This is a genomic window from Paenibacillus sp. Marseille-Q4541 (assembly GCF_018310695.1).
In the GTDB taxonomy this organism is placed as follows: Bacteria; Bacillota; Bacilli; order Paenibacillales; family Paenibacillaceae; genus Paenibacillus.
In genome coordinates, this window is sequence record NZ_JAGXCY010000027.1 from 1 (window position 1) to 57,671 (window position 57,671).

Sequence of the window (57,671 nt, forward strand, 5' to 3'; positions counted from 1 at the left end):
TTTTATTTGTTTAAATATAATAGATAATCGCTATATATCTCTAATATTCTTTAATTAATAGCGCTTACTCTATGAATTTCTATATTTGTAAAATAATCTAACATCAAATAGAATACAGTTCAACGACATATCCAAAAATCACCTTACCAAGGAGTGGAACTGTATGAAATCTTACACAAGCCCAAATCTTCCTCCCCGCCGCCATTTCGTTCTCTGGAGTACGGCCGCTCTCACCCTACTTACCCTTACACTAGCCCCTTTCTCTTCATCAGCAAGCGCTGCGACAACGGTCTCCGGAATAACTTCACCTGTACAATCCACCGCACCTGTCAGAAACACAACAATCCCTCCTATATCCTCAGCAGCACAGACCGAGGCTTTGCCTAATGTTCTTGTCATTGGTACCGGTGGTACGATTGCAGGGCAATCAACAGATGAGACTAGCTTTCTTGATTACAAAGCAGGTTCCCTACCAATCGCTGATATGGTAGGTTCTCTTCCTAATATGAATAAGGTAGCCGATGTAAATACGCTTCAGTTCGGCAATTCCGGTTCCTCCGCATACTCCATGGGTGATCTATATGACTTGTCCTTGTCGGTCGATAAAGCCCTTGAAACCTATGATAGTGTCGTAGTAACCACAGGAACAGATACAATGGAAGAAATCGCTTATTTCCTTGACCTTACTGTTCAAAGTGACAAACCCGTTATTATTACAGGTTCCATGCGTCCCTGGACTGTAATCGGTTCTGACGCAAAGGCAAATCTATTCAACGCCATCAAACTTGCTGCAAGTGAACGTACGACTTCCTTTGGTACCGTACTCATGCTGAATGATACCATTCACTTAGCAAGAGGAGTAACCAAAACTAATGATTACCGCACGGATACGTTTGAAACACCCATGCTTGGTGCAGTTGGATACATTGATGGAGATCATATCCGCATATATCGTGCCCCTGCCCGGGCAACCGAGTCAGAAGGTACTCTAAAGCCAGTTTTTGATCTCAGTAAGATATCGAAACAAAAACTAGAGGGTACTAAGGTGGAAATCGCCATTTCCTATCAAGAAGCAGGCAGCGGAGCAATTAAAGGTTTTGTAGCGGACGGAGCGACAGGAATCGTTACTTCCGGAACAGGTGCTGGTGGAATCTCAAGAGCAATGAGTTCGGAAAGAAACGAAGCAATTAAGGACGGCGTGGTATTCGTTACTACGACCCGCACGGGTTCTGGCAGTGTTTACAGCGAAGGAGAAGGTGTCATTTCTGGAGATAATCTCAGTGCACAACAAGCCCGTATCCTCCTGCTATTATCTCTGTCTTTTAGTGACGATTTTGATACGATGAAAGAATGGTTCAGTACATACGGCAAACCGGAAGTTTAATTATACCACTTGCTCTTATCTCTTATGAATAATAAACAAAACCGTCTGGCATATCGCCTGACGGTTTTGTTACGTGAATCCCTCATCATGGTCACCTTTTCCGATTTATAATATAATTAATCCTAGATTCCATTACTATCCTATAGTGACAATTGGCCGAAGGAGATTACGATTTCATGATCATCAACACAAATGAAGTTTATCTGCCCGTGTATGAAGCACTCGCAAGTGATGTCAGACTGAGAATCATCGAACTACTGTCACATCAAGATATGAACGTGAAGGATCTTGCGCAAGCCCTGAATCTAAGCAGCGCCATCATGACGATGCATGTCAAAAAGCTAGAAAAAGCAGATATTATTACCTCCACTCTAGTAGCAGGTCAGAATGGTACTAGGAAAATGTGTACGCTGAATACAGATGGTATTGAAATCATCTTCCCTCAAAAGGAGAGAACACGCCGCAGTTTTCATGAATACAGCGTTTCTATAGGTCATTATAGTGATTTCGTAGTTGAACCTACCTGTGGTCTCGCAACAACGACAAAAGTAATCGGTATGTTTGATGAGCCAAGGTATTTTCTAGATGCAGACAGAGTCAACGCCAAGATCTTGTGGTTTACGAAAGGGTATGTGGAATATCGAACCGCCAATTTTGTATTAAAGAGTGAGCAACCAACGGAACTTGAAATATCCTTCGAAATTTCATCAGAGGCCCCTTCTGCTAATGATAATTGGCCATCTGATATCTCCTTCTTCTTCAACGGAGTACGCCTTGGCATCTGGACCAGTCCAGGAGATTTTGGAGGATCACGCGGCAAGTTCACACCCGAGTGGTGGTGGGACGAAATTAATCAGTATGGTCTGTATAAGGTACTCCGCATTAACAACCAGGGTACGTTCATTGATGGTCAGCAAATCTCAGACATTACACTGGACGACGTGAATATTCGGGCTAAACAATGGACTTTTCGAATCGCGGTTGAGGAAGATGCTGAACATATCGGAGGAGCCACCTTGTTTGGAACAGGCTTTGGAAATTACAATCAAGATCTGGTGTTTAAACTATATTATGAAAAAATAGATATATAAAAAAGCAAATCCCATCTCCCGGCGATGTGAAGCCTGGGGATGGGATTTGCTTTTGGTTGTTTGCCATATGATATTCAAGCACAGCGATTTTGCATGAAATTTAATTACTCCCCTGCAATCCCGCTTCGTTCCACACTCTCCACAAAATATCGCTGTGTAAACATATAAAGAATGAGGACAGGAAGCAGCGTGAGTACTGCCGCTGCCATGATTTGATTTTGCAGCGTTGGTGCAAGCCCAATGGCACTACTAGCAGAAATGTTTTGAGTTGCCTGTTGAAATTCAAGATTGGCATTTCCATTAAACAACGCCATGTTTTGGGCCAAATTAAAATATTCAGGTACCAGCAAATACATATTCGGTTGAAACAAATCGTTCCAGTGCCATACCACGGAAAATAGGAATACAACAAGCATGGCTGGTTTGGCTAATGGAAACATGATGGTCCAGTACGTCCGAAATGCGCCCGCCCCATCGATACGCGCTGCCTCCTCAAATACGGAAGGGAGTCTACGATAGAACTGAACGAAGATAAGAACAAACAGTGCTCCCTTCAGTCCATGCCCCAGAGCGGAAGGTACGATAAATGGTAAATGTGTGTTCACCCATCCCAGATCTAGAAAAAACGTGAACAAAGGAACTACAATCGTTTGCGGTGGAACCAGGAATGTAAAAACGACGAGCGCCATCCAAAAGGCTTGCCCTGGAAAACGATAACGAGCAAAACCGTACCCGACGAGAGAACAACTTAATACTTGCAATACAGCACTACCAAACGAAATGATCGTGCTATTCAGCAGTCCTCGCCAAAAATTAATTTCCTGCATCGCAATACTGTAATTAATTAAGCTAAACTCCTTGGGAATCCATCGAATCGTCGCGTCAGCAATATCCTGAGGCCGCATGAGCGACTTGGACACCATATAAAGTAACGGGTACATAAATACAAAGGACAAACTTAAGATGGTGAGATAGAATAAAATCCCTTTGATGGTTTGGCCTGACTTTCGTACCGTACGAATTTGCCAACCTAGCTGCTGCTTATCAGATGCAACTTCAGAAGGCAGCGTCAGTCTTTGAATAACCGATTTGAACATGGCTACGCCCTCCCTTCCATCTGCAGCAAACTTTTTCGAAATAAGAAAAAGATCAAGGCAAGCACGATTGAAATAACAACGAAATAAATCCAGCCCATGGCGGAACCATAAGCATAGTTATTGGACTTAAACACATTGTTCATAATGTGATTCATGATGTAATTGTCCGTTTTGGTAAAAGAGTTCACCACACTGTAGAGTGTGTTTACGAATATCATTGGCATGATCATCGGGAAAGTAATCTTCCAGAAGGACTCCCATTTCGTAGCTCCGTCACATTTAGCTGCTTCATATAGCGAAGGAGATATCGTCTGAAGTCCAGCAATAAAGATGAGAATCTGCACTCCTGCATCCCACATGACCAAGGTAAGAGAATCAGCATATTGCAATAAGGGACCAAGTAGGGCACCTGGAATAAAATCATTCAGCATCCCAAACAATCCGTACTGATAAAAAATGGGTAGCTGAGCTGCCCCTTGCTCCAGAAGTTCTCTTAATATGGCACCGGATGCAATAATAACAGGCAGAAAGAAAATTCCTCGAAAGATGACTCTTCCTTTAAAATTCCGATTAAGCAGCAGCGCACTAAACATGGCAAAGATCAAAATGAGCGGTACCTGTGTCAGCATAGTGGTCATTGTTTTTTGTAATAAGGGTAAAAAATCAACATCTGTCGTAAAAGCTGCCCGATAATTCGTAAAACCGGTATACTCAGCAACCAGCCCTTTTTCTGTGACGGTCAGATTATTTAAGGAATAATAAAAGGACTGGCCTAAGGGATAAGCCATAAACAGGATAAATCCAATAATCCATATAGAAATAAATCCATACCCCTCTAAAATATGTCTGCCTCGCATGGAGAGCTTCGATTTCCACATACCTTATGCTCCCCCTCCTTCATGCACGGCGTATCCGAGCGCAGGTACATCCACTCCATCCGCCTCAAATGACTTTGTACTATAATTAACATAAACCGATGTCCCATTACTGTAGGTCGTTACATATACTTGGCTTTCGATTTCATTGTGATCTGTTATTGCTGCTCCATCCAAATGCTGATAGAGCTCCTGCAGCTGACCAAATTCTTCTGCTGCCACTGTCGTCCAGTAAGTATATTCCGAGCTCCACAGCTCATCTTCCATCGTCCGCTGCAATTGGCTCGTAGGCTGATACGTCAGTCGCATACTTGGCAGTGCCCCGTATTCAATCATACGAAGCTTTTCCATTACCGCATCGTCTCTCAGATTAGTTGGACTTGCAGTGTAAGGAATGAGACCCCGAAGTACAATTTGGTAAAAAGGAACCGTTTCATCTGAAAAAATAAAATGACTGGAATCCAGCGGGGCATGATCAATGTTGTCGATATGTCCATAAGTATAAGCATTCCCGTAACTTACTCCTGTTTGAAGTTCTGCCGCGCGTACCGTATCAACCGCATTGATCCATTTTTCCGCAATGCTCTGTCTTGTAGAAATGCTTTTTGGATCGAGATCCGAAAAAAGTGTTTCTCCCCAGTAGGCAAACTGAATTCCTGCAACACCTAACTTTTTGAATTTGTCTTTTTCCTTATTTACATATTTCTCAATGATTCGATCCGGTTTGAGCCAGTAAAATATTTCACTGTTATCATTCCAACCACTGGACACCTCATAACCTGAGCTTACAGCAAGCTCACGATCCATCCCTCTGATGCCGTCTTTATTTTTACGAATACCCCCACTGTCTTCAAAAGCGCGAGCATAGTTGGCTTCTACATATAGATTAATGCCATGACCCTTCGCATAAGCGGTAAGCTCTTGGAGATCCTTTTCTCCTCCGAGCTTTTTAGAGATAGGAAAATGTTTCGGTTGATCTCCGTATAATCCGTCCTTACCATATCCCTCGAGCGTAATTCTCAGATTCGTCATACCCTCTTTAGCAAAATGGTCAATCATCTCCTGTGCCTCGCGGAAGGTAGTCATCTCGATAAATGTTTTCCCGATAATTTCATCTCGCGTAATCCCTCCAACCAAACGAATCGACATGGTTGAGGCATCTTCGGTAATCGGTGTAACACCTTTACTTGAAGTCAAATACTCACGATAAGCTTTCGCCATCCCTACGTAATCGGCATCTTCACCTTGCAGTAATACATACTGGGCACGTCTTTCTCCTGGAATGCGTTCTCCTTGATAAAAAGGAATCTGACCCGAGGATCCGATAAAAATGACGTCATCTTTCCGGTATACAAATTCGGAAGACACCCTGTACAGCGGGATGTTTCGAATGCCGGAAGGTGTAGCATTAATTTTGGCATCATAATCGCCTTCGGTCACGATCCCTAGAAAGCCGACATCTTCGCGGTAATTTCCAAATACCGGCATCGCAATATTTTCCTTGGGGGGATTTACTTTACGTGAATTCGCATCGATACTGGAATGCCCCGCGCTAACATAAATCGGATCACTGCCGTAGACATATTCCGAATAACCGGAATAAAACATCGGATGATCCTTTTTATATTCAATCAGTGCTCCTGAGCCATCCGGAATAAAAAGCGCACCTTTATCTTGACCACTAGCTGCATTAAAGAAAGGCAGCGGTTCAAGACTTACAATGCGTGCAGTACCCGTTTCTTTGATAGATTCTTCTGGTATAACCACTTCAAGTCCGCTATCCAGAAGTCTGTACTCCATAGAAATCTCGAGTTTTTCTACGGACAGCAAGAAGTGCAATTTAGCTCCTTGCTCCGTATATTCAATGGTCAGTTCATTTTCTTTTTCTTTTAACGTGTGTGTCTGAACCGTATCGGCTCCCTCGGTGTATTTAATATGAAGTGGTGAGTCCATATATTTCTTGTTGTTAGGCATTGTCGTTCGATCTACTTGAGGTGCCCCAAGCCATTCTTTGCCTGTAATTTTATCGATTAGCCTGATGTTTCCTGTTTTCTCATCAATATAAAGTTCGAGCTTCTCATTCTCCGTCACTTTCTTTGTTGCTGAAATCGGATAAGGTCCGAGAGACAAAATTGGTTGAACCTTCCCTGTTCCAGCAGAAACTTCCCCTTCGTCCGCTGCACTCACATCTCCTGTAACTTCACCCGGTTCCTCTATTTTTTCTGCCTGTTCGGCTCCCTGCACCGCTGCATCCTCGATAGATTCAGTATCCATCTCCTCTGAAGTCGTCTTCGTATCTTCTAAGGCGAGCTGAATGGAACCTTTCCATTCTGTACTCGTTTGGTTGGACTGGCCTGCCGCTGAACCGAAGTAGGGATTCGAGCTGAACCAAAGCACCAGAGCAAGAAAAAATGTCCATTTGCTTTTCATCCGCATGATTAACACCTACCTTCGGAAGTTCATTTCTCTAAACAATTCAATAATGAATTGAATGAGCTGATTGATCAGACCAAACATAAGTATGCCGATAAACCACAATATCGCGATTCCGATCATACTAAGCAGCGTAATAAATACCAGCTTTCCAAATTCAAAATCATGAATTTTTTTCACTTTGAGCAGCAATAGCCATACCGTCCATACGAGCACTGCATTCACTAGAAAAGAATACGTAGAATACTCTTGCAGTGAAAATACAAAGGTAAGCAACGTAATCGGTACAATGAAGAGTGTGTAGGGTACGAGTGCAAAGGCGCTTCCCACAACCACTTCCTTGAATTTTCCTTCTCCATCAAGAATGGCGCTCACTCCCCAGTTGGATACACACCAGGTAAACCAGGGTACGACAATCCAGACAAACTCATGAAAGTATGAAATTTCATAGGGCTCCCTAGTTTCAAATGCGTATCCTGTCAGTACAAGAGACAACATTCGAGCTACATATGCTAGAAGCACCACGATGATCGCATCACGCCACCGAATACGATTCGGTTTTTGTATCTCCTCGAAAAAATCAAAGGGATGCCTTAGTACACCAAACATCATTTGCGCTGTTGTTCTCATTTTGCCTGGCCCCCTTTCATTGTGTGATCTCCAGGAAGGCGAGAAAGTGTAAACGTTTCGTTCTCTTCACTGCTCTTATTAGCACGAACTTTTCGTAATATACCTCTTATTAATCTAGGTGCTAGATAACGCAATATTAGCAATAGAACGATGACCCCTCCGCTGATCCAAGCAAAATATTCCCTGATCCATTCTTTGCGGTATTCATGAAATGCATCGGAGTATTCTCCCCGGGCGCCAGCCAGTTTAAAATAACTCATCGCATCCTTGTAGCGCTGTGCCTTGTAGAGAGACTTGCCAATCGCAAAGTAAGCAAGATCGAAGTTTCCATTTTGCTGCAATACTTGCTGCCAGAGACCTTCTGCTTCTTCATACCTTCCGTCAACGTACAGCTTCGAAGCAGCATGAACGGTGTCAGCAAAAGGAGTGGTACGGAACAGATCAACCCGATTCCTTCCTTTATCCACCACATAAATCGTACCTTTACTTGACTGCGCAATACTTGACGGCGTAACAAACAAACCATTTTGTTCTCCCAGTCCGCCAAATACAAATAGCAACGTTCCTAATTTGTCGTATTGATAAATTTTGCTGTTTAATAAATCTAATGCCGTCATAACCCCGTTCTGATCTACCGTAATATCAATAAAAGCTGGAATGGAATCTCCTTTCTGAAAAGAAGGATCTCCATATACCTTAGCTCCTGAGCCAAGCGTATCCACTCCAACAGGAGATAATCGTTTAATCTGATTAGTCACAGTGCCGAGCGTTGTTGTATAAATAAACCCTTCCTTATCCTGCACTGCGTTCGAGAATTCGAGCGGTTTGGTAGTTGCAAGTTTCGCCTTCTGTTCATCGGTTGCCAGCATCCGTATAAACAATCTGCTCCAGCTGAATCCGATATGATTGGCCCCATAGAATCCTCTAAACTGCCCATTCGGATCAATTTGGATGAGCCCCTGCGTATTTCCGTCACTCACGACAAACATATAACCGCGTTTATCTACCAGTAGCTTGGAAGGAGAATAGGAAAAACCTGCACCAAGCAGCGGGCTTTCTGGTTTTGCAAACTCTCGCAGATAAGTACCTTCTGCATTAAAAACGACAATTCGCTGATTTTTGGTATCCGCTACATAAATGGTACCGTCTTCGGTAACAAACACACCTTTCGGTTCGTTTAATTTCCCTTTCCCTTCTTCTACGCCCATCACTTGTTTCAGCTTGCCATCTTCGGAGAGATGCACAATCCGGCTGTTACCGGTATCCACGATGTAAAGAGAATCATCGGTTCCTACAAAAATATCTTCTGGTGCATTCAGCGGACCTGATTCCAGTTCAACCCCTTCAATGGAACGATCATACAAATACCCGTTGATGGAGTGTACACGATCACCATGTGTATTTTCTGTATAACCATCATAAGGTGCGTCTGCGTAAGAGAAGGAAGGCGCGCACAATACAAAGCAAAGGAGCACTGCACATAATAAACATCCATTTCGCAGCCAACGTTTCATATGCTCCCCCCCTATTCCTTTAGCCCTGAGTGGGCCATGGTTTGGAGTACCATTCGCTGTGTAATGATAAAAACGAGAATGGTCGGAATAATCATAAGCAAGGAGGCGGCTGCGAGCGTCCCTACTCTGGCAACAACGCCAGCTCCCCCGCTGATCGTCTGGATAGCAAGCGGTAAAGACTTCATGTCTTCTTCTGTTGTATAAACCATAGCCGGATAAGGATCATTCCACGCGGAAATAAAACTGAATAAAGCAAAGGTAGCAATCGCCGGCTTAAGCATCGGAAGGACAACACTCATAAACACTTTCCATTCCGAAGCCCCATCCATTCGTGCTGCTTCAAGAAGAGCGTCGGGCAGCTGACGTAGGAACTGCGTCATTAGGAACATCCCCATTGGCGCTGCCAGATAAGGGAGGATGAGTGCCCAGTACGTATTGATTAGTCCCAGCTTGCTCACAAGCAAATATTGAGGTATTTGCACGACAAGGGGCGAGAACATAAGAGCAAGCACGACCATGTTAAAAATGGCTCCCCGGAAAGGCATGTTATGTTTTGCAAGGGGATACGCTGCCATAGCCGATATCATAACGCCGAAAAACACGATACAAATACTGATAAATAGACTGTTAAAAATGTAACGAGAAAAAGGAACCGATGTCGTGCCTGTAACTAATAGCAAATCCCTGAAATTTAGCAGGGTTGGATTATTTACAAAAAAACGGGGAGGAAACAAGAACAATTCACTGACCGGCTTAAACGCCGAAGAAATCATATAAACGAGCGGAGCCAGCATAAGCAGTCCGAGTAACGTCAGACATACGTATAACACAATGCCACCAACATCCGTTTTCTTGCCTCGGTATGTGCCAAACATAACTAATCAGTCCTTTCCCAGCCAGTTAAAAATCAGTCGGTTCAGACCGATCATCATGAAGAAGAGCACGACGGCAATGGCTGCAGCATATCCCATTTCAAACTTGATAAAAGCATAATCAAACAAATGCGCAAGAATGGTATGCCCTGCGTAAAGTGGGCTTGGCAAACCTACCAACTGGACACTCACATCAAATACCGTCAGGGAACTCACAACCTGAAGTACGGCTCCGAATAAAAGCTGTGGTTTCACAGAAGGAAGCGTAATATACCAAAGTTGCTGCCAGCGGAACCTTATTCCATCAATGGAACCTGCTTCGTACAAATCCTTCGGAACATTCTGAAGACCAGCGAGAAACGCTAGAAATCCGACCCCCATAGACATCCACAGGGACACAATAATAATGACGGGTACAATCGAATGTACATTTTGTAAAAATAAATACGGTTCATCGATGATCCCAAGTTTGCTAGCATAATAATTGATCAGTCCTCTCCGATCCCCGGCGAACAGATAGAGCCATACTACCGACATCGCAGTCGCGCTCGTGATGGATGGAGTATAGAAACAAAGAGTGTAGAAAAAACGATATTTCTGCGGAATTTGACTGATAAGCCAGGCCAGCAGGAATGCCATGACGTACCCCACGGGTCCGGTTATGAATGCAAATTTCAAAGTGATACCGATCGCCTTGAGGAAAATATCATCGTCAACAAACAGCAACCGGTAATTAGATAAACCAATGAACTTCGGCGGTTCCAGAATATTGTAATAAGTGAAGCTAAGACCGATGGAAGTGACCACGGGAACGATAGTAAAAAGAGTAAACAGGATCAGAAACGGGGCAAGGAAATAATAGGACACCCGATTCTTTTTTATTTCCCGCCAGAGCGTGGAGCGATTATGAGTCATCATCTAAACCAAACTCCTCCCTTTTCTTCCGCAGTTCCTTATCAATTTCGCGGACTCCCTCTTCCACGGCTTCGCGGGTAATTTTGCCGTTCAGAACGATTTCGTTCCATATGTTAGCGATATGTCTTGTTGTATAATATCCTCCGATAACAACTTCACGCTCTTTGAACCATTCCCACTGCTCCAAAATGGCATGAATGTCGTTCTCTTGCCAAGGAAGTCGCTTAAGCGCTTCCACATTTGCTGTGTTCCATCTGGCTTCTACCCCAAGCAGTGCCTCAAGTTCAGATCCAAATCGTTCTTGTGCATCTGCCGAAGTCCACCATTTAAGAAACTCCCAGGATTCCTCTTTCATCTCCGTATCTTTAAAGATCATTCCAGTCTGCGCAAGTCCGCCCGTAGAACGATTTATTTGACCATCCGCTTCTTTCATTCCTGGCATCGGCTTCATCCCCCACCATCCAGTTAACTCAGGAGCGGCTGTAGACAACAGGACATACGTTGAGTAATCGGCAACCCCAATTGGCATTTCACCAGATCGGAACCGGTTATAGAAATCTGCCTGTTTCTGAATTTTGTAGTTTGTAAAGAGTCCCGTCCACATCTTGAAAGCATCCATCGCTTCCGGCGAATCGAGATTGGATAACTTCCCATCCTCCCGATAGAACTCACCACCATGTTGGAACAAGAAAGGAGCAAATTCGTTGATGGCCAGCGCAGGATTGTTAGGGGCATGTGGATAAAAGAAGTCCATCCCGTTTTGCTGTAAAATAGGAATGAGATCCATAACCTCTTCCCACGTATCTGGCATATCTTCTTCCGAGTAACCAAGTTCTTCCATAATATCCTTGCGGTAAAACAGCATATTAAAGTTTTGATTTTCTGGTAGCGCGAAGCTTCCTCCATTGTATTCATAAGGAATAAGTGCACCTGGCCTAAACCTGGCCGCAACCTCTTCGTAATCTGGATAATCCTGCAGATTCATAAGACCGTTTCTGACTGCATAGTCTATCGGCACTTCACCTTCAACCCCCAGCGCTACGTCCGGAGCAATTCCCGAAGTACTCGCAAGAAGCAGAACCTGCATCTGCTGAGCAGGTATAACGTTCACATTGACCTTAATCCCGGTCTCTGGGGTGAAATCTTCATCAATCATCTGCTTGATGATGTCTACCCAGTCCCGTCCTCTAGCCACCCATACTTCAAGAACCTCTTCTCCCTCATAAACATTGCCTATACCGCCGTAGTCTTTCGTAAACGACTGTGCAAAATCATAAAGCATGGTTCCCGTTCGTTTCACCCAGCCTGCACTTGGCACTGGCCATTCCTGATCGACTGACTTTACGATGAGATAATCCAGCAGAAGGCTCTGCTTACTTAGCGAGTTAACCCATGTACCAAGAGAAGCCTGCAAATCATTAAATTGCTGCATTCTTCCTGGTATTGTGCGGGTATCTTCTGCCATGCTGAGCAGTACATCCCTAGCTTCATAGAGAGTGCTTACTTCTGAACTGCCTTTCGTAACACCAAGATCATATAGCGCCTTGATCGTATCATCAAAAGTACGAGCCATCAGCTGAAGCCGTGGCACGAGATTTTCGATGTTCCGCTCAAGCTCCCAATCCCCGTTCGGGTCAGGGTTTGTGCCCGTTACCTGGATAACCTCACGACCAAATAGGGACATCTTGCGTGTTGTTCCCGTGACGTCTTCCAGTATTCCTCCGAGCGCACCTACTTGAACCTCCATCCGCAAAGTATGATTGCCTTTCTCCAAATAAAATTGATACGGTTCCTCCTCCGTACCAAACTTTGCAATCTGAAACTCCTGTTTATAAGGAAAGGAAACGCCGTTCATTTCGCGGAATGGAATTTTTCCATCAATGGTCACTTTTCTCTCTACCGGGATTCCATTCAGAAACCATTGTCCATAGCGTGCTCCTATTTCATAGAGTCCGCTCTCCGGTACCTCAATCTCCCACTCAGCCCACTGTCCGCCATTGCGCCAGCTTGCCCCACCGAACACATTTAGTGTGATCGCATTCTTGTTATAGGGTTCTGTTGCCGGCTCTCGGTCCTCAATTCTTTTCAAAGTCGGATCCGAACGTAAAGAAGATTCTTCAGCCTGTACCTTAATCAAAACTTCTTTAGTCTGGTTGTAGCCTTGTTCTGCATAATTCTTTTGTACTTCCTCATAAGTAGGAATCGTCTCTGGAGAATGGATGTAAATATTCCCCATTGCAGCCGGTTCTCTTACGTTCGTAATTCGTAATGTGTGTTCCCCTTTAGTCAGATAAAACCGCAGCGGTTCGTATGTTTTCGCTTCCGGATCCTGAAAGTCTCGATATTGCCATCCGCTCACTTCTTTACGCGCAGGATTAAATTCATTGCCTTGATTATCAAGCCACGGTTCACCCGATTCAGACCACATTCGCTGAAATTCAAGTTTGCGAGCCTGATAAAAAGGGTACTTTCCATCAACCTGAATACTTCTCACTATCGAAGAACGTTTTCCTGGTAGCGCATAATAGTCCATTCCCATCTGGTAGAAACCATCTTCAGGAACTTCAAATCTATATTCACTCCAGCTATTCTCTGTTGTCAGTGCAAGTACAGATCCTGACTGATCTCCAAGTCCGTCCGTCAATTCCGTACCCTTATTACTCGTCTTAACTGCTTCGGTAGAGTGTAGCTTAATCTCAAAGCTACCCGTATCTTCGGCTCCATCGTCACTGAACTCTTGTATGTAATCCAAATACGAGGATTCAAGTTTGCTTCCCGCATCTTCCTGCTCCAGAATGGAAGTTTGCTGAACCCCTGTCAAAACAGGGATATGGGCCATTGCATCATCGTCATACCCTCTCGAGTCATTCCACCAAATAAAGAAAAGAGCTGCAGCCACAATGACTAAGAGCGTTATTTTATATCGAAGCAGCCAGCGAACCACGTATGAAATACCTCCTTTTGCAAGTTCGTTATCCGTTACAGGCAAGGAGGAATCCCCCCTCGCCTGCTACCTACCTCTTACGGATTCATCTGCTTGAGCAATTTCTCCTTATCGGCTTTCAGCTTCTTCTCTACGTTCTCGGCCGTCTGCTGAATGGCAGTCTTGGAGTCAATATTTTTGTCGATCGCCTTCAGCACTCCGTCGAGCCAGATCGGCCACGCCAAACCATCAAGCGGCGTATATCTACGAACCGGAATTTTCTCACTTAGTGATGTATAGAATTTCTGGTCTTCCTGCCCTCCGAGATATTCATTCGTGTGTGACACATACCAGTCTTTACCCGTGATATTTTTCCAGTCAGGCTGAATGGATTGGTTCACCCAAACCTTCCATGCTTCTTCGGTCGTCGTGGCCCATTCAATAAAAGCCCAGGCTGCGTCCTTATTTTGACTCTGAGCAGGAAGTACAAAGGTGGACCCTCCTTGACCCAAGTTGAGGCCAAATGGCATATTCGTCGTTCTCCACTTCCCTTTTTGTTCTGGGAAATTCAGCTTGAGATCTCTTGCACCGTAAGTACCCGTAACATACATTGGAGATTCGCCTTTTTTAACACGTTGCTTTCCTTTGTCACTGAGGATGCCGTCATGCGGAGCAATCTTCAGCTGATTTACACGTTTGCTGATGTCTAAGTACTGAATAAAATCATCCGTGTTCCGGACATAGTTCAAATCCTTATCAAAATATCCAAGAGAATCACCGTACCAGTGAACCGGAGAATCTCTCCACTCCATTGCATACTTACCGTTTGCTTTCAATATTTGGGCAAGGGTGAAAAAATTCTCAGGATCCTGGATGTATTCACCGAGCTCTTCCGGGTCAGATGGAAGACCCAACTCTTCAAAAATATCGGCTCGATAATAAGTCACTGCCGGAGTAACATCCCATGGCATACCAAGTAGTTTCGTACCATCAATGGAAGACCAGCGGTTCCAGTTATATTCAGATACAAGGTCTTTGTATTTCCCTGCGTCATAAGGCTGTTCGAGCAAGTCCACAAGCACGTTCGTTGTACTGTATCTCGGGAATTGGCCCTGCTCTACAAGTGCTACGTCAGGAGCACCTTTCCCAGCGGCAAGTGTTGTCTGAAGTTTGTCGTGCAGATCACCAAAAGGAACGTAAACCGTCTTCATTTTGATATTGGGATAGACTTTGTTAAAAGCCTCCTGCAGATTTTTGGACTCTACTTTGTCATCAATAAATGTCCAATATGTAAATTCCCCTGACATATTGGGATCAAGAGTAGAAGCTGGAAGCAAATCCTCCTCTGTTTCAGGCTCTTTTTCAGTGCCTGACCCTTCTCCAACTTGATCATTTGGAGTAACGGTTTCTGTGTCTCCAGTGCCTGCTTCTGGCGTAGCACCGCCGGAACATGCCGTAATCATGGCAAATACCATTACAAGCAAAAGCAATACCATAAATCTTTTTCTCATGACAACCCCTCCTTAAAAAATTGGATAATTATATAAGACGGAATGGAAGTCAGCCTGCTGAAAAACGCATGAGACTAAATCCCCCGTTCGATCTTCAAAAAGGAAAATAAATGAAAACAGTAAATATAAGCGCTTACATAAACATATGGATATAGCATTCAGGAAGTAATCTATCATGTAGGAAGGTTTAATTTATGTTTTGGAGAATTAGTTAATACATATGTGAATCTGTAATGAAACAGACGAAATATAGAGGTATATTATCAGCCTAGAGGATTAATTTCACAATTTTGTTTATCAGTTAATAGAAATGCGAATTGAATAATCAAATTATTACGGATAAATATCTTATTTGTCAAGAGTAGAAAATGTAGAATCACAAAAAAACATGCCCTGAATTATATCTCAGAGCATGTCAAGAAAATTACCATATATAGTATCTTCGTTTCATATACTTCCCTCTTATTTCACATAAGCGAGTGCGAGTCCATCATAAGCCGGCAGCATCGTGCTAACGAGTCGATCATCTGTAGCGATGAGCTCATTGAATTTACGAACAGCTTGAACGGAAGGCCCGTTCTTCTCTGTATTGAGTGTTCTGCCACGTAGAAAACAGTTGTCACCTACAATAACAGCTCCCGGATTAGCAAGCTCTATTGCATATTCAAGATACACCGGATAATTCTCTTTATCCGCATCAATAAAGAAGAAATCAAATTTCTTACCTTCTATTTTCAGTTGTTCCAGACTGTCTGCCGCAGGGCCAATTTTGTACTCTACCTTATCTCCATACCCAGCTTTCGTCAATTGCGAGTGAGCAAGAGCTGCATATTCTTCCTTAAGTTCAAGAGAAGTGAGTCGCCCTTCTTCAGACATTCCTCTCGACAAACAAATTCCGCTATAACCGCCAAGAGCCCCTATTTCAACAATTTGTTTTGCTCCAGATGTTTGTACAAGAAACGTTAACAGACGACCATAGGCAGGGGCAACCGATACTTCCGGCATTCCTCTTTCCTGAATTGTACGAATAACTTCTGTTAAAAGCAGATCCTCATCATATAAATCATTTACATATTCGTCAGGATGTATATTCAATTCCTCATGTTCCTCCTTCAATCTACTTTCCTTATGGACACAATTGCTCTATAATAAGTGTTTGTTTTATATACCCTTGTTTTTGTCCACGCTAGACGAAAGACGCAGGTGCGTATATCATTGTACTGGTCCTAGTTCAAACAGGCAAGGACACGATCAAATATAAGAAAGATTATCCTGCAGGGCCTTTATGAAACAGCAGTGATAATCAGATGGAGTTGACATTTCTTTATGCAACCTTTGCAATTAATTGCAACGACCCCAATGGGGCTAGAAGCTGTCGTTTCAAGAGAATTGAAACTGCTCGGCTATAACGATGTAACGACCCAAAATGGGCGCGTTACATTCTCCGGTGATTTTATTGATATCGCAAGATGTAATCTATGGTTGCGCAGTGCTGACCGGATTCTAATCAAGATGGGCGAATTCAAAGCAACTACGTTCGACGAGTTGTTTGAAGGAACCAAAGCTCTGCCTTGGCAAGAATGGATCCCTCAAGATGGTGAATTTCCCGTACAAGGACGTTCCCATAAGTCACAATTGTCCAGTGTCCCTGCCTCACAAGGGATTGTCAAAAAGGCGATTGTTGAAAAATTAAAACAGACTTACCATACCGAATGGTTCCCTGAGGACGGGGCCCGCTTCGTGATTGAAGTCCACTTGCTGAACGATATCGCCATGTTAACCCTCGATACAAGCGGTGCCGGTCTTCATAAGCGCGGTTACCGTAAGCTTGTAACAGAAGCTCCTTTGAAAGAAACGCTGGCAGCAGCACTTGTTCAGCTAAGCAGATGGGGGCCGCATCGCCCATTCTATGATCCATTCTGCGGATCAGGAACATTGCTCGTTGAAGCTGCCATGATTGGTTGGAACATTGCACCTGGACTTCGCCGCTCTTTCAGTTCGGAACACTGGCCTATTATTCCAACCGAAGTATGGGACCAGGCTCGGGAAGAAGCATTCGATGAAGTGAAAGATGATATTCCACTGCAAATCGCGGGAAGTGATATCGATCCGCAAGCGATTGAGGTTGCACAAGCAGCGGTCAAAAGCGCAGGTTTTGCGAAGGAAATCAAACTCGACGTACTTCCTGTTTCCCGAGTACGCCTAAGAGGAGATTATGGATGCCTGATTACTAACCCTCCTTATGGAGAACGGATTGGTGAACAAGCTGAAATAGAGAAGCTTATCTTCTCACTGGGCAGAGTAGCTGCAGAAGTACCTAGTTGGTCCTTTTTTGCCATTACTTCCACTTCGTCGTTTGAAAAACATTTCAACCAAAAAGCGGACAAACGCAGAAAATTGTATAACGGCCGGATTGAAACTCAGTTCTATCAATTCCTTGGGCCCCTGCCGCCAAGACCAGGCAGATCTTAGTACGCTTAATACGCACAAAAGGAGTAAACGATTTGTTTACTCCTTTTTTTATTTTTCAAATAAGAAAAGTATTCTTAAAAGTCCGCTGAACCTTTCTTAGTACACCTGACGTTTATATTTGATACCTGAGGCGATATAATGAGACAGAACATTTATTATCCAATGGAATACTAAGGCACAATGGAGGAGTGTTACTTGCCTAAATTTTCAGATTCCCTGTTACTTGAACATATAAACAAATGGCTTCAGCGTTATCTTCCTTATCTATTATTCCTCATCATCATGACCCTAAAACTTAAGTTTTTTCATCATGAGCTGCATGCAAGAAATATTGATATGAGCCGGCTTGATAACGTCATTGCCATAGGCTCCTTGATGGTTGTTTCGTTCTGGGTACTATGGTTGCCCGTTCGTTTCAGAATGATGGCATTATCCTTGTTAAATCTGCTACTGACAGGAATCATCTATGCCGACCTCGTCTATTACCGTTATTTTGGAGATTTCATTACAGTACCCGTTCTGATGCAGACAGGACAAGTAGGCTCTCTGGGGGATAGCATCCGTTCCCTTATTTATATCCGTGATCTCTGGTTTTTTGTAGATATTGTATTATTAGCACTTATCGGCTTATTTCTGGTTGTAAGACTCATTGTTAAAAATAGAAAAAACCGAACTTCTCTGTATTCCTCTAAGGATCGTCAAGTACAAGATCTTCCTTCCGTGCGAAACAGATTCGTGAACAGTGTGCTGGCTTTGGTTCTCGGTACCGTACTCTGCATTGGACCCATTCAGTATTACAATAAAACCTGGGCGACAGGGATATTTGAAGGAAACTGGTGGAATATGAGTCTTTACAATGTGACAGGACTACTTGCTTTTCATGGTTATGATGTCTATCGCTACAACAAAGAACGTATGGCCAGTCAAGCTGCGGTATCTGATGAGGAACTTTCCGAAACTGCTGCGTATTTTACTGCCAAACAGGAAGAGGCAAAAGCAGCGGTTTCCGCTGAGACGTTCGGTAAGTACAAAGGAAAAAACGTGATGATTGTCCAGGTGGAAGCTTTTATGAATTTTGTAATTGGCAAAGAAATTGGCGGAGAAGAAATTACTCCTCATTTTAATCGCTTAATGAAGGATAGCCTTTATTTCAAAAATTTCTACCATCAAACAGGACAGGGACGAACATCTGACGCTGATTTACTCACCAACATTTCACTGTACCCGCTGCCAACAGGCTCCGTATTTGTTCGCTATCCAGATCATGCATATGATTCCCTCCCTTCGATTCTTGGGAACGAGGGCTATTATACATCTGCTTTTCATGCGTATGAGAGCAGCTTCTGGAACCGATATGCCATGTACAACAACATGGGATACGACGAATTTATAAACCGAAATAATTACATCATGGATGAACCCGTCGGTTGGTCGCTCGGTGACAAGTCGTTCTTCAAACAATCAGTCGATTATCTTACTGAGGAGAACACAACAACTAAAAAATCGCCCTTTTATTCCTTTATGATCACACTTACAAGTCACCATCCCTATGTCCTGCCAGACTCCTTACAAGAGCTTGATACTGGACCACTTACTAGCACGATGATGGGAGATTACTTGCAGTCTATCCATTATGCAGATGCTGCTCTGGGGGAACTCGTAGAACGGTTAGAAAAAGAAGGTCTCTGGGAGGAAACGCTGTTTCTTGTATATGGGGATCACGACAGTTCTATCAAGGAAAAAGCAGACTATGAAGCGTTTCTCGGTAGATCGATCAGCGATCTAGAAATGCATCAAATCATGAATCAGGTCCCGTTGCTCCTGCATCTTCCGGACGATGATAAAGCCGGAGTATATCTGGAACCGGCAGGACAAATCGATATTACACCTACAGTACTACATCTGCTCGGTATCTCTACTGATCAACGTTATCTCATGGGATCTGATTTGCTGAATACTAAGAAACGAATGACCGTACTTCGTACCGGTGCTTTCGCCAAAAGCGATCTGGTATACATTCCATCTGAAGACCATTTGTTTGAAAATGGAACTTGTTATGACACATCGACTGGTGACAAAACCGATATAAATGCATGCAAGGAATCCTACGAAAAAAGCGAAATGGAATTGTCCATTTCTGACAAACTTATTACGTACAATTTGATCAATAAACTTCGCTCAACAAAGCCGTAATACAACTTGTAACAACACATGTTAGTTTAACTACTTTCATGTTTGCAGATCGTTTACTTTAGCTATCGTGCAACATTCTTTAGCTTAGCTGGGCTGTCTTCACTGCACGTACATATTGCGAAGACAGCCCCTCTTGCTATAGAGAGTATCATTTTAGTTAACGATACCAAGGACAAAGCCATCGTACCCTTTCACACCGACCGTTTGCACTACAGTAGCAGATATCCGTGATTTTTTAGACATCAGCTCCAAAAACGTTCTCACCCCAATGACACGAGGATCTGCTTCATGCTCATCTATGACCTTACCTTCACGAATGACATTATCACCGATAATTACCGTTCCTGGATGTGCAAATTCAAGGGCCCACTCTAAATAGTGTGGGTTATTTGGTTTGTCGGCATCGATAAAAATAAAATCAAAGGATGACACGCCTTCTTTTTTCATCGCATCCAGTTGATCCAGGGCATCTCCTACTCGAACTTCAATTCGCTCCTCCAATTGCGCCACTCTAATATTCTGCCGGGCTACTTCCGCATGATGCGGGTCAAGCTCAAGGGTAACCACCTTACCTTCTTGAGGAAGTGCTCTTGCCATCCAGATTGTACTGTATGCACCTAGCGTTCCAATCTCCAGTATTCGCGCTGCTCCCTTCATTTGGATAAGCAGTTGCAGCAGTTTCCCTTGGCTAGGAGAAACATCGATAGCCGGAAGTCCCGCCTGCTGATTATTAGAAAGCACTGCCTCAAGCACCTCATCGTGTGGAATCAAAAGCTCCTCAGTATAACGGTCTACCTGTTCCCATGTGTTCTGTTGTTCTTTCATCTTGATCACTTCTCCTCTATTCATTTGTTCTTTCGTTATTATTGTATTGCGTTTAAAATGATAAAAATAATATATCTTTATTAAGTATTCATAACTTAAATTTATGATTTATAGAAAGAGAGGTTCACCTGTGAATTTACATGCCTTACGTCTATTTCATGTCGTTGCTACTACAGGCAGTGTGACCCGCGCTGCAAGTGTATTACATATCAGCCAACCTGCAATTACGGCACAGATCAAGAAATTTGAACAAGAGTTAACTTTCCCTTTATTAAAACCAGAAGGAAGAGGAATTACTTTAACCGAAGCAGGCGAGCAACTCGCCGTTCTCGCCAAGAGATTATTTGCAGTAGAACATCAGATTGAACAATTTACGGAGGAGTTTCGAGAAGGAAGGATAGGAAGTATTCGGCTTGCAGCCACTTATTTACCGGCTAATTTTTTGATTCCCACCTGGACTGCAAAGTTCAAACAGCAATATGATCAAGTAGAACTTACCATCAATACAACCAATTCCGCAGATGCCTTACGTCAACTCATTAATATAGAAGCAGATATTGCGATCTACGGAGGAATTACTGAGGAACATCCAGATACGATTCACACTGAGATCTTATTTCAGGATGAATTATGGTTTGTAGTAGCGCCTCATCATCCCTTTGCTAATCAGCACGTCTCACTGCAGGAGATGATGAAAGTACCTTTTGTGATGCGTGAAGAAGGAAGTTCAACTAGAGAGAGGCTGTTATCGCTCTGTAGGACGTACAATATGCCTGGCCCCAAGATCTCATTGCAATTTAACGGACTACATGAGGCAACTACCGCCGTAATATCTGGCTATGGGGCCAATTTCGTATCTTCTCTTGTTGTACGTGAACACGTCCAGCGCAAAGAATTATGCCGTGTATATGTGGAGGGAATCCATCTTACCAATACGATAGCGGTGTGTACTCGTAAAGACGAACCACTCCCTCCAACTGCAAGACATTTTCTTCAGATGATTCGAGAAACACCCCATAAGAAGGCTTAAAATAACAACAAAAAACCTGTCCGCATCAAATGCGAACAGGTTTCATGGTTGTGCAGGCTGATAAGGTCTTTGCTCACTGAATATTTACTTTTGGCTCACATTCAGTGAAGCAAGTCGTTCTTTCTCTTCCGAGAGAATTTCCTCTGCAAATTCTACACCACCAAATGTGGTTTGCTGCTGAGCGGCCATGACAGCATTCTCGGCGTGAATCAATCGATTCTGAGCCTGCTGGACCAGCTCAGCTGTGGGCTGAGATACCGCTTGTGTTACCGCGTGATGCAGCTTCTTGACGGAACTGGAAGCCTGTGCAACCAACGTAGAAGATTGCAGACTGGAATGATCGTGCTTCATTTTCGAAACCACTCTCCTTCTCTCAAAATCCTGCTACATCGTTAGCATGGTTTGAAATCAGGAACGTTATGCAATCGCCATTATTTTTTTATGAACGGAGCCACTTTTACAAGCACTTCCTCCTCAGTAGGAGCACTGATATACCGACCGTTAATAAAAACAAAAGCACGCTTGCCGCACGGACCACAGTATGACTTACAGCCGATTTTAATGTCAGCGTCTGGAGCCATCTGCTGAAGTTTAGCAACCATTGATTTTAATTTGACATGTTTACATTTTTCACATACTCGAATATCGTTAGCCATCTATTCCCCTTCTTCTATCACCAAGGCTTAGTGATGAATATTGTTTCCTTGTGAAGGGTTTGTAATTACAAATCCTTCTTTTGGAAAGTAAAGGTAGTCCACTTTAATGCCGTCCAGCATCGGTTTTCCTTTTTCAAGCAAAACATCAATTTCTTTATCTGTGGAAACCAATTCATCATTTTCTTTTTGTGTATCAAAATCAATGCCATAATGCACATGATCCCCATGATCCAGCGTGATCAGAACGCGTACAAGTTTACCCTCATTCTCTGGTAAGCCCAGTTCACGTTTTAATACTTTAGCTGCATTGCGAGTAATCTTTGCTTTCATGTATATTCATCTCCTAGAATCTATAAATAGTGATCAAGTGCTTCAGGCGTGTATTATAAAATAAGCCTGTCCATTGACAATACATTATATTTTAATCAAGAATAGCTCAAATCGCAAGGAATAACCTGTCACTTTTATCGCTTACTACGATCACCGGAAGCAACGAGGGAATATTTACGCTCTGCTCTTGTAACAAACCAGTTCATTAGCAACATCGTCACCCCGATATCATCAATGGGCATGAAAGGTAAAACGTCCGGCAGAACCCAGTACAGAAAAGCAGGAACTAAAAATAACATTTTATCTAACATCGACACCTCAGAAGAAGTGAGCAATGCGGGCAACCGTCTGAAAATATGTGACCATCTGTTTAACGAAAACAGCTTCCTCCATTTCATTTACATCTACTCCTTCCCAAAGTTCAGAATATCTATATCATACCACAATGCGGGCATATGGAGGGTATGTATCATTTCCCTCCGGGCCGCCACATCAACATCTTAATGCTGGATTGTTCTTGCCAGCTTCATCGCAGTCACCATAATTTGTTCCACTTCCAAAGCAATAGAATCATATTGAGAAACGGGGAGGGGATTCACACCCATTCCGGTTTCCACCGTAAATCCGGGTTTTCCGAACTCCTGAATAAACCAATCTTTATAACCTGCGTCACTCCCGCTTAATCGTACGGATCTGTATCCTGCCGCTAACGCGAGTTGTGTTGCCCAATTCTCACTGCATGGAGGCTCGGCATTACGATAATTCCAATATATCTCCTGACCCTGACTATGAAGGGCTATGACGGCATCAAACTGTCTTTCTGTGGTCCAATTAGCCAAAGCTAAGGATTCTGGCTCTGACAAAGGATACTCTCCACCGTAATCTCTACTTCCCGGACCTGTTCTCTCTCTCCGGTTCATTTCTTCCTGCCAGAAGGCTGGAAACTGATCGTTTAAATCAACACCGCGAATATTCGCTTTCCAGCCAGAAAAATCTGGATTGCCTGCATTCATCTCCCGCAGGTCCTTCGACAGAGAATCATTATCCAGAGTTCCATTCAGAACAAGTTCAATCCCATCTGGGTTAAGCATAGGTAATACCCACAATGTAATTTCTTCGAACCATTTTTCAGGATCACGATCATAGAATTCCGCTCTCTCATTCAGTGCCTTAATATAATTTTTCACAAATTGCATCAGACACGGGACATTCAGCCATTCATTTGCGTGCATTCCGGCATTCACATGAAGATGAACATTTCCTCTTCCGATGGCTACATAGGGAATATCTTTCCCCAATACGCTCTTACCGATCACACCGCGCTTTATCCTTGGATCAATTGAGTATATTTCATCCAGATCTTTCAAAAGCTCCTGATATCCATACCGCTTCATCCCTATCCCTCCTATGAAGAAAAACGAAAACGTATGTTATCGCAGTATATGCAAGTGGTATTGTCCACCGTGATACACACCTAGGAAAAGCCTGGACCAAATAAAAAAACAACCTGATTTTCAGGCTGTTTTTTTATACGTATGGAATACAGATAAGTTACAGCAATTTGGAAACTTGCCATACGACAGGTGTATTCTTGATTTGTTCTCCGAGCCAGGAACGAGCGATACTTTGAAACATCTCCGGATCTCCGCTACAGAAAAACTGATGCACTGGAGCATCCTCTAAAGTGGCAAGCTTGCGTTTATCATATAAAATAGTGCTCGTTTCCCGCGCGGTTTCATCTGCTGAACTAATCAGCTTCACACGTGGACCCATGACCTCTTTGATACAATCTGTCAAAAATGGATAATGGGTACATCCCAAAATCAGTGTATCTATAGGGAGAGCCTTCATTTCTGCAAGTGAAGCTTCTACCGTTTTTTTCGCATGTTCAGAACTAAAATCCCCTTGTTCTACCAGTGGAACCAAAGTAGGACAGGCCATACTTTCCACATGAACATAAGGAGACAATTGCTTCAGTGCTTCTGTATAAGCACCGCTATTAATCGTACCGATGGTGCCAATCACACCGATGTTGGCTGTTTTCGTAGCACTTATCGCAGCACGTGCCCCAGGATGAATGACACCGATAACTGGGATATCTACTTTTTTGGTAATATGATCAAGTGCTGCTGCCGTAGCCGTATTACAGGCAATAACAATAACTTTAGGGTCAAACTGGATCAAAAAATCGACAATTTGTTCTGTAAAAAGTTTCACTTCTTCGGACGAACGGGGTCCGTATGGTGTACGGGCAGTATCTCCAAAATAAATTACTTTCTCCCGGGGAAGTTGACGCATAACCTCTTTGGCAACGGTCAGTCCTCCAACACCAGAGTCTAATATAGCAATAGCTTGTTGCACGAACACACCGCTTCCTTCTTCAATGATTTCCATTCTTTTCACCCTTACCCTATGAAACTTTCGGCAAAAAGGTACCTACATCTTACCCGATTTCAGACAAGCCTTCAACAATTCCGCACCACAAAAAGGCCTTACTCCACCTGCTGCCCGGGCGGCGTAGGTGAAAAGCACAGACCTTTTTGACGATTGACTGCTGTATCCATCGATCCTTACGGAAGATGAAAAAGATGAAAAAGAAACATGTGGTTCACACAAGGAAGCTGCTCTTACTTCAGATTACTTGATCTCATTGATCTCTTTAATCTCAGCAAGTATGGAACTCTCCACATCTGCCTCTTCTTCGGAGTCGCTGATGGAAGAAACGGTGACGAATACCGGCTTTGTTTTGCCGATCGCACGAAATTCTTGAATGATTCCTTCCGTTGTTTCAACAACTTTAGCTGTGATCTGTGAGCCTTGGTCCGTAATTTTCGCAGCTATATCCTGACCTTTCTCCGTTACCAGTTTCGCATTATCAGTAATATCCTGACGCAGCTCTAATCCTGATTTAGGTGCAAATAACAGGGCAGTAATAGAACCTGCGATGCTTCCAATTAGTGTTCCCCACAGTAATCCTTTGCTCTTGTCATTCATGTCAAGCTCACTCCTTCTCATTCGGGTCCGATTCGCCGGAAGCCTTGGAGAAACGATGCCAGGAGGACCATACGGTCAGCGCGGCATCGATTGTACGGAACAATGGACCCATGCGCTGCTCATTCTCTTCATGCGCATGTTGTACATGTTGCTCTACGGAATGGGATAGGGTAGCACTAATGTTCTCTACCTGCTTCGTCGTTGTCCTGAGTACGGTACCGGCTGCTTCGATGGAATCCAAAAAAGGAGCCGACTTCTGAATATGCTGCTGAAGATCCAAAACTACATCATCGGTTCTTTGAAGCAGCTGTATTGCATCCTCTGTCAGAAGACGGGTCCTTTCTTCCATCAATCCCATGCTACCCTGAAACTGTTTAATCATTCCTCGCAGATTCAGCAGCACCACAATCATTACAGCGGAGAGGATAACAAAAGCTCCCGCGGCAACGGTAACACTCCATGCTATCATGTTCCTTCCCCCTGCTATCCGGGCGAACGCCCATCTTTTGTTACCGCATTATAAGCAGGAGGAGCTTGACTTGACACTCTTTACGCTAAAATATTTACAAAAAAAAAACGATTAAGGCTCTAATTGACCCGCATAATAAGGCGCTCCAGGATCGAGATCGATAACATATCGTCTAGGGGATACAATGGATTCCTGATGCTCGCACCGCCAGCGCTGTGAACCTGATGTCCCGAGCAGCTGACCGTCCAGAATGACATCACCCTGATCAAATAAATAGTAAGCTGCACCAAACAGAGTCTGTGCTACGGTGTCCGGGTCGAGTCCGGCAAAGTGGCACTGAAAATCTGGAACACCAAGCGAAGAGAGACCGACCGTGTCCATGACGAACTCACGGCGAGCCTCGGTTCCCCCTGCTTGATACAAACGCACGTTCATCGCTCCATACAAGTGGTCACCTTTTTGCAATGCATCTCTATAGGCAGAAGGCTCTACAATTTTGTCACTTCCGTAAAAATAAATAGCATCACAGGGAACAACTTCAAGCACAGCACTCAGTGCCTGCTGAAACAACTGCAATCGCTTTTTATGCGGAAGAGCCGCCGTAAACAGATCGTGAATACGAATCTGATATTTACTAGCTCCGCTTACACGACCAGCCTCTTTCCAATGCCAAGCTTGCTCTAGCGCACCTTTGAATCGGTTCTTGTCAGTAATATCCTGTACAGGCAAAATACAAGTCTGAGCAGGAATCGTACCATCCTCAAAAGGTACCATATGCTCAGTATGCATAATGACCAGAGGTTCCTGATCTTCTTTTTCCGTGGTTTCAGGCCTCGAGAATGCACTTCCAGCTGAAGTTGGTGCTGCGACACGTTCTTTTAAGCGCTTCTTAAGCACTCTGGCATTCCCAGTCATTCGCCGCATCACTTCCATCAACTTCTCCTCGCGGAACACAGGAAGTTCTTGAAACAGAAGTTCAGCCATATACACCGGGTGAAATCCGGAATTTTGTTTTTGATCTATATTTTGTGAATCTGGCATGACAACTCCTCCTGATGAAAGGTACTGCTTTTTATATTATTAACCCTAAAGATCTACCTTCTCACCTTCTGGAACGGACCCAGTTCAAGCTCAAGATAGGCACGAACTTGTTCATCAAAATGATCGAATATCGCTGGAAGCTGCTTCGTCATCTCATGGAGACTTGTCCGATCCCAAGCATAGTAATCTTGTACGAGCGGTTTGCGGAGGGATACAAGTTTCATGAAAATTTCGTAGCTCTCCTCGTTAAACGCTCCAGCTTCATGTACAATTTCTACAATATCTTCATAACTACTTGCATCACGAAGAATAAAACCATCGATTAGGTAACTTCCAACGTCTGTCACTGTCTCAATAGCGAGATGAAGCGCTCTTTCCTGAACCATGCCGAGAACCAAACTGCCGTCCCATTTGGACGATACTTCTCTTAGTGCAGCCGTAATTTCAGGAATCGCTGCAAGGCGTAAATTGATTTGATCTATATTCACGTAGTACATAGAAGTCACATCCGTTTCGTGTGTTTATCTATTCCGTCTGTTTTTCCGCTTTAACCAGATGAACATGACGGGACATGCGATTAAAATGACGATCAGTAAATACATGGTCTCCATTACATCTTTCAAATCGCTCACTTGTAAGTTCCCTCTCTCTACTTGTTAAGATATGGCCTTACACTTCGTAATCCACTGCTACAGCAGTGTCCTTAACTTCATTCATATGCTTGATAATTTCCTGATGAACAGGATGAACTTGATAGGCCTGAAGGTCTTCTAGGGTTGCTACAACCGCTGTAAGTGAGATGTCAAAAGAACGCTCTGTTTTGAGTACATCTACACCAATCTCTAGCGACTTTAACATTTCAATCTTTCCATCCATGCTGCGCAGAATATCAGCCGTACGCTGAACTGCTTCTTCCGAACGATCTTTCAGTTTAAAAAATACGATATGTTTAATCAAGTGTATCGACCCCTTCTCTATAAGTGATTCTTAATCCATATGGTGTTAGATAATACGTTTACAAAAAATATATCATAAACACAGGAATATTGGTAAATTATCATCCTTGTTTTTCACAATATATAAAAAATGACATGTTCCTTGTTGGTAATTTGCTCCATTAGACAAAAAACAAGACCTATTCTTAAGAAATAGGCCTTGCAGATTAAAGAATATTTATACATCCTTTAACTACCGATTCACTTTTCAGTCTCCTCTTCGGACCGATGCTTGTGAGCCTCAAGATCTTCCAGAGCTTCCTTTACAGCTTCAAGTACTTCTTCCTGTGTCAAATCACCAACATGTGCTCCTTCATCTTTCTCACTGGAATGGTGTTTTGAATCCGTTTTATCAGCTGCCCCCTTCGCCTCCTCTTCATCAGCCTGCAATTTCACCATATTAATAATTTCTTTTACTTTGGTTGGAAAAGGAAGACCGATACGGGCGTAATTTTCGGTAATTGAGATCAGCTCGTTAGCTAAATAAAAATAAATAGCTCCGCCTTTGATAACATCCGTCCCCATTAACAGGTCCAGCTGGTTTGCGAGCAAGATAACTAGAAGCATTAATCCTTTCCGGGTCAGCCCCCAGAATCCGATCTTACTGTTAAGCTTGTCTCCCGTCCGGATTGCAGCTGCTACGCCCGTTATATAATCTATGGCCATTGCGATACACAAGAGGATAAGCAGTTGAGTCCAGCCACCAAATGCAAACGTGAAATAAGCCCCTACCAAACCAAGCAACATATTGACAAGTGCTGGGTTCACCGCGTCCCCTCCTTCTTCTCCTCCTTTCTATTAATCTATGAAAATATTTGGAAATTGACAGGTTATATACCCCAGTTTTTTATAAAAATTATAAATTCAAGGAGAATCGAACCGCATTTCATGAAAGTGAAAAGATAGTTCTTTCGACCCGTTTTTTGAATGCGAATATAGAAAAAACGTATAAAAATACACTATAAAATAGATATAATATACATTAAATGGGTAAAATCATAGTTCTAAATTCACTTAACAAGGTCTTTTCACACAGTTTCAGAGCCTTTATATGCTGTTAACTGTATACTTGAAAGTGAACATTACTTGTTGTAGTATTTGAGTAAAAAATCGGAGGAAATATGCCTAAACAACAAGATCAACATTCAATCCAGGCGTGGTCTCTGATCAACCGCAAATATCTGGGAAAAGGCGTACGTGTAAAACGCTTCCGCAGGCCAACACGCTGTCAGGTCCGTAATCGTATTTTACTCGCTGTTCTCATGGCTAACGACATTAAATTATCTCAGTTAGCAGAAGATCTATCTATCTCTTCCCGCAGTGTTAGCGCATGGGTATATGAAGGACGCATTCCTGGTAGTACCATTCTCGATAAGGTATGTCAATTGCTTGGTTATCCGCGCCACATTTTATTTAACGAAGAAGTAATTCGCACAAGTCCTGTCATCTGTCAGCCTGAAGCGTCTCGTTTCATGAAACGGACAGTTACCCGATCTCCTGTGAGCAATCGTATTCTAACGGGTTTGTGTATGGTACATGATTTGTCCGTAACGGACGTAAGCCACTGGATCGGTGTACATCCAGGAACATTCCGCAAATGGCTTCATCAAGGGACATTGCCATCTGCCGCATTTCAAGATCAAGCAGAAGCGTTCTTTAAGGTTCCTAAATCAATTCTTTTTGCCGATGCAATGTTAAAACAGAAACTATAGCCTTGATACATAAGGATTTCCCAGGTAGATGAGCGCATTTGCCGGGAAATCCTTTTCTTGTTTTTTGGCAAATTAGGCACCGCAAAAAGGAGAGCTTGAGTTATTCAGAAATCTCAAACTCTCCTATTCCCTATTCAGCTACCTATTAATGTGAATGTACTGCCTCGCTTGCCATCTCTTCTTTCAGCGTTTTCAACTTTTTCATGACCGAATTCTGATCCCTGCCGAAATAATCGTGAAGTCGGTTATACTCCGCATATAATCTTTCGTATACCGCGGAATTCTCCGGAATTGGTTTGAAGCTGTCTTCTCGCACACGGGCCATCTTCGCTGCCGCGTCTACGATGTTAGCGTAACCTCCAGCTTCAGCACCTGCTGCCACAGCTGCGAACATCGCTGCTCCTAGAGCTGGGGTTTGTGTTGATGCTGCTACTTTAATTTCACGGCCGGTTACATCGGCATAGATCTGCATCAAAAGTTTGTTCTTCTGCGGCAGCCCACCGCAAGCATATAAAATATCAACGGATACGCCGCTGCCATGAAAAGCGTCCACTATTTTACGTGTGCCAAATGCTGTTGCTTCAAGCAAGGTACGGTAGATCTCTTCCGGTTTCGTTAACAGTGTATACCCGACAATTAAACCGGTAAGATTCGTATCCACCAGTACCGACCGATTTCCATTCCACCAGTCAAGCGCAAGCAATCCCGTTTCGCCCGGCTTATAGGCTGATGCTCGTTTTTCGAGCCACTCATGTACAGATACTCCAGCTTCTTCAGCCTGCGTCTTCACCTCTGCTGGAACCGCATGCTCCGTGAACCAAGCAAAGATATCACCTACCGCAGATTGACCCGCTTCATATCCAAAATAGCCAGGAATGATGCCGTTTTCTACCACACCGCACATCCCTTCCACTTCCTTCTCTTCTTCCCCTAGCAACATATGACAAATGGAGGTCCCCATCGCCATTACCAGCTTTCCAGGTGTTACTACGCCAACAGCCGGGACTGCAGCATGAGCATCTACATTACCCACAGCCACCGCAATTCCCTCATTCAAGCCCATAGCCTGCGCCATTTCCCCTGTCAGACCGCCAGCACGGCTCCCAAGGTCATTAATCTCACCTCTAAGCTTTGTATCCACGAGATGCTCTAGTCTTGGATCCAGCGAAGCAAAGAACGCAGGGGAAGGATACCCTTCACGGTGATGATAGATGGCTTTGTAACCTGCTGTACACTGGTTGCGGCTGAGCTCTCCGCAGAGTTGCATTATGACCCAGTCCGTCGCTTCAACAAACTGATCCGTACGATCATAAATATCAGGAGCTTCATTCAGAATCTGCCATATTTTTGCAATCATCCACTCTGAGGATATTTTGCCTCCATAACGAGGTAAAAAAGCTTCTCCTCTTACTACTGCAAGCTCATTAATTCGATCTGCTTCTGGCTGCGCCGCATGATGTTTCCATAACTTTACCCAACTGTGCGGATTGTCTGATAGCTCTTGTTTGAAACAAAGCGGCTTACCAAGGGCATCGATGGGAAGCATGGTACAAGCGGTAAAATCAATACCAATGCCAATGACATCTTCCTTAGCTATACCAGAGGCATTCATTACCTCAGGCACGGAAGTCGTTAACACTTCAATATAATCTGCAGGATGCTGAAGCGCCCAATCGAGTTCCAATTTACGTCCGCTAACCGGCAATTTTTCATCAATTACACCATGACGATAAGGAGTTACATGCGTTGCCACCTCCGTACCATCCGACAGTTTGATCAGCACTGCGCGTCCCGATTCCGTACCGTAATCTACACCAATTGTATATTTTTCGCTCATTTTGCACTCTCCTTTGAACGTTGTCCATAATAGGCGTCCTTACCGTGTTTACGTAGAAAATGTTTATCTAGCAGATTGGCGTTCATCGATCCGAGCTGAGGATCAAGTGCCATAGACCGATGAGCCATTTTGGCAACTTCCTCAAGCACAACCGCATTATGAAGTGCATCATGGGCATCTTTCCCCCAGGCAAAAGGAGCATGTTGGTGAACCAATACTCCTGGAACGCTAGCAGGGTCAATCCCTTCCATGCGGAAAGTTTCGATAATGACATTACCTGTCTCCAGCTCGTACTCGCCTTCTATTTCTTCCGCTGTCATTGCCCGAGTACAAGGAATCGTACCGTAAAAATAATCACCGTGGGTTGTACCCAGTGCAGGTATTTCTTTTGCCGCCTGTGCAAAACTCGTCGCCCACGGTGAATGGGTGTGAACAATACCTCCGATATCTGAGAAAGCACGGTACAGAGCCAGATGTGTAGGTGTATCAGAAGAAGGACGAAGATCTCCCTCAACAATGTCCCCTTGCAGATTGACAACGACCAAATCACTTGCCTTCAAGTCCTCATAAGCCACACCACTTGGCTTAATGACAACAAGCCCTTTCTCACGGTCAATCCCGCTCACATTTCCCCAAGTAAACGTAACGAGTCCGTATTTAGGTAAGCCCAGATTCGCTGTAAGAACTTCTTCCCTCAAAGATTCAAGCATCACATGTACTCCTCCCATCAAATAAAGCGCATTCATTTTATAAATGTATGTACAACACTAGATGGAATGCCCTTATCTCTAAATTTTTATCTGTTATCATGTTGTTTATTATACACTTGTACGTACAAGTTGGCTATCCTTTTTTCTATTTCTCCTTCTAAAAAAAACAAAAAAACTTTTCTCCTGAAGAATCAGAAGAAAAGCTTTTTTATAATACAAATGCTTTAGATTAGTGAAATGATCTAGTGGATTCTCTTACAATGAGTTCTGGAGTACGTACAATCTCCCGATGTTCGTTTGCAGACTCATGCTTCTCAATCATACCGACCATCCACTCGGCCGCATCGACTCCAAGCTGTTGCTTCGGATGCGCTATGGTTGTTAGCTTAACCTCTGTCGCTGTTGCCATAAAGGAATCATCAAATCCGACCATAGACAAATCACCCGGTACAGATAACCCCGCTTTTCTAATTGGATCAAGCAGATGTACCGCTAGTTCATCATTATAGGTAACCCACCCTGTGGGCCGTTCACTGGAAGGTTTATTTAATAAAGTTTCTGCGTACTGACGAGGTGTTTCCTTTTTCTCCTCCGTACTGTAGGTAAATACCGTTCCCTCTTGAATCGGAATACCGTATTTTCGATGCGCAGCAATAAATCCTTTCATTCGGCGAATTCCCTGCATATCATCTGTTTTGAAGAAACCCGCTAGACGTGTATGCCCTAGCTGAATCAAGTGTTCGGCAGCCATAAACCCACCAAGCTCATCATCAAGCCGTAGACATGGAGAATCCATCTCTTCGTACCTCGCATTAATCATAAGGTAAGGAATGGAACGCTGCTCCATCTTCAGAAAATAGTTAAGATTCACGCTCCGCTCTCCACTTTTCGTCGGTTCGATAATAACACCGCTCAGTGGTTCTTCGAGCAGCATTTCAAGACAGTGCTGCTCCTTCGATTTGTCGTTATCTGTACTCATCAAGAGAAGCCTATAGCCTTGTCTTGTTAACGTGCTCTCAATCCCTTGAACAATCTTTGGAAATATGTAATCAGAGATATACGTTGTTACTACTCCGATTGTTTTGGACTGTTGCTGCGGACTTTCCTTCTCGGCAACAAAGGTCCCCTTACCTTGTATTCGGTAAAGCCATCCGTCTTGAACCAAGTCTCCCAGCGCCTGTCTTACGGTTTGACGGCTTACTCCAAACTGCTCACTCATTTCATGCTCTGAGGGAAGCTGCTGATGAGGCAGCCATTCTGGCTCCGCTGATAACAGCCCAGACATAATTTGTTCTTTCACTTGTATATATTTTGCGGTCATTTCATTCCTCCGTGCGGCAAGCCAGTGTATTAGTAAATTCTCATCGTTCCCATTCCCAGTATTATAGCATAGCCCATTATTGTACGTACAAGAAGGGTGGAATACTAACATATAACACCCTGGCATCTGTTTTTTATGAGGAATAATTAACAACAAAGAGTACAGGTGAAGTTTGGGTAGCCATCATCTGATCCTTCAATGCAATTATCTCATTTCGGGGCTTACTCTCTCGTTTCTATAAGTAAGTCCCGTATAACGAGGTCTGAGCGTATGAGCCGTGGCAAGTGCAATTTGGAAAGCAGATTCGGTTACGTCCAGGTCCGCAAGCGTTGCAGGGCCTCCAGTCACTCGCAGCCAATCTTGCATTTGCTCTCTTTGCGGCAATTGTTTATAAGCTTCAAAAGCAGGTTCTGTTTCTTTCTCATAAAGACCACGATAGATATCCGTCAAGAGCGCCGAGGCAACCCCTACTTTTGCACCATGGAGAATAGCAGGTCTCCCCTGTTCGATAAAATCCATTTCTAGACGATGAGAAATATGATGTTCTCCTCCGGAAGCTGGACGGGAATGATCAATCATAAGCATGGAAATACCAGAAACGATAAGTGCTTCCATAAGAATGGATACCCCAGTCTCACTGCCCTCAGCGATGTCACTTATATGCGTGATGCACGACTCTAGCGCTTCTTCTGTCATAAGGTAGGCAAGTGGGCAAAATGGCTCTTGCCCAAGATCGCGTGATACCTTCCAGTCTGCTAGGGAAGTAAATTTGCCGAGCATATCGCCAAATCCAGCTGCAGTCAGCACTTGAGGTGCTCGTGAAAGAACCTCAAGATCGGCGAAAATAGCATCAGGTGCAGTCGCTTGGAACGTCTGTTTTACACCTCCAATAATAAGAGGAGCCCCCGCAGAAGTAAATCCATCAACCGAAGCTGCAGTTGGTACAGAAAGGAAAGGAATATTCATTTTGAAACATACAAATCTCACTAGATCATGAACTGTTCCTGAACCTACTGCTAAGACAGCCTCACTATTGTTCGAAACGCCTAGCAGCAGCTTCACAATGAACGCTTCATCTGCAATGACATCCCCTGCTTTATTCGCTTCAAGCAGCACCTCATTAACCGTAACCCCAGCGTTCAGGAGTAGTCCTGCGACCTTTCTGCCGGCAGCATTCCCTGTATTGTCATCGTAAACTACGCTTGCTTGTTTGTACCCTTGTGATACGACATAGGGTGCTATCTTATGCAACGCTCCACTTTCCATGCAGATTTGCATACGTACTTCATGATGTCTCGATCCGCAGGTACACCCGGCTGCCTCTTCATTCCATCTTGCTATACGTTTATTCATATCCATGACAAAAACGCCTCCTGTAAGATGAATTCTATCTCTAGTTTCCAACACGTACGTACAAGTTGTCAATGAAAAAGACTGCCTCATTCTCACACTTCGTGAGTCTAAGGCAGTCTTTTATCTACTTAATAAACTTCTTCTATCCTATTCCACAATTTGATTATTTATATGCTGGGAGCCAGTCACCATGAGCTGCAATTAAGTCATCACACATGCTGATGATATCGTCCATCGAAAGCTCAGCCGATGTATGGGGATCCAACATCGCTGCATGATAAATATGCTCTTTTTTACCTGTAATGGCAGCCTCGATAGTAAGAAGCTGAGTATTAATATTCGTCCGGTTCAGTGCAGCACACTGCGGAGGAAGGTCGCCTACATAAGTTGGGGTTATTCCGCTGCGATCTACGAGACAAGGGACTTCTACACATGCTTCTTTCGGAAGGTTCGTAATGAGGCCATTGTTCATTACGTTTCCTCCGATTTTATAAGGTACATTCGTTTCCATAGCTTCCATAATGTAAGATGCATATTCATGGGATCGCTCATGCTTCAGTTGTTCATTATTCACCATTTCATCCCGCATACGTTCCCAACCCGCAATTTGTTCCACACATCGACGCGGATACTCATCAAGCGGTATCTGGAATCGCTCTATGAGTTCAGGATAGTTCTTTTTAATAAAATAAGGATGATATTCTGCATTATGCTCAGAGGATTCCGTAATATAGTACCCAAACTTCAGCATCATCTCATATCGTACCATATCACCATGAGGTTCCTTCTGTTTCTCTGCTGCTCTGCGTTTTATTTCAGGGTACAAGTCCTCCCCATCACGTGTTACTTCAAGCAGCCAAGCCATATGGTTAATCCCAGCGATTTTAGCCTGAACTCCGGTTTGATCTATGCCGAGGTGTGAGAACATATGAGGAACACATACCTGCACACTATGACATAACCCTACGGTTTTAATCCCGCCATAAGTGTTCATTACATTCGTAAGTACAGCCATCGGATTAGTGTAATTTAGAAATTGGGCATCCGGGCACACTTCACGCATATCAGCGGCGATGTCCAGCATAACAGGAATGGTACGCAAATTGCGGAAAATCCCCCCAATCCCTACCGTATCGGCAATCGTCTGACGAAGACCATACTTTTTAGGAATTTCAAAGTCCGTAATCGTACATGGATCATATCCACCCACCTGGATTGCATTGATGACATATTTGGCTCCACGCAGCGCTTCCTTTCGGTCCGTATAAGCTACTATCGTACATGTGCTGCCACTGCTATTTTTAAGGTTGCGCAGCATTTTCTCTGAATCTGCCAAGCGCTGCAGATCAATATCAAACAAGGCAATTTCAAAACCTTGCAACGCAGGCGTCAGCATGCTGTCTCCAAGCACGTTCTTAGCAAACACCGTACTGCCAGCCCCGATAAATGTAATTTTGTTCATCCACTATTCCTCCTCGAGTATACTAAAAAAGTAGAGCACTATTCCCGCTTAGCCTAATACTTCTTTTCGATAATCAAGCCCGTATTACTGAATTCAAGTAATAATCCTGCATATTTGATACGCTTTCAATATAAAACAGACAGTGAGAAAAATGTATGGAGAAATACAATTCAGATATGGATGATTGTTGCATTGTGAAAAAAAAGAGTATATGTTCATCACAATGAAAGATTGGAGGAATGTGACGTGAATCAGGATCATACCTATTTCGAAGTGGGCATCAATCCTCATCCTGAGGAGAATGAACCAGCGGTTCTATTTTGCGGAGAAGGAAGACCCGATCCCTCCCACCGAATTGGTCCCTCTGTACATGAATATTATCTCGTGCATACGGTACTGGACGGGAAGGGAGTCTTCCAAAGTGGCGGGGTATCCTACCCCTGTGAAAAAGGAGATACTTTCTTTATCTTCCCGGGAGTTCTATTCAGTTATGAGGCAGATTCCACTTGTCCCTGGCACTACACTTGGGTAGCCTTGAAAGGGGATGCTGTCTCCTCCTATTTGAGGCGAATCGGGATATCGGAAGAACGCCCTGTACTACACACAAAAGAACCCTCCGCTGCTCATGAGTTATACAGACGAATCCGTACCTCCTTTGGACAAACAGCCTATCCGGCGATGGAGAGTTTAGAGGCATCCGGATGGATGCGGCTACTCTTCCATCATTTTGGTCTAGCTAATTTGGACTCCGTTCCCATTCCACAGTCAGAGCATCCCGTTATGATCGATCGCCAGGTAGAGCATGCCATTCGCTGGATTTCGCTTCAATACCCACAGCAGATTAGTATCCATCATATGGCTTCAACACTCGGGTACCACAGGGCACATTTGTCCAAGTCTTTCAAAATCAAAACTGGCCTCTCACCCAAACAATATTTAATGAAAGTCAGACTCGAAAAAGCGAAAGAATTGTTATCAGACAACCTGACCATAGATCAGATTTCTTCCTCCGTTGGTTTCAATGATGCTCTCTACTTCTCCAAACAGTTCCGCAAGGAGTATCGAATGTCTCCGACGGAATATCGGAATGAAATTGCGAAAAAATCATAGGGCGCGTTAATCCTCTTGCATGTCGTAGGAAAATAAAAAAGGTTCGTCATCGCTACGAGAGCAAAGACGAACCTTTTTATAAAATGCGAAATGCGGTCGAGAGGACTCGAACCTCCACGGGGGTTAGCCCACACGGACCTGAACCGTGCGCGTCTGCCAATTCCGCCACGACCGCACAACTTATAATACTTTTCATATTATAAGTGGGCTTTCATAGATTTGCAAGTAAAATGATTACATGCCCATTTCTTCCTAATTCTACATATTGGAACGATATTCACTTGGGCTGTAACCCACTTCTTTTCGGAAGGTTTTGGAGAAATAATTCGCGGTATCAAACCCTGTCGCATCCGCAATCTCTTTTACACTTAGCGAAGTCGTTCGAAGCAGGAGTTTTGCTTCCTCCATACGTTTCAAGCTCAAATATTTCAGCGGTGGTACACCAAAATGCTTTTTAAAATACTTAATGAAATAATTGGGATGCAAATGCAGCACAGATGCCATCTGTTCCAGTGTAACTTCTTCATGCAAATGATCCCTAATATATTCTTGAATCGCTGTAAGCCTGCTTCTCTCTCCACGCTTGTCGGGATGGATCTGCGGAATCTGATGCTCCAAAATTCGCGACAGAAGATCAAACATAACTGACTTCTCTTTCAGTCTCGCTGAGACCGAATGATGATTATGACTCTTGGTAAGATCTTCAAAGAGCATCTTCAGCACTTCCTGATCCATTGCATCATAACAAATGGGAACATCCAGCCACGAAAATACATCCGAATCTCCTACCGTTGCTGAAAAATGGCACCAATATTTTAAGAAAGGCCGATCGCTAATAGTTGAGTACGATTGTTTCGTACCCGCAGGCAGCAGGACAAGTTGACCCGGTGTTGGATATAACTCCAAATCCCCTATTTTGAGCCAGCCTTCCCCACCAAGAATGTAATATATTTTATTGTAAGATACGGTATAGTCATACTCTTTCCATTCAGGCCAGCATTGGGTTTTCTTCGCATCCCATACTTGTACCTGCATATGTAACATCATCTCTTCAATTGCTTCGCTTTCCCGCAGCTGTTCATGTATCATGCTTTAAACCTCATAAAGTTAGTATTGTACCCATCTAAGTTAAGGAATTCTCTATCCTATCGTATCACATTATTGCTACAATCGGACTCATAATTCATTATACGGAGGTTACTTCTCATGACATCAAACATCTACGAGCAAAGAATCAAAGAGCGCAACGAACGCACAGCATGGTTTCAAGAAGACCGCTTTGGTATGTTCATCCACTGGGGACTGTATGCAATCCCTGCTCGAGGCGAGTGGCTCAGAAGTAGTGAACAAATGAGCGTAGAAGATTATCAGACTTATTTTGATGAGTTTAACCCAGTTGATTACAAACCAAAAGAATGGGCCAAAGCAGCCAAAGCTGCGGGCATGAAATATGCTGTACTTACGGCAAAACACCATGACGGATTCTGCCTGTTTGACAGTAAACTAACGGATTATAAAGCAACAAACACGAAAGCCGGCCGGGATCTAGTACGCGAATTCCTTGATGCATTCCGCGAGGAAGGAATTAAGGTAGGGCTTTATTTTTCTGTAATCGATTGGCATCATGAAGACTTCCCTGCATATGGCGACCTTCATCATCCTATGAAAAATAATCTGGATTTCAAACGTAATCCCGAGACTTTCCCAAGATACTTAGACTACATGCATGGTCAAATCCGTGAACTGCTAACCGACTACGGTAAACTCGATATTATGTGGTTTGACTTTTCCTATGCTGAGATGAAGGGTGATACTTGGAAAGCTGAAGATATTATCGCCATGCTGCGTGAACTTCAGCCCCATATTATTATCGATAATCGTCTCGAAGGCAGCGGAGATAATGGCGGAAGTATTTATACGACAGAACCTTCTGTTTACAGCGGAGATTTTGCATCCCCTGAACAGATTATCCCTCCATCCGGTGTGGTGGATGTTACCGGTAAACCAATTCCATGGGAAGCTTGCATAACACTCAATAATAACTGGGGCTATGCAGCTGCGGACAAGAACTATAAGACACCAACGACGGTCATTCGTAAACTCGTAGAATGTGTCAGCAAGAACGGAAACATGCTTCTAAATGTGGGTCCTGACGCAAAAGGGAACATTCCTAAAGAATCGCTGGACATTCTATCCGAAGTTGGAGATTGGATGAGCAAAAATGGGGACAGCATTTACGGCTGTAAAGCTGCAGACTTCTCCAAACCAGACTGGGGCCGTTATACACAAAAGGGGAACAAACTGTACGCTCACGTCTTGGAAGACAGCGTAGGTCCTGTCAATCTGCTTGGACTGAATGGCAAAATTAAAAAAGCTAGACTTCTTGCAGATGGATCAGAACTATTCCTAAGCCGTCCTTGGAGTGCTGCAGAATTCACGGAAGATGCGTTTGTCAGCTTTGCGCGTCCTGAAGTATACAGTCACCCTCTTCCAGATCAGCGCAATACCGTAATTGAACTTGAACTTGTAGAAGAAGACAATAAAGCATAAGCAACCTTGATAATTGATCAGAATCCGGTGTGAGTACCGTATTCTGATCTTTTTTATTTCATTCATTGTATATAAAATCCCCCCTGAGACACTTGGAAGATTCGTTTCCACAAGTGCTCAAGGGGGATTTTATTTTGCTATAATTACTGCCAGATTTCGTCTGCTACTTCTTTAATAAAGGCAAGCTTGTTCCATTGCTGCTCTTCTGTCAGAATGTTCCCTTCTTCTGTCGAAGCAAACCCGCACTGTGGACTTAGGCAAATTCGGTTAATATCCACATACTCTGTTGCTTCTTCAATTCTTTTTACAATCTCTTCCTTATTCTCTAGCTCACCTGTCTTAGAAGAAAACAGACCGAGAACAACTTGCTGATCTTCCTTCAAGAAACGAAGCGGTTTGAAATCACCCGCACGGTCTGTATCGAATTCAAGATAGTAACCTGCAACATTTTCAATGCCAAGCAAAGTTTCTGCAATCGGCTCATATCCGCCGGAAGATGCCCATGTAGAGTGATAGTTACCACGGCATACATGTGTCGTAATGACCAAATCCGAAGGCAAGAAAGCAACTGCCTGTGCATTAACCTGTGCATACAACTTCGCAGTTTCAGCTACGTTTACTCCTTCTGACTGTTTAGCCTCTAAATAGTTTTTGTCACACAACATTCCCCACGTGCAATCATCTAACTGAAGACTGCGGCAGCCTGCTTCATAAAAGGCAAGAATTGCATCATGATAAGCTATTGCAATATCATTTACCAATTCTTCTTTACTGCTATAGAACTGCTCCACAGAAGCTCTATTTTCCGGACGCTGAAGTTCAGATAGGAACTGAGCAGGGGCAGGAATCGTTTGGCGTGCTACTACATCATCCCCCGCTGCTTGTTTCAAAAACTTGTAATGATCAACGAATGGATGGGAAGATGAAAACCCTACTTTACCAACAAGACGCGCCGTTTCTCCTCTTGTCGTTTCCCCTTGAAATGGATAGCCTTTAACATCCTCGGCCTTCTCCACTCCATCCAGACCCCACATGAAATCGAGGTGCCACCATGAGCGGCGAAATTCTCCGTCCGTTACGGCCTGTAATCCAACTTCTTTTTGTTTCTCAACAAGACGAACAATTGCCTCATCTTCAATCTTGGTGAGTTCGGCTTGAGAGATTTCTCCGTTTTGGAATTTAGCTCTCGCTTGTTTCAAAGATTCTGGACGTAAAAAGCTCCCAACAATATCATACCGATAAGGAGTTATGCTTCTAACTGTTCCTGCTTGTGTAGCCTGGCTCATGTGATCTATCTCCTTTAATTGTTATTCGTTAAGGTTGTACTAGAAAGATAACATGAACGATCAGTTATAACATAACTCCAATAAACTATAGCTGGTTATAACTTTAAACTATATCAAATTTTTCGGTTGCCTCCTGCAATGCCTCTACATAAACCGTCGCAAGCTTCGAGAGCATCGCATTTTTATGAGAAATCCATCCGACATTAATCGTTTCATTGCAGTCCAAAGGTACGGGGATAATATCATTTCCATTTAAATCTGCGCTCAAGACTCCAGTTGAAATAGTGTAACCATTCAGTCCAATCAATAGGTTAAAGAGAGTGGCGCGGTCATTCACCCGAATGCTTTTTTTATGAGATAACGTACTCAAAATTTCCTCTGAGAAATGAAATGAATTGTACTCTCCCTGTTCAAACGATAGATAGGGATACTCTTCCAGATCTTCTATGGAGACAATAGATTGCCTAGCAAGCGGGTTCTGGGCGCTAATAAAAATATGCGGCTTCGCTGTAAACAGACTGTGAAACTGAAGATTTGCTGCGATCAGCAGTTTGCTCATTACTTTGCTGTTAAATTCATTTAAATACAAGATTCCGATTTCACTGCGCAGTGTTTTAACATCTTCAATAATTTCATGGGTCTTCGTTTCCCGCAGAGCAAGTTCGTATTCCTCCTGCCCATATTGCTGAACGAGCTTTACAAAAGCATTCACAGCAAAGGCGTAGTGCTGAGTAGACACTGAAAAATGTTGTGGTGAGGGCTTCGCATTCATATATCTGCTTTCAAGTAGCTCGGCTTGTTCAGCAACCTGCCTTGCATATCCCATAAATTCAACGCCTTCAAGAGAAATCGTAATTCCTTTATTCGTACGTTCAAAAATAGTAATCCCGATATCTTCTTCCAGCTCACGAATGGCTTTGGACAAACTTGGCTGCGAGATGAAAAGTCGTTTAGCTGCTTCGTTCATCGATCCGCGATTGGCAACCTCAATGACATATTTAAGTTGTGTAAGTGTAGCCATACCATCCCTCTTTCTTCCGAAAATGTTTCTACTAACATTATACCAGTAGTTAAAACTTATTTTGTCGCAATGATTTTGGGAATGATCCACCTATTATCTACATAATGTGAACCAAACCATGTAAACTGACCAAACTCTATCCGACATTTTGATAACAAATCGATAGGTAGTTAGCATATCAACCATTCATTTTTGGGAGAGGGATTCTATGGCCATTGCACCATCTATTTTGAGACAAGGGGATACGGTAGGAGTTGTCACATTAGGGAGTCCTCTTAGCCGGGCGACTATTGATGCACGAATTGAAGTTCTGAAGACAACAGGACTGAATATCATCGTGGGTGATCACGTATACGATCAGGATGGGTTTCTGGCCGGGACAGATGAAGACCGTGCACAAGACCTCATGACCATGTTTCAGAATGAAGAGGTTAAGTTAATACTCCCAACTCGTGGAGGTACCGGTGTGGCTGGAATTCTTCCCTATCTTGATTTTGACGTGATACGCAGCAATCCGAAACTGATCACTGGGTACAGTGATATTACCATACTGCTCAACACACTTTATCAATATGCAGATTTGATTACACTGCAAAGCCTCATGTTAATTGACTTTAATTCAGGTACACCCTCTTATAACTTTGACCAATTCTTCACAGCAACCTCTATCGTTCAGTCTACCCGGCTCATCTCAAATCCTCCAAATATCCCCATGATCAGCCGAATCCAAGGAAATGTGACCGGACCCCTTGTTGGCGGAAACCTTACCTCCTTTGTAGATACATTAGGCACCCCGTATGAGATCGATGTAACGGACAAAATCCTGTTAATTGAAGAAACACATGAGCCCACGAATACGGTCTACCGTTATATCAACCATCTCCAGCTGGCGGGTAAACTGGAAGCCTGTGCTGGCATCATTATGGGCGAATGTACAGGTTGCCTTGAAGCTTATGGTGTATCTTATCAAGAGTTGATTGAAGACGTCATCGTTCCTCTTGGCAAACCATTAATGACCAATGTGACCACAGCCCATGGTCTATATAAAGCAGCACTGCCGATAGGAGCTGTCGTGAATCTGGATACGGAAGCGAACACACTTACTGTTGTTGAGCCAACTGTAGTTGCCTGAGTATCTTGTCTTGTTAGGCAGGCCAGACTACTCCCCCTACTCGATTTTAACTGAACCAATTCAAGACCAAGAGTTATTAGAACATGAGATTTCGTCTGTAAGGTGACCCACGTAAACTCATCTACCTAAAATATAAAAATAACCGTTACTGAATGTTTCAGTAACGGTTATTTTCTATTTTGAAAATAGGCTGAAACTTTACTCTATGAATCTTTCGATATGAATTGTGTTCTACTGTACTAACATGAACATAATCTATTCAATAGAATACGTATTAACTTACTATGTATTAGGAGGTTAAAATGAACCGTTTATTCCGCTCTTCTACAATTGGATTCACATGTATAATCCTCTTGGGATTATCTTTCTTTTTCTTTGCACAAGCTGCGAGCGAGACTCATTCACTCGTTTTATCCTCTTCTCTTCTTCAACTCAACACGATTTTTCTCAGCATACTGATTGAAGCTATGCCCTTCGTTCTCATAGGTGTACTTCTTGCCGGCATCATCCAGATCTTTGTCACCGAAGAGCATATAACTCGTTGGATGCCCAAAAACAAAGTAGCAGTCATTCTCATGAGCTGTGTGGTTGGAGCTTTATTTCCCGCCTGCGAATGCGGTATTGTACCCATCATCCGAAGACTCGTCTCCAAGGGAGTTCCCATTTATGCAGGTATCGGATTTATGCTCACCGGTCCACTGATCAATCCTATCGTTATTACATCTACCTATATGGCTTTTGGCAATGATTTTCGTATCGCAGGCCTTCGAATGGGTGTTGGTTTTCTGATTGCTCTTTTGGTCACTTTTTTTATTAGCATGAGTTTCTCAGGAACGCAGTTTAGGCAACATAACATCGTTACTGCAACCATTCAGGATAAAACTCCACTATCGCAAAAGTTTAAAAACATGCTGCATCATTCGATTGATGAATTTTTTGACATGGGTAAGTTCCTTATTCTCGGAGCCTTTATTGCGGCATCCGTGCAAACTTTTCTACCTGCAAAAGCACTCGTAGACATTGCAACAAGCACGGCCTCTTCTACGCTCATTATGATGGGACTGGCCTATGTTCTCTCGCTTTGCTCAGAAGCAGATGCATTTATCGGATCTTCTTTTAGTCACCTGTTCGGGACAACTTCCATCTTGGGTTTCCTCATCTTTGGGCCCATGATGGACTTGAAAAATACTATTATGATGCTCAGCGTATTTCGGGCTCGTTTTGTAATGACCGTGCTGGTCTTCATCGTTCTTACTATCTTCACAACACTTATGTTTCTACATCCTTATCTATAAGGAGGTTATAGGAGATGAAAACCAAGTTTTATGGCCAACAGTTACTCAAGGCAATTATTCTGCTCTCCTTCTCGCTATTATTGTTGCGATGGCATGTAACAGGCGAAATACTGAAGTTTGTTAATCCCAAATATGAAATACTAAGCTTAGGTGCGGCAATTCTCTTTGCTTTGTTATTTGTAATCCAGTTAACGAGAATATGGACGATGAGTCCATCTACGCATCAACATGATCACGATCATAACCATCACGATCACTCCTGTCATGATGACCATTGTCACCATGATCACGGCACTTCTGACTTTAGTATGAGGAAGCTTGCAGGATACAGCATTATTCTGTTTCCTCTTTTGACAGGATTTCTACTTCCTGTGAAGACACTTGATAGCTCTATTGCAAGCAAAAAAGGTGGTATGCTCCTTTTATCCGGTACGGATCAGCCAGCCTCGAAGCAGATTCAACAAGATCCTTTACCTGCTGCTGAGCTGGAACATCTTGTAGAAGAGGATCTTTTGGATTCACATCCTACCGATTCCCCCGCCGAACATGCACCGGATGAACAAATATTCGAGAATGAAATGTCTAAAGATCAATATAAACAGCTGCTTCAACACATGGAAAACACAAAGTCCCTTGAGCTGCAAAATAATATTTTCTCAACTTACTATGACCATATACGAGAACACCCTGAGCGATTCAAGGGGAAAACTATTCATCTATCCGGGTTTGTCTATAAAGAAAAAGATCTAGCGTCTAATCAACTTGTCCTTTCCCGCTTCCTCATTACGCACTGCATCGCAGATGCTACTCTCATTGGTTTTCTTTCCGAATTACCTGAAGGACAAATCCTAGAGGAAGATACTTGGATACAGGCTGACGGTGTTCTTGATACGATCGTCCATAACGAACAGGAACTACCTTATATTAGAATTACCAATGTAAAGACCGTGCCTGCTCCTGACCAGCCCTATTTGTACCCGATCAGTATTCGTATCCTATAAGAAGCCAGGAATTACTTCTCGTCCTTCTGAAAAATATGACTTTAGGGTATCCAAATGGTCAGGAAGGGAGATACCTTTAACATAACAATCCGATATAGTTGCATATAATCCGGTCTGTAAAAGTGGGGCTGTTCCGTCCCATAACAAATATATGTTATCAGTGAAATCTGCAAAGAAAGGAGCACGTTCTATTGAACATGTTGATTGGTTCCCATGTGTCCATGGGTGGAAAGAAAATGCTTCTACAAGCCAGTGAAGAAGCAGCGTCATACGGGGCTTCTACATTTCTTATCTATACAGGAGCACCCCAAAACACACGTAGAAAACCTCTCGAAGCATTTAATATTACTGCAGGCCAAGTACATATGAAGGAACATGGAATCTCTAACATCGTTGTTCATGCTCCCTTCCTTGTGAATTTAGGAAATTCAATCAATCCTCAAGTATTTGAACATAGTATTGAATTTATGCGAGCGGAAATGGAACGAACTAGAGCACTTGGCTCCCAGCAAATTGTCCTGCATCCTGGATGCCATGTCGGCGCCGGACTCAAAGTTGGAATCCAAAAAATTATTGAAGGGTTAAATGAAATCCTTTCTGAAAAAAGTGAGGTTCAAATTTCACTGGAAACGATGGCTGGTAAAGGGACCGAGTGTGGCCGAAGTTTCGAAGAACTAGCCGAGATCATCTCCGGTGTCACGAATAACGAACAATTGTCCGTATGTATGGATACATGCCATATCCACGATGCCGGATATAATGTAGCGGAGGATTTTGATGGAGTTCTAAACACATTTGATAAAATAGTCGGTGTTGACCGTATTAAGGTGTTGCATATTAACGACTCCAAAAATGAACGTGGCTCTCGAAAGGATCGGCACGAAAATATCGGTCATGGATATATTGGACTCCAGGCGCTTGATTATGTTGTTCACCATCCACAGTTTGTAAATATCCCCAAACTACTTGAGACTCCATCCCTTGGTCCTATTAAATATAAACATGCACCTTATAAGCACGAAATCGCTTTGTTACGGAGAGAGATTGAAGTCCCTGTCGATAAGACAGCATTTGATGTGAAATAAAAAAAGACGGCAAAAAATCGCCGTCTTTCCTGTAACTAGGATGATGGGTTCTGAGGGACTCGAACCCTCGACCAGATGATTAAGAGTCAACTGCTCTACCAACTGAGCTAAGAACCCATGTCGTAATATAATACCCTTATCGTTACCTATTGAAACATCTTACCTGTGTCTATATTAACATATAATCTTCATTCTTGCCAACTTCTTTCAACCTAAAAAGCCGTAAACACATATCATCGCTGTGTTGGACGGCTTTTTAGAAAGTTCTTAAGCGAGATGAGACAACATATCATCTGTCATTTGATCCAAATTAAATTTGGTTTGAAAATTCCATTCTGTCCTTGCAGCAGACGTGTCTATCGCATTCGGCCACTCTTCTGCAATTTTTTGGCGAATCGGATCAGACTCATAGGAGAGTATAAAATCTGGAACATGCCTTCGTATACTTACCGCAATCATTTCAGGGTCTACGCTCATCGCTGACACATTAAATGCATTCCGATGAATTAGCTTTGCAGCATCCGTCTCCATCAACTGTATCACGGCTTGAATGGCATCCGGCATATACATCATATCTAGAAATGTTCCTTCACTTATATATGAAGTATAGCTTTCCCCTCTGGCTGCTTTCAGGTACATATCTACTGCATAATCTGTAGTCCCCCCACCTGGAGGGGAAGTATGAGACACGAGACCAGGGAAACGCAGACCTCTCGTATCTAGCCCGAATTTATGAAAATAGTAATCACACAGCAGTTCACCGGCAACTTTGCTTACCCCATACATCGTAGCTGGTCGCTGCATGGTATTTTGAGGGGTCGCTTCTTTGGGTGTACTGTGTCCAAAAGAAGCTATTGAACTTGGCGTGAAAAACTGGCACGATCTTTCCCTCGCCACTTCCAGTGCATTTAACAGTCCTCCCATATTAAGTTGCCAAGCTTGCAGAGGATTATCTTCTGCTTTCGCAGACAAAAGGGCAGCCAAATGTATAATGGTATCTGCCTGATGTGTTCTAACCAAATTGAAAAATGCCTGACCATCCGTTACATCCAGCAGATGAAACGGGCCTGATAAGACAACCTCGCTTTGATTATTACGAATATCAGTGGCAAGAACCGCATCTTCTCCATATAGCTGCCGCAACTGAAAGACCAAATCCGAGCCGATCTGCCCCAATGCTCCCGTTACCACAATTCGTTTCATAAGAGCCTCCTATTCGATCAGACCCAGCTCAGTCCCTACCGTTCGGTAAGCGGCCAGAGTACGGTCCAACATTTCTGTCGTATGTGCTGCTGTAGGCATGTTTCTTACGCGACCTGTACCTTTTGGTACCGTCGGAAAAACGATAGCTTTTGCATAAATGCCTTCTTGGTACAGTCTGGTACTAAAGCGTTGTGTCACTTCCTCATTTCCGATAATGCATGGAGTAATCGGTGTTTCTGTCCGGCCGATAGAATAGCCTAAATCTTTTAGCCCTTGTTGTAGATATGCAACGTTCTCCCATAGTTTTTGCTGCAACTCTACACTGTCTTCAAGAATGTCAATGGCCGCTATACAGGCTGCTGCACTTCCTGGTGGAAGCGCAGTGGAGAACAAAAAAGGACGACTGCGCACTTTTAACCAATCAATCAGATCAGAAGAGCCTGCAACATAACCACCAACCACACCTACTGCTTTAGATAATGTACCGATCTGCATATCGACCTGGTCTGATAATCCAAAGTGTTTGACCGTGCCTTTACCTTTTCCAAGACGCCCGAACCGTGGGCATCGTCTACGTAAGTAATCAAGTCATATTCATTCGCGATCTCTACAATGTCAGGGAGCCTTGCAATATCTCCATCCATTGAAAATACCCCATCAGTAATGACCATGATTTTTTCGTATTTTCCGTGTTTCCTAGCTTCGTTTGCCTTTGTGCGCAGATCATCCATATCAGAGTGTGCATAGCGTAACACGGTGGCTCTGGACAATCGGCATCCGTCGATAATCGAGGCGTGATTTAATTCGTCAGACAAAATGAGATCATCAGGCCCCATTACTGCGGAAATGGCAGCCATATTACAATTAAAACCGGATTGATATGTAAGAACTGCTTCTGTCCCTTTAAATCGGGCCAGCCGAATTTCTAGTTCTTCATGAACTCTCAGTGTTCCATTAATGCTCCTAACCGCACCACTGCCAGCCCCGAAAGAGTTCGTGGCTTGATTTGCTGCTTCTATCAATCGTTTATCCATGGCGAGTCCAAGATAATTGTTAGATGATAGATTTATAAATTCCTTTCCTTGAATGAGAATGATTGGACCATTGGGACTCTCTAGGGGTTCAATTGTATTGTACAGTCCTTCAGCTTTCAGAGCTGAGAGATTTGTCTGTAAAAAAGCGGATAATCGTTGACTTGCCATATTATTCCCCTCCATGTCATCTCATTTCTCTTTACACATTCTTTACTGCTCTACTTTCCATCCTATGTGCCTACGTCCATTGCAATCACCATATTTCATGGTACATGTGAGTACCTTCGATAATGATTGTAAGGATCAACAGAATAAAGAAAACGCATACATTAATGCTTAATTACATATTCTCCCTCCTATTGTCTTCCTCCTCCCCCTACCAAAAATCTTCGTTATGCCATATGGATAACAACATAATAAAAAAAGAGAGCACATGTATGCTCTCTCTTCCAATCTTGGATAACCTATTCTTGTTCCTATTTACGATCAGTATGTCGAAATTGATTGTAAAACATCATCAAAGAAGTATAAATATTGATCATAGCTTGAGCCTTCATAAACCCATAATTCTGATGTTCCCCAGTTATAAACATCTTTTGAATTGCTATTGTAGGGCCCCCAGGACAAATAAACCATTTCAGGGGTCATCCCTGTACTGATCCTCATATCTCCAATTAGTTCCCAAGCTTTTTGAGAAAAATTGTACTCGCTTCGAGGGTTAACGGTATGAATTCCATAATCAAAATTATAATATGCCAACATGGCAATATACGTTTTTCCTTTATAGAAGAAGTGCACGTTAATCCAATCCTCAAAGGAATCGTCCCTAGTAACGTTGGTTATTTTTACTTGAGCTAAGTTCTTTATATTATCAGAAGCATTGTTACCATATAGATCTTCGATTACCACAAAGGGTACGTTAATCCATGCGGATTTACCAATATACTTTTGATAAGATTCATACAAATCATTGATGGGAATCGTCACGCTTTTGTTCTTTACCGTCACTGTAATGGATTTAATGTATTTAGAATAATAATCGTATGTACCTTGCTCTACTGCTATGGTTGCTTTAAGTAAATCTTTGATTAGCTGAATGGGAACCATTAACTTCCCATTAATAATTTGAGGTGCTACTGCATATGAGGATTTCACACCATTAATATGGATAACCCTAGAATCCAGTTTTGCTTTTATCTTTGTATTTCCATAGCTAAAGGCAATTTCCTTAGTCTTATTATTTAATTGTACTGTTCCACCTAAGTTTTTCAGGACCGGGGCTATGGGAACCATAGAAGTATTTTTTAGAATTACACCACTATCTTTAATAGTGACCGACGTTTTTTGGGCCTCATTACTTGATGCAGCATGAATCATCCCGTTAAAGCTACTAAATGCTAGTAAAAATATGAAAATACTTAACAATCTCCTGATATTCATGAAACCATATTCCTCCAATAACATTATTTTCTATATCATAACACTAACACAAGAATAGGTATATAGAATCATGTTATTGGATTTCATATAGTTCCTAAGTCATCCATTATTTCATGTTTTAAAAATAAACCGAACAGTTCAAATAGAAGAGCTATCTCGGCAAAATGGAGCGAGCTTGCTGGATAATATCTGCAACAATATCTCCTGCCGATTGACCTGAGGTAAGCAGTCTTGTCCCTTGCCCTGCCCACAATGACATATAGTCAGGATTACACATGCGGCTAGCCGCGTTTCTAATATCGCGAGTCACCGTATTCTGTGTAGGAAAAGGAAGCGGCTGAATCCCACTGGCATCCCATTGCCTGATAAAGGAATTGCGTATGCCTCTCGCGGGCCTACCTGAGAATGCTTTTGTTATGACTGTACTTTCTTCGGTGCTTTCCAGCAAAGCCTGTTTGTATACTTCATGCGCACCCGATTCGATGGCAGTTAGAAATCGGGTTCCCATTTGGATCCCTTGCGCTCCAAGAACGAGTGAGGCAATAAGTCCCCGTCCATCCATAATACCTCCTGCTGCAATAACTGGAATTTGAACATGATCTACGATTTGTGGTACTAATGCGAAAGTTCCTATATTGGCTCCCATCGGGTGCTTCACCATGTCAAACGTTCCGCGGTGTCCTCCTGCTTCACTGCCTTGGGCAACAATAGCATCACATCCTGCTTGCTCCGCCATGATCGCTTCCTCTACCGTGGTGACCATCGTAACAACAAGAAGATTAGCTTCTTTAGCATGCTGCATGAAAGGCTCAGGAAGAACACCAAAAGCGGTACTAATGACCGGCACCCTTTCTTCGAGAATTACAGCACACTGTTTTTCAAAAAGATCCGGCGACTTTACTGTAGATGTATTCTCAAGAGGAACATGAAGCTCCTCTCGCATCCGATTCAGTACCCCGTTCACTTCACCGATTCTCGTATCGTTATCAGAAACCGGAGATGCAAAAAGATTAACTCCAAACGGCTTATCCGTCCGTTTGCGAATTTCCTGAATGCTTGTACGAATAGCATCGGGCTCCATATAAGCTGCGCCCAGTGTACCTAGTCCACCTGCATTAGACACAGCAGCCACTAGGTTTACCGTCGATGGTCCCCCTGCCATTCCCGCTAAAAAAAGGGGATATTGAATATGAAACATGTGACAAAGTTTCGTCTGCAGTTGAATATTCATAATGACCTCCTTCTAAATAATGGTAACCCAATGGTAACATGTGAAAAATAGAAGTTCCAGCTTCCTAATTATTGTAGAAATTCGTGTTCTACACTTGTTCTCCAACGTAAAAAAGCCGCTGAAAACTTCAAAAAGTGTTCAGCGGCTTTTGATGTTATTGTGCCTAGGAGGTCTTCCTCTGACATCATCATACATCGAGTGAATCTGTCTCTTAGGACATTTTCACCAAGCTGTAGTTTTTCTTTCCTTTGCGGATAATGATAAATCGACCGCCGATAGCTTCATTAGATGTGACTTCAAAGTTCACATCCGTAACGCGCTCACCATTCATCGAAATTGCACCTTTGGTAATATCCTCACGCGCCTGACGTTTAGATGGCTCAATACCGAGATCAACGAGCCAGTCTACGATATTTTTCGATTCTTGCGTTGCTTCGAAAGTAGGCATTTCTTTAAAACCTTGCTCAATCTCGTCTGCAGTGAGTGATTTAATATCGCCACTAAACAAAGCAGCAGTAATACGTTTAGCTTGCTCCAGCATTTCTTCACTGTGAACAAATCTTGTCATTTCTTCAGCGAGCTTCTTCTGTGCTTCGCGTTTGTGAGGTTCGGTCTGAACCTTCTCAGCTAGCTCATCAATTTCCTCTTTGGAAAGGAAAGTAAAGTACTTCAAGTATTTCACAACATCACGGTCATCCGTATTTGCCCAGAACTGGTAGAACTCGAATGGGGTTGTTTTCTTCGGATCCAGCCATATCGAACCCCCAGCGGATTTACCAAATTTCGTACCATCGGCTTTCAGCATCAGCGGAATCGTGAGACCGAAAGCTTTCGCCTCAGCCCCTTCTTTTTTCCGGATTAGATCAAGACCGCTTGTAATGTTACCCCATTGATCAGAGCCACCGATTTGCAGTTGAACGTCTTCATTCTGGAACAGATGCAAGTAGTCAAGTGACTGCAAGATTTGGTAAGAGAATTCGGTAAAGGAAATCCCACTTTCGAGTCTACTCGCCACAACATCTTTTGCAAGCATGGAATTCAGGCTAAAGTTTTTACCGTAATCACGCAAAAATTCAATGACATTGATTTTATGTGTCCAGTCATAGTTGTTGACCATACGAATTTGATTGTCGCCTTCTGTAATGAAGAGCTTTTTCATTTGATTGGTTAGTGCATCCACGTTAGCTTGTACTTCTTCGAGCGTTTGCAAGGAACGCTCTGATTGACGACCACTTGGATCACCAATCGTACCTGTAGCACCACCAATGAGAATAACAGGACGATGGCCAGCAAGTTGGAAACGTTTCAACACCATAAATGGAATCAAGTGACCAATATGCATACTGTCACCCGTAGGATCGACACCGCAGTAGAGCGATACCGATTTTTGATTCGTTAATTCACGAAGGCCTTCCGCATCCGTTTGTTGATTAATGGCATCGCGCCATTCCAGTTCATCAATAATATTCATAGCCACTACACTCCTTCGTTTCATAGGTATTCTTATAACGAGAAATATCATTTCCACGGTAAAAAAAATCGTCCCTATGTCTATTGTAGACATAGGGACGATTGAACAACCGTGTTACCACCCAGATTGCATAAATGGACCTCGCACGTAACGTGCGCCATTCATGCCGCTCTTTCGCGAGTTATCGTTCGCCACTTCCGCTCGGCATTACCCGAGATACTCCAGAGTGTAATTCGCGTGGCTTAGTGTGTACCGGGTTCCATCAACCCCCGGCTTTCTAGAACAGTGACTAAGCTGCTACTGGGCTCTTTCAACGTATATCACATATAAGATTACAGACAGTATAGTGAATTATTTTTTTAATGTCAACTAAGTTTAGACAGGATAGGCTGGCCGATCCTCATCGAGAACTTCCCCACAAAAACCGAATTAAACGAATCCTGCCAATTTATACATGAGTACGCTGGCGATACATCAAATAAATAAAAAATGGAGCGCCCAGAATAGCAGTGAAAATTCCTGCTGGTATATCCATGGGAACGAAAAGCGTTCTACCCACAAGATCGGCTAGCAATACAAAAAATGAACCTAATATCGCTGAAGTAAGCAGGATCGCGCTATGGTTATTACCTACTATTTTACGAGCCATATGAGGTGCCATCAAACCTACAAAACTGATTCCTCCCGCAATCCCTACAGCAGAACTGGCTAATATAACACTTAACGCGATAAAGAGGAATCTTTTCCTTTCCACTCTTAGACCTACGCCAACCGCTATCTGATCTCCTAATGCTAATAAGTTCAGGCTTCTAGATTGAAATAGAGTGATCAGTCCACAAATAATTACCCACGGAGCCAAATACATTACATGATTCCACGAAGTTCCATATACCGTTCCAGCCATCCATCCTAAAGCCTGTGATACCAAATACAAAGGTCCTGCAAGTGTAAAGTATACCGTTAAAGCCCCCATTGCCGTAGAGATGGCCACTCCTATCATTGCCATACGTAATGGTGAACTACCATTCTTCCATGCAAACATATAAGTTATAGTGGAAGCAAGACACCCTCCTACTAAAGCCGCTACTGGAAGCCATCCTACACTTACTTGCCCATTCATAATAGTAATAAATGCGACAACAGCAGCTGTTGCTCCAGAAGTTGTCCCCATCAAATCAGGTGAGGCCAAAGGATTTCTTATCAATGCTTGTAGTATCGTTCCGGAAATCGCCATGGCAGCGCCTACGAGTATTGCAGCTACAATGCGAGGCAAACGCAGTTGCCATAGAATAAGCTGATATTTGGCTTCCCCCATACCGATCATAGATTGTATGACGTCCTTAATAGGCACATGTAAACTTCCCATTCCGATACTTATCAGAATCGTAATAAGTAACAGCAATAACAGAAAACCTATTTTCAAAGTAGTAAATGACTGGCTATGATACCTTTTCAGCTTTTGCTGTACCGGTTTAGTTCTGTCCAAGTGCCTTCCTCCTTACAAGTATCACGACAAAGGGGACACCTAGAATTGCTGTGGTAACACCAACTGGTACTTCTCTAGAATCAAGTAAAAACCGAGATAACACATCAGCGAGCAATAAAAAAGCAGCACCTAACACTGCACTATATGGAAGAAGCCAACGATGATCATTACCAATGAACCAGCGGGAGATATGAGGAATCATAATACCTACAAAACTAATGGGACCCGCTAAAGCGACACTTCCCCCAGCAAGAATGACCACGACGAATATCGTTATGATTCTGATCCAGAAGATGCTTTGTCCGAGTCCCGTTGCCACATCCTCTCCCATCGACATGATGTTGAGGGAACGGCACAGGAACAATGCAATCACCCAAGCAATAATAAAATACGGCAACATTTGAAGGGTATGATTCATATTGCTGTTGGAAACTGAACCGGTTAACCAATAGAGCGCACCTTCCAATGTTTCATCACTAATCAGCATAAACAATGAATTCAACGAAGAGGCAAAAGACGCCAAAGCCGATCCCGTTAGTATCAGCTTCAAGGGCGTCATCCCTCCATTTCCGATCATTGCTATCATGAATATAAGGCATGCGGTTATACCCGCTCCAATAAAACCAAACCACATCAATTGGGAGAAAGAAAATACCGCACCATACCAATATAACATCGCTACAATGGCCAAAGCGGCACCGGCATTAACCCCTAGGATAGAGGGAGAGGCGAGTGGGTTCCTTGTCATCGCTTGCAACAACACGCCGGCCATCGCTAGACTACAGCCAATAACAGCTGCAGTCAAAGTACGAGGAACTCTAGATGTTCGTATAATCAGTTGTTCATCGCTGCCTGAGAATGAAGTATAAGCTTGAATTACAGTTGCTATATCAAAACTCTTTAATCCCCACAAGATACTGGCAACACCAGCTCCCAAAAACAGAAAAAACGCGATGATTAAACCAAGCGTTTTTCCTCTGTTACTAGTTATAAGAGAGTTCATATTGTTCTTCCCCTCTTAACGTCACTACAGCTGAATATCTGCAAAATATTTTTCAATGTCTGCAACTAATAGTTTAGCAGCAATGATGCCTCCCGCTGAGTTCCAGATCGCCTCATCAACTTGATAAACTTGTCCATTTTGATTCACTTTCATATTTTGTGCGATTGGATCAGCGAGCCACTCTTTTGCAGTATCAGAAGCAGCCGTTTCCCCACTACGGTCCGAAGCAAAATAGAACAATACATCGCCATCTAATATGCCTATTTGTTCCTTTGTTATTTCTTCCGCAAATTCTTCTTTCTGTTGTGCTTCAGTTCTTGCAATTCCTAGTTTATCAAACACAACGCCGGCAAAGTTTTGCAGATAATATACTCTAGCCTGGCCTGCCTGGAAACGAGCAAGGGATACTTCCGCTTTCGCTTTGTCACCTATTCTGGCCGCTGTATCTTCGACCAATTTATCGAAATCAGCAAGAACTTGCTCACCCTCTGATTCTAAATTCAATGCACTAGCAAATAGTTTGAAATTGTCGATCATGCTATCGCCAAGATTTTCAGTGAATACCGTAGGTGCGATTGCACTTAGTTGATCGTATATTTTTTCTTGTCTTACCTTCGTGCCTAATATCAAATCAGGTTGTAAACTAGCGATTAACTCCATATTGGGTTGTGTTTCATCACCAACGACCTCTACGCCGTCCATTTGACCCTTAATATGATCGTACCATGGGTCTCCAATCCAAGATTGAACCGCACCCACTGGTTTAATTCCTAATTCTAGTAAAGTCTCCGTACCTTGTGTCGTTAAGACAACAATTCTTTGAGGAGTACCCGTAATATCTGTTTTTCCCATTGCATGATCTATCGTTCTAGTCTCAACAACCGGAGTTTCCTTGTCTGGTTGACCAGTTTCGGAATTTCCAGTGGTCGTGTTACCCCCATTGCTTGCACAAGCTGTCAACACCGTTAAGACCATAAGTAGTAATATAGTTAGCATTGATTTGGGATATGCTTTCAATTTTTTCACTTTTTCCGCCCCTATTTCTAATAATGAATATCATTCTCAATGTTTATCAAAAAAATAGACCTCTCTAATAACCGATGCGCATACGGTTCTTTACATGATACAATTACAACACTAATATACTCTACATTCCATTTCAATAGAAGCAGGACTAAAATGGACAAAATGAAGGAAGTGTTACATATAGAGAACTTCATCGAAGGACAACAACAATCGAAAGAATGGATTACCCTCTCTCTGCTTTATTTAATGGAGACAAAAGTATACTCCGATATCAAAGTTACTGAAATCGCCAAAAAGTCTGGTCTTGCCAGACAAACGATATATCGAAATTATCAAGACAAAGATGATATTTTATATGAATATCTATGTCATCAATTTAATTACTTCGACAGTAAACTAATTGAAAGAGAACTGACAAACGAAGACATATTCATTGCCTTTTTTCAAATGTGGAAAGATTTTGTCCCAAACTCTTTATTTCTCAATATTCAATCATCTGATCGTAAAATCAGACAAATCATATATAGAAGCATTGAGTACTTTATTAAAAATAAATATGTAACATATTTTATGCCACCTCATACTTATACCGGCGAGCTCCATTATTATGCTTTTCGATCCTTGGCATCGGTTTTGCATGGTTTATTAATTG

General features: G+C 43.0%; 50 protein-coding genes, 2 tRNA genes, 2 pseudogenes and 1 other annotated feature (1 of these 55 running past the window's edge). Of the genes and pseudogenes, 13 read left to right on the forward strand and 41 right to left on the reverse strand.

Annotated elements, in window-relative coordinates; translation table 11 throughout:
* The first annotated feature begins 163 nt into the window (after positions 1 to 163).
* Together KFT32_RS20560 and KFT32_RS20565 are read left to right on the forward strand one after the other, a co-directional pair.
* On the forward strand, positions 164 to 1,384 hold the full coding sequence (locus KFT32_RS20560) for an asparaginase (RefSeq protein WP_211749363.1): 1,221 nt from the start codon (positions 164 to 166) through the stop codon (positions 1,382 to 1,384).
* 176 nt (positions 1,385 to 1,560) lie between these two features.
* Positions 1,561 to 2,475, forward strand: coding sequence for an ArsR/SmtB family transcription factor (locus KFT32_RS20565; protein ID WP_211749364.1), 915 nt, complete (start codon positions 1,561 to 1,563; stop codon positions 2,473 to 2,475).
* A 104-nt stretch (positions 2,476 to 2,579) separates the two neighbouring features.
* On the opposite strand, the gene KFT32_RS20570 is transcribed toward KFT32_RS20565, so the two are convergent.
* The 10 genes from KFT32_RS20570 to KFT32_RS20615 all read right to left on the reverse strand — a co-directional run bounded on the left by KFT32_RS20570 (position 2,580) and on the right by KFT32_RS20615 (position 16,340).
* Positions 2,580 to 3,572 (reverse strand): carbohydrate ABC transporter permease, encoded by a 993-nt coding sequence (locus KFT32_RS20570; protein WP_211749365.1) that lies wholly within the window; start codon positions 3,570 to 3,572, stop codon positions 2,580 to 2,582.
* Positions 3,573 to 3,574: 2 nt separating this feature from the next.
* Entirely contained in the window at positions 3,575 to 4,450 is an 876-nt protein-coding gene (locus KFT32_RS20575; RefSeq protein WP_211749366.1) for a carbohydrate ABC transporter permease, read from the reverse strand.
* A 3-nt stretch (positions 4,451 to 4,453) separates the two neighbouring features.
* Positions 4,454 to 6,877, reverse strand: coding sequence for a DUF5696 domain-containing protein (locus KFT32_RS20580; protein WP_211749367.1), 2,424 nt, complete (start codon positions 6,875 to 6,877; stop codon positions 4,454 to 4,456).
* A 15-nt stretch (positions 6,878 to 6,892) separates the two neighbouring features.
* Complete coding sequence (locus tag KFT32_RS20585) at positions 6,893 to 7,510, reverse strand: Yip1 family protein (RefSeq protein ID WP_211749368.1); 618 nt, start codon at positions 7,508 to 7,510, stop codon at positions 6,893 to 6,895.
* Positions 7,507 to 9,024 carry a hypothetical protein gene (locus KFT32_RS20590; protein ID WP_211749369.1) on the reverse strand — a complete coding sequence of 506 codons (1,518 nt, stop codon included), beginning with the start codon at positions 9,022 to 9,024 and terminating at the stop codon, positions 7,507 to 7,509. Before KFT32_RS20590 ends, KFT32_RS20585 begins: the two co-directional genes overlap by 4 nt.
* Positions 9,025 to 9,035: 11 nt before the next feature.
* A complete protein-coding gene (locus KFT32_RS20595) occupies positions 9,036 to 9,899 on the reverse strand; it encodes a carbohydrate ABC transporter permease (protein WP_211749370.1) in 864 nt (287 codons plus the stop codon).
* Between the two features lie 6 nt (positions 9,900 to 9,905).
* Positions 9,906 to 10,814, reverse strand: a complete 909-nt coding sequence (locus KFT32_RS20600; protein ID WP_211749371.1) for a carbohydrate ABC transporter permease — start codon at positions 10,812 to 10,814, stop codon at positions 9,906 to 9,908.
* Entirely contained in the window at positions 10,801 to 13,800 is a 3,000-nt protein-coding gene (locus KFT32_RS20605) for an extracellular solute-binding protein (protein ID WP_211749372.1), read from the reverse strand. Before KFT32_RS20605 ends, KFT32_RS20600 begins: the two co-directional genes overlap by 14 nt.
* A gap of 32 nt (positions 13,801 to 13,832) precedes the next feature.
* Entirely contained in the window at positions 13,833 to 15,245 is a 1,413-nt protein-coding gene (locus KFT32_RS20610; protein ID WP_211749373.1) for an ABC transporter substrate-binding protein, read from the reverse strand.
* A 462-nt stretch (positions 15,246 to 15,707) separates the two neighbouring features.
* Complete coding sequence (locus KFT32_RS20615) at positions 15,708 to 16,340, reverse strand: O-methyltransferase (protein WP_211749374.1); 633 nt, start codon at positions 16,338 to 16,340, stop codon at positions 15,708 to 15,710.
* A 231-nt stretch (positions 16,341 to 16,571) separates the two neighbouring features.
* On the opposite strand from KFT32_RS20615, the gene KFT32_RS20620 reads away from it, so the two are divergent.
* Complete coding sequence (locus tag KFT32_RS20620; protein WP_211749375.1) at positions 16,572 to 17,717, forward strand: THUMP domain-containing class I SAM-dependent RNA methyltransferase; 1,146 nt, start codon at positions 16,572 to 16,574, stop codon at positions 17,715 to 17,717.
* Between the two features lie 195 nt (positions 17,718 to 17,912).
* The gene (locus KFT32_RS20625; protein WP_249436029.1) at positions 17,913 to 19,910 is read left to right on the forward strand and encodes an LTA synthase family protein; all 1,998 of its coding nucleotides are present in this window, start codon (positions 17,913 to 17,915) and stop codon (positions 19,908 to 19,910) included.
* Between the two features lie 153 nt (positions 19,911 to 20,063).
* On the opposite strand, the gene KFT32_RS20630 is transcribed toward KFT32_RS20625, so the two are convergent.
* Entirely contained in the window at positions 20,064 to 20,735 is a 672-nt protein-coding gene (locus KFT32_RS20630) for an O-methyltransferase (RefSeq protein WP_211749377.1), read from the reverse strand.
* A 130-nt stretch (positions 20,736 to 20,865) separates the two neighbouring features.
* On the opposite strand from KFT32_RS20630, the gene KFT32_RS20635 reads away from it, so the two are divergent.
* Complete coding sequence (locus KFT32_RS20635; RefSeq protein WP_211749378.1) at positions 20,866 to 21,765, forward strand: LysR family transcriptional regulator; 900 nt, start codon at positions 20,866 to 20,868, stop codon at positions 21,763 to 21,765.
* An 84-nt stretch (positions 21,766 to 21,849) separates the two neighbouring features.
* On the opposite strand, the gene KFT32_RS20640 is transcribed toward KFT32_RS20635, so the two are convergent.
* The 12 genes and pseudogenes from KFT32_RS20640 to KFT32_RS27310 all read right to left on the reverse strand — a co-directional run.
* Positions 21,850 to 22,116: a hypothetical protein gene (locus KFT32_RS20640; protein WP_211749379.1), complete on the reverse strand. Its 267-nt coding sequence runs from the start codon at positions 22,114 to 22,116 to the stop codon at positions 21,850 to 21,852.
* An 80-nt stretch (positions 22,117 to 22,196) separates the two neighbouring features.
* Positions 22,197 to 22,421, reverse strand: a complete 225-nt coding sequence (locus KFT32_RS20645) for a YuzB family protein (protein WP_211749380.1) — start codon at positions 22,419 to 22,421, stop codon at positions 22,197 to 22,199.
* 27 nt (positions 22,422 to 22,448) lie between these two features.
* Positions 22,449 to 22,751 (reverse strand): iron-sulfur cluster assembly accessory protein, encoded by a 303-nt coding sequence (locus KFT32_RS20650; RefSeq protein ID WP_211749381.1) that lies wholly within the window; start codon positions 22,749 to 22,751, stop codon positions 22,449 to 22,451.
* 134 nt (positions 22,752 to 22,885) lie between these two features.
* Positions 22,886 to 23,149, reverse strand: coding sequence for a hypothetical protein (locus tag KFT32_RS20655; RefSeq protein ID WP_211749382.1), 264 nt, complete (start codon positions 23,147 to 23,149; stop codon positions 22,886 to 22,888).
* A gap of 102 nt (positions 23,150 to 23,251) precedes the next feature.
* Positions 23,252 to 24,145 (reverse strand): M14 family metallopeptidase, encoded by an 894-nt coding sequence (locus KFT32_RS20660; RefSeq protein WP_211749383.1) that lies wholly within the window; start codon positions 24,143 to 24,145, stop codon positions 23,252 to 23,254.
* Between the two features lie 157 nt (positions 24,146 to 24,302).
* Entirely contained in the window at positions 24,303 to 25,112 is an 810-nt protein-coding gene (gene racE / locus KFT32_RS20665) for a glutamate racemase (RefSeq protein WP_349304937.1), read from the reverse strand.
* A gap of 276 nt (positions 25,113 to 25,388) precedes the next feature.
* Positions 25,389 to 25,745, reverse strand: coding sequence for a YtxH domain-containing protein (locus tag KFT32_RS20670; RefSeq protein WP_211749384.1), 357 nt, complete (start codon positions 25,743 to 25,745; stop codon positions 25,389 to 25,391).
* Between the two features lie 7 nt (positions 25,746 to 25,752).
* Positions 25,753 to 26,214: a DUF948 domain-containing protein gene (locus KFT32_RS20675; protein ID WP_211749385.1), complete on the reverse strand. Its 462-nt coding sequence runs from the start codon at positions 26,212 to 26,214 to the stop codon at positions 25,753 to 25,755.
* A gap of 111 nt (positions 26,215 to 26,325) precedes the next feature.
* On the reverse strand, positions 26,326 to 27,255 hold the full coding sequence (locus KFT32_RS20680) for a DUF4261 domain-containing protein (RefSeq protein ID WP_211749386.1): 930 nt from the start codon (positions 27,253 to 27,255) through the stop codon (positions 26,326 to 26,328).
* Between the two features lie 53 nt (positions 27,256 to 27,308).
* Positions 27,309 to 27,752, reverse strand: coding sequence for a DUF86 domain-containing protein (locus tag KFT32_RS20685; protein WP_211749387.1), 444 nt, complete (start codon positions 27,750 to 27,752; stop codon positions 27,309 to 27,311).
* 172 nt (positions 27,753 to 27,924) lie between these two features.
* Positions 27,925 to 28,212, reverse strand: a complete 288-nt coding sequence (locus tag KFT32_RS20690; RefSeq protein WP_211749388.1) for a Dabb family protein — start codon at positions 28,210 to 28,212, stop codon at positions 27,925 to 27,927.
* 428 nt (positions 28,213 to 28,640) lie between these two features.
* A pseudogene (locus KFT32_RS27310) lies at positions 28,641 to 28,997 on the reverse strand (phage holin family protein); the annotation flags it as partial.
* A 374-nt stretch (positions 28,998 to 29,371) separates the two neighbouring features.
* Here KFT32_RS27310 and KFT32_RS20700 point away from each other — a divergent pair.
* Entirely contained in the window at positions 29,372 to 29,962 is a 591-nt protein-coding gene (locus tag KFT32_RS20700) for a helix-turn-helix domain-containing protein (RefSeq protein WP_211749389.1), read from the forward strand.
* Between the two features lie 145 nt (positions 29,963 to 30,107).
* Here the strand turns inward: KFT32_RS20700 and KFT32_RS20705 are convergent, their stop codons facing one another.
* From KFT32_RS20705 to melA, 5 genes are all read right to left on the reverse strand, one after another.
* Entirely contained in the window at positions 30,108 to 31,799 is a 1,692-nt protein-coding gene (locus tag KFT32_RS20705) for a ribulokinase (protein WP_211749390.1), read from the reverse strand.
* Positions 31,796 to 32,509, reverse strand: coding sequence for an L-ribulose-5-phosphate 4-epimerase (gene araD, locus KFT32_RS20710; RefSeq protein ID WP_211749391.1), 714 nt, complete (start codon positions 32,507 to 32,509; stop codon positions 31,796 to 31,798). Before araD ends, KFT32_RS20705 begins: the two co-directional genes overlap by 4 nt.
* A 229-nt stretch (positions 32,510 to 32,738) precedes the next feature.
* Entirely contained in the window at positions 32,739 to 33,830 is a 1,092-nt protein-coding gene (locus KFT32_RS20715; protein WP_211749392.1) for a GntR family transcriptional regulator, read from the reverse strand.
* Positions 33,831 to 34,034: 204 nt separating this feature from the next.
* Positions 34,035 to 35,189, reverse strand: coding sequence for a sn-glycerol-1-phosphate dehydrogenase (locus tag KFT32_RS20720; protein WP_211749393.1), 1,155 nt, complete (start codon positions 35,187 to 35,189; stop codon positions 34,035 to 34,037).
* Between the two features lie 157 nt (positions 35,190 to 35,346).
* Positions 35,347 to 36,645 carry an alpha-glucosidase/alpha-galactosidase gene (melA, locus tag KFT32_RS20725; RefSeq protein WP_211749394.1) on the reverse strand — a complete coding sequence of 433 codons (1,299 nt, stop codon included), beginning with the start codon at positions 36,643 to 36,645 and terminating at the stop codon, positions 35,347 to 35,349.
* A gap of 246 nt (positions 36,646 to 36,891) precedes the next feature.
* Between melA and KFT32_RS20730 the strand changes: the two genes are divergently transcribed.
* Complete coding sequence (locus tag KFT32_RS20730) at positions 36,892 to 37,755, forward strand: AraC family transcriptional regulator (protein WP_211749395.1); 864 nt, start codon at positions 36,892 to 36,894, stop codon at positions 37,753 to 37,755.
* A 91-nt stretch (positions 37,756 to 37,846) separates the two neighbouring features.
* Here KFT32_RS20730 and KFT32_RS20735 read toward each other — a convergent pair.
* A tRNA-Leu gene (locus tag KFT32_RS20735) sits at positions 37,847 to 37,930 on the reverse strand.
* 83 nt (positions 37,931 to 38,013) lie between these two features.
* Complete coding sequence (locus KFT32_RS20740; RefSeq protein ID WP_211749396.1) at positions 38,014 to 38,844, reverse strand: AraC family transcriptional regulator; 831 nt, start codon at positions 38,842 to 38,844, stop codon at positions 38,014 to 38,016.
* A gap of 117 nt (positions 38,845 to 38,961) precedes the next feature.
* On the opposite strand from KFT32_RS20740, the gene KFT32_RS20745 reads away from it, so the two are divergent.
* A complete protein-coding gene (locus KFT32_RS20745) occupies positions 38,962 to 40,305 on the forward strand; it encodes an alpha-L-fucosidase (RefSeq protein WP_211749397.1) in 1,344 nt (447 codons plus the stop codon).
* 143 nt (positions 40,306 to 40,448) lie between these two features.
* Here KFT32_RS20745 and KFT32_RS20750 read toward each other — a convergent pair whose 3' ends face one another.
* Together KFT32_RS20750 and KFT32_RS20755 are read right to left on the reverse strand one after the other, a co-directional pair.
* Positions 40,449 to 41,591, reverse strand: a complete 1,143-nt coding sequence (locus KFT32_RS20750; RefSeq protein ID WP_211749398.1) for a 5-methyltetrahydropteroyltriglutamate--homocysteine S-methyltransferase — start codon at positions 41,589 to 41,591, stop codon at positions 40,449 to 40,451.
* A gap of 103 nt (positions 41,592 to 41,694) precedes the next feature.
* Complete coding sequence (locus KFT32_RS20755) at positions 41,695 to 42,612, reverse strand: LysR family transcriptional regulator (protein WP_211749399.1); 918 nt, start codon at positions 42,610 to 42,612, stop codon at positions 41,695 to 41,697.
* 208 nt (positions 42,613 to 42,820) lie between these two features.
* Here KFT32_RS20755 and KFT32_RS20760 point away from each other — a divergent pair, with 208 nt between their 5' ends.
* The 4 genes from KFT32_RS20760 to KFT32_RS20775 all read left to right on the forward strand — a co-directional run bounded on the left by KFT32_RS20760 (position 42,821) and on the right by KFT32_RS20775 (position 47,125).
* Positions 42,821 to 43,744, forward strand: coding sequence for a S66 peptidase family protein (locus KFT32_RS20760; protein ID WP_211749400.1), 924 nt, complete (start codon positions 42,821 to 42,823; stop codon positions 43,742 to 43,744).
* A gap of 302 nt (positions 43,745 to 44,046) precedes the next feature.
* Positions 44,047 to 45,039, forward strand: a complete 993-nt coding sequence (locus KFT32_RS20765; protein WP_211749401.1) for a permease — start codon at positions 44,047 to 44,049, stop codon at positions 45,037 to 45,039.
* 14 nt (positions 45,040 to 45,053) lie between these two features.
* Positions 45,054 to 46,040 carry a TIGR03943 family putative permease subunit gene (locus KFT32_RS20770; RefSeq protein ID WP_211749402.1) on the forward strand — a complete coding sequence of 329 codons (987 nt, stop codon included), beginning with the start codon at positions 45,054 to 45,056 and terminating at the stop codon, positions 46,038 to 46,040.
* Between the two features lie 197 nt (positions 46,041 to 46,237).
* Entirely contained in the window at positions 46,238 to 47,125 is an 888-nt protein-coding gene (locus KFT32_RS20775) for a deoxyribonuclease IV (protein WP_211749424.1), read from the forward strand.
* 44 nt (positions 47,126 to 47,169) lie between these two features.
* On the opposite strand, the gene KFT32_RS20780 is transcribed toward KFT32_RS20775, so the two are convergent.
* The 9 genes and pseudogenes from KFT32_RS20780 to KFT32_RS20820 all read right to left on the reverse strand — a co-directional run bounded on the left by KFT32_RS20780 (position 47,170) and on the right by KFT32_RS20820 (position 56,989).
* A tRNA-Lys gene (locus KFT32_RS20780) sits at positions 47,170 to 47,242 on the reverse strand.
* Between the two features lie 150 nt (positions 47,243 to 47,392).
* Positions 47,393 to 48,328, reverse strand: a complete 936-nt coding sequence (locus KFT32_RS20785) for an NAD-dependent epimerase/dehydratase family protein (protein ID WP_211749403.1) — start codon at positions 48,326 to 48,328, stop codon at positions 47,393 to 47,395.
* Positions 48,329 to 48,337: 9 nt separating this feature from the next.
* A pseudogene (locus KFT32_RS20790) lies at positions 48,338 to 49,530 on the reverse strand (glycine C-acetyltransferase).
* Positions 49,531 to 49,848: 318 nt separating this feature from the next.
* On the reverse strand, positions 49,849 to 50,802 hold the full coding sequence (locus tag KFT32_RS20795) for a copper amine oxidase N-terminal domain-containing protein (protein WP_211749404.1): 954 nt from the start codon (positions 50,800 to 50,802) through the stop codon (positions 49,849 to 49,851).
* 151 nt (positions 50,803 to 50,953) lie between these two features.
* The gene (locus KFT32_RS20800; RefSeq protein ID WP_211749405.1) at positions 50,954 to 52,033 is read right to left on the reverse strand and encodes an NAD(P)H-dependent flavin oxidoreductase; all 1,080 of its coding nucleotides are present in this window, start codon (positions 52,031 to 52,033) and stop codon (positions 50,954 to 50,956) included.
* 211 nt (positions 52,034 to 52,244) lie between these two features.
* Entirely contained in the window at positions 52,245 to 53,504 is a 1,260-nt protein-coding gene (gene tyrS / locus KFT32_RS20805) for a tyrosine--tRNA ligase (RefSeq protein WP_211749406.1), read from the reverse strand.
* Between the two features lie 90 nt (positions 53,505 to 53,594).
* Positions 53,595 to 53,827 (reverse strand) — a binding site (T-box leader).
* A gap of 125 nt (positions 53,828 to 53,952) precedes the next feature.
* A complete protein-coding gene (locus tag KFT32_RS20810) occupies positions 53,953 to 54,990 on the reverse strand; it encodes a FecCD family ABC transporter permease (RefSeq protein ID WP_249436032.1) in 1,038 nt (345 codons plus the stop codon).
* Complete coding sequence (locus KFT32_RS20815; RefSeq protein ID WP_211749407.1) at positions 54,977 to 55,993, reverse strand: FecCD family ABC transporter permease; 1,017 nt, start codon at positions 55,991 to 55,993, stop codon at positions 54,977 to 54,979. Before KFT32_RS20815 ends, KFT32_RS20810 begins: the two co-directional genes overlap by 14 nt.
* Positions 55,994 to 56,017: 24 nt before the next feature.
* Positions 56,018 to 56,989 (reverse strand): iron-siderophore ABC transporter substrate-binding protein, encoded by a 972-nt coding sequence (locus tag KFT32_RS20820; RefSeq protein WP_211749426.1) that lies wholly within the window; start codon positions 56,987 to 56,989, stop codon positions 56,018 to 56,020.
* A 183-nt stretch (positions 56,990 to 57,172) separates the two neighbouring features.
* Here KFT32_RS20820 and KFT32_RS20825 point away from each other — a divergent pair, with 183 nt between their 5' ends.
* Positions 57,173 to 57,671 carry the 5' portion of a TetR/AcrR family transcriptional regulator gene (locus tag KFT32_RS20825; protein WP_211749408.1) on the forward strand. It continues 104 nt past the right edge of the window, so only the first 499 of its 603 coding nucleotides appear in the window; its start codon is at positions 57,173 to 57,175; the stop codon falls past the right edge of the window.

Bases quoted from the DNA above. Each gene is read 5' to 3' on its own strand.
- KFT32_RS20560 (WP_211749363.1), top strand. From the start codon at position 164: ATGAAATCTTACACAAGCCCAAATCTTCCTCCCCGCCGCCATTTCGTT.
- KFT32_RS20565 (WP_211749364.1), top strand. From the start codon at position 1,561: ATGATCATCAACACAAATGAAGTTTATCTGCCCGTGTATGAAGCACTC.
- KFT32_RS20570 (WP_211749365.1), bottom strand. From the start codon at position 3,572: ATGTTCAAATCGGTTATTCAAAGACTGACGCTGCCTTCTGAAGTTGCA.
- KFT32_RS20575 (WP_211749366.1), bottom strand. From the start codon at position 4,450: ATGTGGAAATCGAAGCTCTCCATGCGAGGCAGACATATTTTAGAGGGG.
- KFT32_RS20580 (WP_211749367.1), bottom strand. From the start codon at position 6,877: ATGAAAAGCAAATGGACATTTTTTCTTGCTCTGGTGCTTTGGTTCAGC.
- KFT32_RS20585 (WP_211749368.1), bottom strand. From the start codon at position 7,510: ATGAGAACAACAGCGCAAATGATGTTTGGTGTACTAAGGCATCCCTTT.
- KFT32_RS20590 (WP_211749369.1), bottom strand. From the start codon at position 9,024: ATGAAACGTTGGCTGCGAAATGGATGTTTATTATGTGCAGTGCTCCTT.
- KFT32_RS20595 (WP_211749370.1), bottom strand. From the start codon at position 9,899: ATGTTTGGCACATACCGAGGCAAGAAAACGGATGTTGGTGGCATTGTG.
- KFT32_RS20600 (WP_211749371.1), bottom strand. From the start codon at position 10,814: ATGATGACTCATAATCGCTCCACGCTCTGGCGGGAAATAAAAAAGAAT.
- KFT32_RS20610 (WP_211749373.1), bottom strand. From the start codon at position 15,245: ATGAGAAAAAGATTTATGGTATTGCTTTTGCTTGTAATGGTATTTGCC.
- KFT32_RS20620 (WP_211749375.1), top strand. From the start codon at position 16,572: ATGCAACCTTTGCAATTAATTGCAACGACCCCAATGGGGCTAGAAGCT.
- KFT32_RS20630 (WP_211749377.1), bottom strand. From the start codon at position 20,735: ATGAAAGAACAACAGAACACATGGGAACAGGTAGACCGTTATACTGAG.
- KFT32_RS20640 (WP_211749379.1), bottom strand. From the start codon at position 22,116: ATGAAGCACGATCATTCCAGTCTGCAATCTTCTACGTTGGTTGCACAG.
- KFT32_RS20645 (WP_211749380.1), bottom strand. From the start codon at position 22,421: ATGGCTAACGATATTCGAGTATGTGAAAAATGTAAACATGTCAAATTA.
- KFT32_RS20650 (WP_211749381.1), bottom strand. From the start codon at position 22,751: ATGAAAGCAAAGATTACTCGCAATGCAGCTAAAGTATTAAAACGTGAA.
- KFT32_RS20655 (WP_211749382.1), bottom strand. From the start codon at position 23,149: ATGAAATGGAGGAAGCTGTTTTCGTTAAACAGATGGTCACATATTTTC.
- KFT32_RS20660 (WP_211749383.1), bottom strand. From the start codon at position 24,145: ATGAAGCGGTATGGATATCAGGAGCTTTTGAAAGATCTGGATGAAATA.
- KFT32_RS20670 (WP_211749384.1), bottom strand. From the start codon at position 25,745: ATGAATGACAAGAGCAAAGGATTACTGTGGGGAACACTAATTGGAAGC.
- KFT32_RS20675 (WP_211749385.1), bottom strand. From the start codon at position 26,214: ATGATAGCATGGAGTGTTACCGTTGCCGCGGGAGCTTTTGTTATCCTC.
- KFT32_RS20680 (WP_211749386.1), bottom strand. From the start codon at position 27,255: ATGCCAGATTCACAAAATATAGATCAAAAACAAAATTCCGGATTTCAC.
- KFT32_RS20685 (WP_211749387.1), bottom strand. From the start codon at position 27,752: ATGTACTACGTGAATATAGATCAAATCAATTTACGCCTTGCAGCGATT.
- KFT32_RS20700 (WP_211749389.1), top strand. From the start codon at position 29,372: ATGCCTAAACAACAAGATCAACATTCAATCCAGGCGTGGTCTCTGATC.
- KFT32_RS20705 (WP_211749390.1), bottom strand. From the start codon at position 31,799: ATGAGCGAAAAATATACAATTGGTGTAGATTACGGTACGGAATCGGGA.
- araD (WP_211749391.1), bottom strand. From the start codon at position 32,509: ATGCTTGAATCTTTGAGGGAAGAAGTTCTTACAGCGAATCTGGGCTTA.
- KFT32_RS20715 (WP_211749392.1), bottom strand. From the start codon at position 33,830: ATGACCGCAAAATATATACAAGTGAAAGAACAAATTATGTCTGGGCTG.
- KFT32_RS20720 (WP_211749393.1), bottom strand. From the start codon at position 35,189: ATGGATATGAATAAACGTATAGCAAGATGGAATGAAGAGGCAGCCGGG.
- melA (WP_211749394.1), bottom strand. From the start codon at position 36,645: ATGAACAAAATTACATTTATCGGGGCTGGCAGTACGGTGTTTGCTAAG.
- KFT32_RS20740 (WP_211749396.1), bottom strand. From the start codon at position 38,844: ATGATACATGAACAGCTGCGGGAAAGCGAAGCAATTGAAGAGATGATG.
- KFT32_RS20745 (WP_211749397.1), top strand. From the start codon at position 38,962: ATGACATCAAACATCTACGAGCAAAGAATCAAAGAGCGCAACGAACGC.
- KFT32_RS20750 (WP_211749398.1), bottom strand. From the start codon at position 41,591: ATGAGCCAGGCTACACAAGCAGGAACAGTTAGAAGCATAACTCCTTAT.
- KFT32_RS20755 (WP_211749399.1), bottom strand. From the start codon at position 42,612: ATGGCTACACTTACACAACTTAAATATGTCATTGAGGTTGCCAATCGC.
- KFT32_RS20760 (WP_211749400.1), top strand. From the start codon at position 42,821: ATGGCCATTGCACCATCTATTTTGAGACAAGGGGATACGGTAGGAGTT.
- KFT32_RS20765 (WP_211749401.1), top strand. From the start codon at position 44,047: ATGAACCGTTTATTCCGCTCTTCTACAATTGGATTCACATGTATAATC.
- KFT32_RS20770 (WP_211749402.1), top strand. From the start codon at position 45,054: ATGAAAACCAAGTTTTATGGCCAACAGTTACTCAAGGCAATTATTCTG.
- KFT32_RS20775 (WP_211749424.1), top strand. From the start codon at position 46,238: ATGTTGATTGGTTCCCATGTGTCCATGGGTGGAAAGAAAATGCTTCTA.
- KFT32_RS20785 (WP_211749403.1), bottom strand. From the start codon at position 48,328: ATGAAACGAATTGTGGTAACGGGAGCATTGGGGCAGATCGGCTCGGAT.
- KFT32_RS20795 (WP_211749404.1), bottom strand. From the start codon at position 50,802: ATGAATATCAGGAGATTGTTAAGTATTTTCATATTTTTACTAGCATTT.
- KFT32_RS20800 (WP_211749405.1), bottom strand. From the start codon at position 52,033: ATGAATATTCAACTGCAGACGAAACTTTGTCACATGTTTCATATTCAA.
- tyrS (WP_211749406.1), bottom strand. From the start codon at position 53,504: ATGAATATTATTGATGAACTGGAATGGCGCGATGCCATTAATCAACAA.
- KFT32_RS20815 (WP_211749407.1), bottom strand. From the start codon at position 55,993: ATGAACTCTCTTATAACTAGTAACAGAGGAAAAACGCTTGGTTTAATC.
- KFT32_RS20820 (WP_211749426.1), bottom strand. From the start codon at position 56,989: ATGCTAACTATATTACTACTTATGGTCTTAACGGTGTTGACAGCTTGT.